Origin of the sequence: Mycobacterium mantenii (genome assembly GCF_001667865.1) — a bacterium.
Taxonomy (GTDB): Bacteria; Actinomycetota; Actinomycetes; order Mycobacteriales; family Mycobacteriaceae; genus Mycobacterium; species Mycobacterium mantenii_A.
In genome coordinates this window covers 1-53167 of record NZ_LZJP01000103.1, presented here as the reverse complement: position 1 = coordinate 53167, position 53167 = coordinate 1, and the positions used below count along the sequence as shown (strand labels likewise).

Below are 53167 nucleotides of genomic sequence, written 5' to 3'. Positions count from 1 at the left end.
GGACGTTGGCCATCGACCGGTTGCCCGAGGCGCCGTCGACGGCGCAGCTGCGCGGATCGCTGGTGCCAACCGCCCTGGAAGGGGGCGAACTCCATCGGGAAGGTGAAGTTGGCGTTGTTGGCCTGTGCGGTGTGAACGGCGATGGTGGCCTTCACGTTCGACGGGTTCTTGTCCGACCACGCGATGTCGTTCGCGTTGAAGGTCATGGGCAGATAACCGTTGTCCCGCAAGGCGTTGGTGAACTTGTCCAGGGTGGGTGCGCTCTCCGGTGTCGCGCCTTCCACCAGATTCACCTTGCTGGCGCTCGGAACGTTCGGGTCGGCGAGTCGGGAGAGCACGTCGGTGAGTGCTTCAGGCGGCGGCAGGGGAGTCGTGACGGGCGGCACAGCCGGCCGCGAGGTGGCCGGCGGCAGCGAAGAGACGGCCGACGAACCAGCCCTGGGGTGCGGCGACGAACATGCGGCGAGCCCGACCGCCGCCAGGACGGTGGCGGCGCTCAGCGCTATGGACAGTGGTCGGTGCATCCAGTCGGTCGGCCGGCTAGGCGGCTCTGGCCGCTTCGCGAGGGGAGGGTGTCGCTAAGGTCGGGCCGATGGGTGCTACTGGAGTCACAACGGCGGCGGGGCCTATCGCGGTGACACGAGCCGAGCCTGTGGCGAGGCTTTTTGCGGTCACTCTGGCACCTCCCACGGCCCTTTCGATCATCACGATTAGTGGCCGAGATTACCAGCGTGACGAAAATCTTAACTTTTCGTGGGTATTTGACTACGCACATCAATCGGCAATCGCCGGTAGCTTTGAAGTATCCGCCGCGCCAATTCGGTGTGGGAAAGGAGCGCAAGATGGGTAGCTCAGAGCGTTCTGAAGCTTTCGGAACCCCCCACGAATCAAACATGTCCAGCGGCGACGAGGCCGAGTTGGAGCAACTACGCCGTGAGGCAGCCATGTTGCGCGAGCAACTCGAGCACGCCGTCGACTCGCATGGTGGCGGCCGCTCCACGCGCGATGTGCATCAGTTGGAAGCGCGCATCGACTCCCTTGCGTCGCGGAACTCGAAGTTGATGGAGACCCTTAAAGAGGCCCGCCAGCAACTGCTGGCGCTGCGTGAGGAAGTCGACCGGCTGGGGCAGCCGCCCAGCGGCTACGGCGTCCTGCTCGGTACGCACGAGGATGACACCGTCGACGTGTTCACCTCCGGTCGCAAGATGCGACTGACCTGCTCGCCGAACATCGAAGTCCCTTTGTTGCGCAAGGGTCAGACGGTCCGCCTCAACGAGGCCCTGACCGTCGTAGAGGCCGGCACGTTCGAATCGGTCGGCGAGATCTCCACGCTGCGTGAGCTCCTGGCCGACGGGCATCGGGCCCTGGTCGTCGGGCACGCCGACGAGGAACGCATCGTCTGGCTTGCCGAGCCGCTGGTCGCCGAGGACTTGCCGGAGGGTCATCCCGACGCCCTCAACGACGACACCCGGCCGCGCCGGCTGCGCCCGGGCGACTCGTTGTTGGTCGACACCAAGGCCGGCTACGCCTTCGAGCGCATCCCGAAGGCCGAGGTCGAGGACCTGGTGCTGGAGGAGGTGCCCGATGTCAGCTACCTGGACATCGGCGGCCTGACCCGCCAGATCGAGCAGATCCGCGACGCCGTGGAGCTGCCGTTCCTGCACAAGGAGCTATACCGCGAGTACGCGCTGCGACCGCCCAAAGGCGTGCTGCTCTACGGTCCGCCCGGTTGCGGCAAGACGCTGATCGCCAAGGCCGTGGCCAACTCGCTGGCCAAGAAGATGGCCGAGGTGCGCGGCGACGATGCCCGCGAAGCCAAGTCCTACTTCTTGAACATCAAGGGGCCCGAGCTGCTCAACAAGTTCGTCGGTGAGACCGAGCGGCACATCCGGCTGATCTTCCAGCGCGCCCGTGAGAAGGCGTCGGAAGGGACACCGGTGATCGTGTTCTTCGACGAGATGGACTCGATCTTCCGCACCCGCGGCACCGGGGTCTCCTCGGACGTCGAGACGACTGTGGTTCCGCAGTTGCTCAGTGAGATCGACGGTGTGGAGGGGCTCGAGAACGTCATCGTGATCGGCGCCTCCAACCGCGAGGACATGATCGACCCGGCCATCCTGCGGCCCGGGCGTCTGGACGTGAAGATCAAGATCGAGCGGCCGGATGCCGAAGCGGCGCAAGACATCTTCTCGAAGTACTTGGTCGAGTCGCTGCCGGTGCACGGCGACGACCTGGCCGAGTTCGACGGCGACCGGTCGGCATGCATCAAGGCGATGATCGAAAAGGTCGTCGACCGGATGTACGCCGAGATCGACGACAACCGGTTCCTGGAGGTCACCTACGCCAACGGTGACAAGGAAGTCATGTACTTCAAGGACTTCAACTCCGGGGCGATGATCCAGAACGTCGTCGACCGCGCCAAGAAGAACGCGATCAAGTCCGTGCTGGAGACCGGCCAGCCCGGTCTGCGCATCCAGCACCTGCTGGACTCGATCGTCGACGAGTTCGCCGAGAACGAGGACCTGCCCAACACCACCAACCCCGATGACTGGGCGCGGATTTCGGGCAAGAAGGGCGAGCGGATCGTCTACATTCGCACCTTGGTCACCGGCAAGAGCTCGAGCGCATCGCGGGCCATCGACACCGAATCGAACCTGGGGCAGTACCTGTAGGGCTCGTTCGGGCAACGTCCTAGCGCGACATATAAACCACGCACACGACACGCCGAGGCGGGTGTGCGTGGTTTATATCTCGGCTCAGCCGGTCACCAGCGAGTAGCTGTTGGTCAGGTTGTCCTGCAGCACCTGGGCCGCCCGCTGGGTCGTGTCCACGCGGAGTTCGTCGGTGAGCACGCGCGGTTGGTAGGCCCACCCGGCCGGCAGGTCGAGCCGGTCGGCGAGGCGCGGTAGGTCGGCGCGCGACAAATTGGGATCGGCGACCTGGCTCCAGGTCTGCATGACCCAGTGCTGGCCCTGGGGATCGATGAGTTCGTACACCTCTTGGCCGGCGTTGAAGACGAACACCGTGTGGCGGTTGACCGTGTTGGGGACGTAGGGCGCCGGGTTCATCGACGACAACAGGACGGTGGCCTGCTGGATCATTTCGATCCCGCCAAAGGATTTCGTGATCTGTGGGCCCCGGTTCTCTTTTTCGATGTCATTCATCAGCCAATACCGGGGACCGTTGAGCAGGGCCGCAGCGGCCCCGTGCTCGGTGGCCAGGGCGTGCGCGTCCAGCGCCGACCACAAGTCTTCGGGACAGTCGTTGAGCGGGAAGCTGTTGTACACCGTTGCCTGCGGCCCGGCCTCGCCCGGCGTTACCAGGAGAACCTCGCCGTAGCGCTTGCCGGACAGGTCGCGTGCGTGCTTACCGACGGCGTGGTCGGATTCGGGGGCGGACACAGGGTGAAGTTAGTCACTGGTATCGGCGCCGTCAACACGACCGGCGGTGACGGCGGCGGCACCGTGGTAGCGATTGCGCGCCACCAAAGTCGTGTGCAGGTCGTCGATGAGCGGGTCGAGAAACGTGGACCGGTACTCCGCGTCGCCGGCCGCGCGGGCGCTGATGTACATGAACGTCAACGCGCCGAGGAAGAGCGTCATGTGGATCAGCGAGTCGGGCACCGGCAGCGTGAATCCGAGCACCGTTGCGCTGCTCTTGTAGGTGTGGGTCCACTCGTTGAGCAGTTCGGGGCTGAGCACGATGAGCCCCAGAATCAAATAGATCGCGGTGGTCACCACGGCCACGACGAGGATCTGAGCCAGCTGTGAGACGGCCAGCACAAAAACCACATTGGCGCGCTCCGACTTCTTCAGCGGTGCCCACTCGGGGGCGTCGGACATCGTGGCGAACGGTGTGCCCGCGAGCTTTTCGGGCTCGTCGCGCGGCACCGTCGCCGACTGCAGCATCGGCCTGACGCGCTCTCGCGTGGCCGAGGTGACGAACGCCGCCGCGATGGCCACCAGGAAGGCCATTGCCAGTGCCAGCCGGTTGCCGCTGATGGTCGCGGCCATCAGCCACACGTAGGTGTTGAAGAACACCAACGCGGTCAGCAGCACGACCGGCAGCGCCCGAACGGCCAAGGCGCCCACCGTCGCAAGATGCGACAGCATCATCCGCACCGCCCACCCGACCACCGACCCGATTCCGCTGCCGGTCAGGATCAGCACGACGACCACGACGACGGCCTCCTGCACGACGTCGCCCACGGTCACTCCGACGCACGCCACGGCCAGGACCGCCAACGTCGCTATCGCGGTGCGAGTCTTGTGGCTTCGTGACCGGGAGACCAGCCAACCGACGACCGCCATCGACGGCAGGGCCAGGGCGAGCAGAACCAGCACGGCCAATTCCGACGTCGTCGGTTCGCCGCTGATCTCGACGTCGTGGCCGCCGGTGATCAGATAGACCGCCAGCACGCAGGCCTGCAGCGCCGCGTAGGCGGCAAGCACGGGGGCCGACCGCGTCCAGAGCCGCCGCCACCGCGCGCGCCGAATGAGTACCGAAGGCAAACCGCGCTCCAAAAACCAGCTTTCGGCCGCGGCGTTCTGCACGGCTCGGCGGCCCGGAGCGCGGCCGCGAAGAAGCTCCATGCCGGCTCACCCTACGGCGGGTGAGTCGCCCGCGGTGGCCTAATCGGACCGGTTGCCGGACGGGCAATTCCGGGCACCGGCGGCCCCGCTTCGTCGCGCGGCTGGACCCGATTGGCCGGCTCGCCCCCTCGCGGCTGCGCCGCCGGGGGGTACCCCCACGCGCCCCGCCGCGCGGGCCGCTTCGTCGCCCGGCCTACGCTTGGGTCATGCAACGGATTATCGGGACGGAGGTCGAATACGGCATTTCATCGCCATCGGACCCGACAGCCAATCCGATCCTCACGTCGACTCAGGCGGTTTTGGCCTACGCGGCCGCAGCGGGCATTCAGCGCGCCAAGCGCACCCGCTGGGACTACGAGGTGGAATCGCCGTTGCGGGATGCCCGCGGTTTTGATCTGAGCCGCTCGGCCGGCCCGCCCCCGGTGGTCGACGCCGACGAGGTCGGCGCGGCCAACATGATCCTGACCAACGGTGCGCGCCTCTACGTCGACCACGCGCACCCCGAATACTCCGCACCCGAGTGCACCGACCCGCTGGACGCGGTGATCTGGGACAAGGCCGGTGAACGGGTGATGGAAGCCGCCGCCCGTCACGTCGCCAGCGTGCCCGGAGCCGCCAAGCTGCAGCTGTACAAGAACAACGTCGACGGCAAGGGCGCCTCGTACGGATCGCACGAGAACTACCTGATGTCGCGGCAGACGCCGTTCTCGGCCATCATCGCCGGGCTGACCCCCTTTCTGGTTTCCCGACAGGTGGTCACCGGCTCCGGCCGGGTCGGCATCGGCCCCTCCGGTGACGAGCCCGGGTTCCAGCTGTCCCAGCGCTCGGACTACATCGAGGTCGAGGTCGGCCTCGAGACCACGCTCAAACGCGGCATCATCAACACCCGCGACGAACCGCACGCCGACGCCGACCGGTACCGGCGGCTGCACGTCATCATCGGCGACGCCAACCTCGCCGAGACGTCGACATACCTGAAGCTGGGCACCACGGCGCTGGTGCTCGACCTGATCGAAGAGGGCCCGGCCCACGGCATCGACCTGAGCGACCTGGCGCTGGCGCGGCCGGTACATGCGGTGCACGCGATCAGCCGCGACCCGTCACTGCGCGCCGCGGTGGCCCTGGCCGACGGACGAGAGCTGACTGCCCTTGCGCTGCAACGGGTTTACCTCGATCGGGTGGCCAAGCTGGTCGACAGCCGTGATCCCGATCCGCGCGCGGCCGACGTCGTCGAAACCTGGGCGCATGTCCTCGACCAACTCGAGCGCGACCCGATGGAGTGCGCCGAATTGCTGGACTGGCCGGCCAAGCTGCGCCTGCTCGAAGGGTTCCGGCAGCGTGAAAACCTGAGCTGGTCGGCGCCGCGGCTACACCTGGTGGACCTGCAGTACTCCGACGTCCGGCTGGACAAGGGCCTGTACAACCGGCTCGTCGCGCGCGGCTCGATGAAGCGTCTGGTGACCGAGCACCAGGTGATCGAGGCGGTGGACAAACCGCCGACCGACACCCGCGCGTACTTCCGCGGTGAATGCCTGCGCAGGTTCGGCGCCGACATCGCCGCGGCCAGCTGGGACTCCGTGATTTTCGACCTGGGCGGCGATTCCTTGGTCCGCATTCCGACGCTGGAGCCGCTGCGCGGCAGCAAGGCGCACGTCGGGGCGCTGTTGGACTCGGTGGACAGCGCCGCCGAACTGGTCGAACAACTCACCAGCTAGGTACCGGTTAACCCCGGGAACGTCGGGGTCGACCGGTAGGCTAGGAAAGACCAACGGGCAGTGTGGCTTGATCGGTGAACAAGCCATTCAACAGGCCCAGACAACAGGAGGCGGCGATGGCTCAGGAGCAGACCAAGCGTGGCGGTGGGGGCGACGACGAAGACGACGTCGCCGGCAGCACCGCCGCGGGCCAAGAACGCCGGGAAAAGCTGGCCGAGGACACCGACGATCTGCTTGACGAGATCGACGACGTCCTCGAGGAGAACGCCGAGGACTTCGTACGCGCGTATGTCCAAAAGGGCGGACAGTGACCTGGCCTTTCTCTGATCGCCTGTCCACACATTCCGCACTTGGGGGCTCCGCACTCTCCCGAAACCCCGCTATAGACCTATCTTCGTTTGCTGACCTGCTTCGCCGTCAGGCGCCGGAGTTGCTGCCGGCGAGCCTGTCGGGCACGCAGTCGGATGCCGCCACGGGGCAGCTGCCGCACGGCACCACCATCGTGGCGCTGAAGTACCCCGGCGGCGTGGTGCTCGCCGGTGATCGGCGTTCGACGCAGGGCAACATGATCGCCGGGCGCGACGTCAAGAAGGTGTACATCACCGATGACTACACCGCCACCGGCATCGCCGGCACCGCCGCCATCGCCGTGGAGTTCGCCCGCCTCTACGCGGTGGAACTCGAGCATTACGAGAAACTCGAAGGTGTGCCGCTCACGTTCGCCGGCAAGGTGAACCGGCTGGCCATCATGGTGCGTGGAAACCTGGCGGCCGCGATGCAGGGTCTGGTGGCTTTGCCGCTGCTGGTGGGCTACGACATCGACGCGGCCGACCCCGAGGGCGCTGGCCGCATCGTGTCTTTCGACGCCGCCGGCGGTTGGAACCTGGAAGAGGAGGGCTACCAGTCGGTGGGGTCAGGCTCGATATTCGCCAAGTCGTCGATGAAGAAGTTGTACTCCCAGGTCACCGATGCCGACTCCGCGGTACGCGTCGCGATCGAGGCGCTCTACGACGCCGCCGATGACGATTCCGCCACCGGCGGACCGGATCTGGTGCGCGGGATCTACCCCACCGCGGTCACCATCGGCCCCGAGGGGGCGCTCGAGGTGCCGGAGGGCCGCATCGCCGGACTGGCCCGCGAAGTGATTCAAAGCCGTTCGCGCGCTGACACTTTCGGCCCCGACGGTGGTGAGAAGTGAGCTTCCCCTATTTCATCTCGCCCGAGCAGGCGATGCGCGAGCGCAGCGAGCTCGCGCGCAAAGGCATCGCCCGGGGCAAGAGCGTGGTCGCGCTGGCCTACGCCGGTGGCGTGCTCTTCGTCGCGGAGAACCCGTCGCGGTCGTTGCAGAAGATCAGCGAACTCTACGACCGCGTCGGCTTCGCGGCCGCCGGCAAGTTCAACGAATTCGACAACCTGCGGCGTGGCGGAATCCAATTCGCCGACACCCGCGGCTACGCCTACGACCGTCGCGACGTCACCGGCCGCCAGCTGGCCAACGTCTACGCGCAGACACTGGGCACCATCTTCACCGAGCAGGCCAAGCCCTACGAGGTGGAGTTGTGTGTCGCCGAGGTCGCGCACTACGGCGAGACCAAATCGCCTGAGCTGTACCGGATAACCTATGACGGATCGATCGCCGACGAGCCGCACTTCGTGGTGATGGGCGGTACCACCGAACCGATCACCACGGCGCTCAAGGAGTCGTACGCCGAGAACGCCGATCTGCGTGAGGCCACGCGCATCGCGGTGAAGGCGCTGCGGGCCGGCAGCGAGGCCTCGAACGGGGACCAGTCGACCCTCGATGTGGGCAGCCTGGAAGTCGCCATCTTGGACGTCAACCGGCCGCGGCGGGCGTTCCGCAGGATCAGCCGCGCCACCCTGGAAAATTTGCTGCGCGAGCCGGGTTCCGGCGGCTCGGGAGGCGACGACGAGCCGTCGGATGCCGACGGCGGATCGGCCGACTAGGCACGGCCCGCCGAACGGCGACCCCATGCACCGGTGCTGGTGGGTCTGTTGGTGCGCAAGATGCGGGTGAGCTAACCGTCTTCCGGCTGGTTCGGTGCGCACGGACGGGCGCTTGCACGCGTCCGGCGCGGTTAGCCCGCGGCCGACGAAAAACGTTGTCGGATCGATACGTGCGGCTTGCTCACCGTCTCGGTCGGACAACCAGTACCCTCGATTACGTGCAGCGGCGAATCATGGGCATCGAGACCGAGTTCGGGGTCACCTGCACGTTCCACGGGCACCGGCGGCTCAGCCCGGACGAGGTGGCCCGCTATCTGTTCCGTCGCGTCGTGTCCTGGGGCCGCAGCTCCAACGTTTTCCTGCGTAACGGTGCCCGCCTCTACCTCGACGTGGGCAGTCACCCCGAATACGCCACCGCCGAGTGCGACAGCCTGGTACAGCTGGTCACCCACGACCGCGCCGGCGAGTGGGTGCTCGAAGACCTGCTGGTCGACGCCGAGCAGCGCCTCGCCGACGAGGGCATCGGCGGCGACATCTACTTGTTCAAGAACAACACCGATTCGGCAGGCAACTCCTACGGCTGCCACGAGAACTACCTGATCGTGCGGGCCGGCGAGTTCTCCCGGATCTCCGATGTGCTGCTGCCATTTCTGGTCACCCGGCAGCTGATCTGCGGTGCCGGCAAGGTGCTGCAAACCCCGAAGGCCGCGACGTTCTGCCTTTCCCAACGCGCCGAGCACATTTGGGAAGGCGTCTCCTCGGCGACCACCCGCAGCCGGCCGATCATCAACACCCGCGACGAGCCGCACGCCGACGCCGAGAAGTACCGGCGGCTGCATGTGATCGTCGGCGACTCCAACATGTGCGAGACCACCACCATGCTCAAGGTGGGCACGGCCGCGCTGGTGCTGGAGATGATCGAGGCCGGCGTCCCGTTCCGGGACTTCTCGCTGGACAACCCCATCCGCGCCATTCGCGAGGTCAGCCACGACGTCACCGGCCGTCGGCCCGTGCGGCTCGCGGGCGGCCGCCAGGCCAGCGCGCTCGACATCCAGCGCGAGTACTACAGCCGTGCCGTCGAGCACCTGCAGACCCGGGAACCCAACGCGCAGATCGAGCAGATCGTCGACCTGTGGGGCCGCCAGCTGGATGCGGTCGAGAGCCAGGACTTCGCCAAGGTGGACACCGAGATCGACTGGGTGATCAAGCGCAAGCTCTTCCAGCGCTACCAGGACCGCTACAACATGGAGCTGTCCGACCCGAAGATCGCCCAGCTGGACCTGGCCTACCACGACATCAAGCGCGGGCGAGGCGTCTTCGACCTGCTGCAGCGCAAGGGTCTCGCCGCGCGGGTCACCACCGACGAGGACATCGCGCAGGCGGTCGACAACCCGCCGCAGACCACCCGGGCGCGGCTGCGCGGCGAGTTCATCAGCGCCGCCCAGGCCGCCGGCCGCGACTTCACGGTCGACTGGGTGCACCTCAAGCTCAACGACCAGGCGCAGCGCACCGTGCTGTGCAAGGACCCGTTCCGTGCGGTCGACGAGCGGGTCAAGCGGCTCATCGCCAGCATGTAGCTCGCCAGGCGGCTCACCGTCTGCCACAGCAGCCACACCGCCACCGCCGCGGCTCCCACGCGCACGTCCCCAAATGTGCAAACGCGGGTGCCTGGACGTTTTGAGAGGCGCGATTACCTCGCCAACGAGTAGGCGGACGCGGCGGCGGGCAACAGCGCGACGCGGACGGCAGGTGGGAGCGCCAGATGGAGACCATCGAATAATCTGGAGCCAATGGCGACGTCAAAAGTCGAGCGGCTGGTAAATCTGGTCATCGCCCTGCTGTCCACCCGCGGCTACATCTCGGCGGAAAAGATCAGGTCGAGCGTGGCCGGCTATTCGGACAGCGTCAGCACCGAGGCGTTCTCGCGCATGTTCGAGCGGGACAAGAACGAGCTGCGCGACCTCGGCATCCCGCTCGAGGTCGGCCGGGCGTCGGCCTGGGACCCCACCGAGGGCTACCGGATCAACCGCGACGCCTACGCGCTCGCGCCGGTCGACCTGACACCCGACGAGGCCGCGGCGGTGGCCGTCGCGACCCAGCTGTGGGAGTCGCCCGAACTCATCACCGCGACCCAGGGCGCGCTTCTCAAACTGCGCGCGGCCGGGGTCGACGTCGATCCGGACGCGCCGGTCGCCATCGCCTCGCCGGCCGGGGTGCCGGGCCTGCGGGGGTCGGAAGAGGTCCTGGGAATCCTGTTGTCCGCCATCGACTCCCGGCAGGCCGTGCAGTTTCCGCACCGGCCGTCGCGAGCCGAGCCATACGCCACCCGCACCGTCGAGCCCTGGGGTGTGGTCACCGAGAAGGGCCGCTGGTATCTGGTGGGCCACGACCGGGACCGCGACGCCACCCGCACCTTCCGGCTCTCCCGAATCGGTCCGGACGTCACACCGATCGGGCCGCCGGGCGCCGTCACCGTGCCGAAAGACGTTGACCTGCGCAAGATCGTGGCCCAGACCGTCACGGACGTGTCGGCGAACGCGACGGTCGGTCAGGCCCGAGTATGGGTGGCCGACGGGCGCGCGACCGCGCTGCGCCGCGCCGGCCGACCCGTCGAAGCGCGCCAGCTCGGTGGGCGCGACGGCGAGGTGATCGAGCTCGACATCAGATCCGCCGACCAGCTCGCGCGTGACATCGCCGGCTACGGAGCCGACGCCCTGGTGCTCGAACCCCAGTCCCTGCGCGACGACGTGCTGGCCCGACTGCGAGCACACGCCGGCGAGGACGCCGTCGGTGCGGGACAACCGCCCAGCCGCGGCGGAGTGTCCGCATGACACCCATCTCCACCCGCCTGATCCGGCTGCTGAACATGGTGCCGTATTTCCAGGCCAATCCGCGGGTCACCCGATCCAAGGCCGCCGCCGACCTCGGGGTGTCGGCCAAGCAGCTGGAAGAGGACCTCAACCAGCTGTGGATGTGCGGTCTGCCCGGCTACTTCCCGGGCGACCTCATCGATTTCGAGTTCTCCGGCGACACCATCGAGGTCACCTTCTCCGCGGGCATCGACCGCCCGCTGAAGCTCACATCGCCGGAGGCCACCGGCCTGCTGGTGGCTTTGCGGGCGCTGGCCGACATTCCCGGCGTCGTCGACCCCGAAGCCGCGCGCAGCGCCATCGCCAAGATCGAGGGCGCCGCCGGCGCCGTCGGCCACGACGCCTCACACTTGGCGTCGGCCGTCGACGAGCCCGCGCCGGTGGAGAACCGGGCCGCCGCCGCGGTGCGGGCGGCCGTCCAGTCCAGGCACGCCCTGGCCATCGACTACTACTCCGCCTCGCACGACACCCTGACCAGCCGGGTCGTCGACCCCATCCGGGTGCTGCTGATCGGCGGCCACAGTTACCTGGAGGGCTGGTCACGCGAGGCAGAAGGGGTTCGGTTGTTCCGCTTCGACCGGATCGTGGACGCCAGCGAGCTCGACGAGCCGGCCGCGCCGCCCGAGCCGGCCATGCACGCGCCGCCGGACACCTCGCTGTTCGACGGTGATCCGGCGCTGCCGTCGGCCAAGCTGCGGGTGGCACCCGCGGCGTCCTGGATGTTCGAGTACTACCCGATGCGCGACGTGCGCGAATTGCCGGACGGATCCTGCGAGGCCGTGATGACCTATGCCTCCGAGGATTGGATGACGCGGCTGGTGCTGGGCTTCGGGCCCGACGTGCAGGTGCTACAGCCGTTGTCCCTGGCGCAGCGGGTACGGGATGCCGCGGCAGCGGCCGTGGCGTCCTACGAAGCCCTGAGCGGATAAAAGCCCAGGCGGGATGGTCCACCGCGGTGCGGCGCGGGCCCGCCGCCACCCGGCGCTACTGCGGTAGCATCGGGTGAACGTCTGGAGGTAATCAAAGTGGGCAGTCTTAGTCCGTGGCACTGGGCGATCCTCGCGGTCGTGGTGATCTTGCTGTTCGGCGCCAAGAAACTCCCCGACGCGGCGCGTTCGTTGGGTAAATCGATGCGGATCTTCAAGTCCGAGCTCCGCGAAATGCAGACGGAGAACAAGACGGAAACGTCGGCCTTGGGAACAAACACCGCGACCCCGAGCGACGCGGCGAACCCCACTCCCGTGCAGTCGCAGCGGGTCGAAGCGCCGTCGCCCAGCGAGCAGGGGCACAGCGAAGCACGTCCGGCGTAGCCGCCATCATCGCGCGCTGCCCGAGCGCCACTGACCGAGCATCGTGAAAGTCTTCAAGGTTTCAGCGCGCACTTCCGGCCTGCTGAGGCGCCTCAACCCGCGTAACCGGCGCAGCAGAACCAACCCGGACGCGACCATGTCGTTGGTCGACCACCTGACCGAGCTGCGCACCCGGCTGCTGATCTCCCTGGCCGCGATCCTGCTGACCACCATTTTCGGATTCGTCTGGTACTCGCATTCGATCTTCGGGCTGGAAAGCCTCGGCGAGTGGTTGCGCCATCCCTACTGTTCGCTGCCCCAATCCGCGCGCGCGAGCATCAGCGCCGACGGGCAATGCCGGCTGCTGGCCACCGCGCCGTTCGACCAGTTCATGCTGCGGCTCAAGGTCGGGCTGACGGCCGGGGTGGTGCTGGCCTGTCCGGTGTGGTTCTACCAACTGTGGGCGTTCATCACGCCCGGGCTGTACCAGAAGGAACGCCGCTTCGCGGTCGCGTTCGTGGTGCCCGCGGCGGTGCTGTTCGTCGTCGGCGCGGTGCTGGCCTACTTCGTACTATCCAAGGCGCTAAGTTTCCTGCTGACCGTCGGCAGCGACGTCCAGGTGACCGCCCTGTCCGGCGACCGGTACTTCGGCTTCCTGATCAACCTGCTGGTGGTGTTCGGCGTCAGCTTCGAATTCCCGCTGCTGATCGTCATGCTCAACACCATCGGCATGCTGACCTACGAGCGGCTCAAGGCGTGGCGGCGCGGCCTGATCTTCGCGATGTTCGCGTTCGCGGCGGTCTTCACCCCCGGATCCGACCCGTTTTCGATGACCGCGCTGGGGTTGGCGCTGTCCGTGCTCCTGGAGTTCGCCATCCAGATCGCCCGCGTGCACGATAGGCGGAAGGCCAAGCGTGAAGCCCAGGCCGTGATACCCGATGACGAAGCATCGGTCATCGAACCGCCGACCGCGATACCGGAGCCGTCGTTCACCGCCGGGCAACACGACGATGTCACCTGACGCGTCGCCGCCCCATGAGCTGGCGGAGCTGGTGGAGCTCACCCGATTCACCGCCGAATTGCCCTTCGCGCTCGACGGCTTTCAGCACCGGGCGTGCGCGGCGCTCGAACGAGGTCATGGCGTGCTGGTCTGCGCCCCGACCGGGGCCGGCAAGACGGTGGTCGGCGAATTCGCGGTGCACCTCGCGCTGGCGTCCGGCGGCAAGTGCTTCTACACCACGCCACTGAAAGCGCTGAGCAACCAGAAGCACACCGACCTGACCGCGCGCTACGGCCGCGACCGCATCGGGCTGCTCACCGGGGACATGTCGGTCAACGCCGATGCGCCCGTGGTCGTCATGACCACCGAAGTGCTGCGCAACATGCTCTACGCGGATTCGCCTGCGCTGCAAGGGCTTTCGTATGTGGTGATGGACGAGGTGCATTTTCTCGCCGACCGGATGCGGGGCCCGGTGTGGGAGGAGGTGATCCTGCACCTGCCCGAGGAGGTGCGGGTGGTCAGCCTCTCGGCGACGGTGAGCAACGCCGAGGAGTTCGGCGGCTGGATCCAGACCGTGCGCGGCGATACGACGGTCGTGGTCGACGAGCACCGGCCGGTGCCGCTATGGCAACACGTCCTGGTGGGCAAGCGCCTGCTGGACCTGTTCGACTACGAGAACGAGAAACCGGCCGCGGACCGTCACCCGCGCGTTAATCCCGAACTGCTGCGTCACATCGCGCACCGCCGCGAGGCCGACCGCATGAGCGACTGGCAGCCGCGCCGCCGGCAGGCGGGAAGGGGCAGCGCAGGACGGCCGTCGCGCCCACGCTTCTACCGGACACCGGGACGGCCGGACGTGATCGCCACCCTGGACTCGGAGGGGCTGCTGCCGGCGATCACGTTCGTGTTCTCCCGGGCCGGCTGCGACGCCGCCGTGCAGCAGTGCCTGCGCTCGCCGCTGCAGCTGACCACCCAGGAGGAGCGCGCCCAGATCGCCGAGGTGATCGAGCATCGCTGCGGCGATCTCGCCGACGGCGACCTGAGCGTGCTCGGCTACTACGAGTGGCGAGAGGGGCTGCTGCGCGGTCTGGCGGCCCACCATGCCGGCATGCTGCCGGTGTTCCGGCACACCGTTGAAGAGCTGTTCACCGCCGGACTGGTCCGGGCGGTGTTCGCCACCGAGACCCTGGCACTCGGGATCAACATGCCGGCACGCACCGTCGTGCTCGAGCGGCTGGTGAAGTTCAACGGCGAGCAGCACGTCGCGCTGACGCCGGGGGAGTACACGCAGCTCACCGGCCGCGCCGGGCGACGCGGCATCGACGTCGAGGGTCACGCGGTGGTGCTGTGGAATCCCACCGAGGAAACCACCGAACCGTCCGCGGTGGCCGGACTGGCCTCCACGCGCACCTTCCCGCTGCGCAGCTCGTTCGCCCCGTCGTACAACATGACGATCAACCTGGTCCAGCAGATGGGCCCCGAGCAGGCGCACCGGCTGCTCGAACAGTCCTTCGCGCAGTATCAGGCCGACCGCTCCGTCGTCGGGCTGGTCCGCGGCATCGAGCGAGGCACCGCGATGCTCGACGAGATCGCCGCCGAGATGGGCGGACCCAAGGCGCCGATCCTCGAATACGCCCGGATGCGGGCACGCATCAGCGAGATGGAACGCGCGCAGTCCCGCGCGTCCCGGCTGCAACGACGGCAGGCCGCCAGCGATGCGCTGGCCGCGCTGCGCCGCGGCGACATCATCAACATCACCCACGGCCGGCGCGGTGGCCTGGCCGTCGTGCTGGAATCCGCGCGCGACAGCACCGACCCGCGACCGTTGGTGCTGACCGAGAACCGTTGGGCGGGAAGGATTTCGACGGCCGACTATTCGGGCGCGGCGGCGCGGGTCGGTTCGATGTCGCTGCCCAAGCGGGTTGAACACCGTCAGCCCCGGGTCCGGCGTGATCTGGCGTCCGCGCTGCGATCGGCCGCCGCCGGGCTGACCATCCCGGCCCGGCACCGGAGCGGGCGCGGCGATCAGGACGGCGCGTTTCACGACCCGGAGCTGGCGTCGTTGCGGGAGGAGTTGCGCCGGCACCCGTCCCACAACACGCCCGGCCTCGAGGCCCAGGTGCGGCAGGCCGAGCGCTATCTGCGGATCGAGCGCGACAACGCGCAATTGGAGAAAAAGGTTGCGGCGGCCACCAATTCGCTGGCCCGGACCTTCGACCGGATCGTCGGGCTGCTCACCGAGCGCGGCTTCATCGAGGGGCGCGACGGTGATCCCCGCGTCACCGACCACGGCCGGTTGCTGGCACGCATCTACAGCGAAAGCGACCTGTTGGTCGCCGAATGCCTGCGCACCGGGGCGTGGTCCGGATTGAAGCCGGCCGAGCTGGCGGCGGTGGTGTCGGCGGTGCTGTACGAAACAAGGGGCGGCGACGGGCCGGGCGCGGCCATTGCGGCCGACGCGCCCACCCAGCAAGTGCGGCAGGCGCTGCAGCAGACGTCGAGGCTGTCGATGGCGCTACGCGCCGATGAGCAAACGCACCGGATCGCCCCGAGCCGCGAACCCGACGACGGCTTCGTCAACGTGATTTACCGCTGGGCCAGAACCGGAGATCTGGCCGCCGCGCTGGCGGCCGCCGATCCGGGCGGCACCGGGTCACCGCTGCTGGCAGGGGATTTTGTGCGCTGGTGCCGCCAGGTGCTCGACCTGTTGGACCAGGTTCGCAACGCCGCGCCGGACACCGAGCTGCGGGCCACCGCCAAGCGCGCTATCAATGACATTCGGCGCGGCGTCGTCGCAGTTGACGCCGGGTAGGCTGGGCCCGAGCTACCGTTAATCGCCGTAGTTCATGCCAAGACACAGTTCATGCCAAGACACAAGGGCTGAGGGAGAAAGATGAGCGGACCGCAGGGATCGGACCAGCAGTGGCAGCCGCCTGGTCAAGGTCAAGGCAGCGATCACTCGTCAGACCCGACTCAGGTGGCACCGACCTGGAATGAGCAGTCGAACCAGGAGACATCGTGGCAGGCCCCGGCCTACACCCCGCCCGCCGAGTACCCGCAGTACCAGCAGCCGGCCGAACAGGCATACCCGCAGCAATACCCCCAGCAGCAGCCGGGCTACGCGCAGCCCGGGCAGTACGGCCAGCCCGGCCAATACGCCCAGCCGGGCCAATACGGCCAGCCGGGGCAGTACGGCCAGCCCGGCCAATACGCCCAGCCCGGGCAGTACCCGCAGCCGGGCCAATACGGGCAGTACGGTCAGCCGGGCCAGTACCCGCAGCAGTACGCCCCCTACGAGCAGCCCGGCAAGAAGCGACCGGTCGGGCTGATCGCCGGTGTGGGCGGCGCGATCGCGTTTCTGCTCATCGCGGTCGTGCTGGTGCTGGGCTTCTGGCAGCCCGGCTTCTTCGTCACCACCAAGCTGGACGTCAATAAGGCGCAGGCCGGGGTCCAGCAGGTGCTCAGCGACGAAACCAACGGCTACGGCGCCAAGAACGTCCAGAACGTCAAGTGCAACCACGGCCAGAACCCCACCGTCAAGAAGGGCGCCACGTTCGACTGCGACGTCAGCATCGACGGCGCGCCCAAACACGTGACGGTGACCTTCCAGGACAACAAGGGCACCTACGAGGTCGGCCGGCCGCAGTAGCCGTCGGGCCGCTCAGTTCGGCAGGGAGTCCAGCGCTTTCTGCAGGCGGGCGATCGACGAGCCGACACCCAGTTCCGACGCCAGCTTGGCGGTGCGTCGCGGATCGGCGGCGACCAACGGTAGTTCGTCGCTGTCCGTCGAGAACGTGACGGGGGCGTCGGTGGCCACCCGCACCACCTGGCCGGCCGCCTCGATGTAATCCAGCGCGGCCAGCAGTTTCGTCCGCACGCCCTTGGCCATCTTCGACTTGGGGTCGTGGGCGGCGGCCAGAATCCGCTCCAGCGAGCCGTACTGGGCCAGCAGCGTGGCCGCGGTCTTCTCACCGACGCCCGGGACCCCGGGCAGGCCGTCGGACGGATCGCCGCGCAGCAGCGCGAGTTCGGCGTACGCGGGGCCGGCCCTGTCCACCGGGACGCCATAGTTTTCGGCCACCTCGGCGGGCCCGAACAGCGTGGCCTTGCTCAGCCCGCGGCCGAGGTAGAGGACCCGAACCGGGACGGGATCCTCCGACACCACCTGCAGCAGGTCGCGGTCACCGCTGACCACCACCACCGCATCCTTGCGTTCCTGGGCCGCCAGGGTGCCCAGTACGTCGTCGGCCTCGAAACCCTCCGCCCCGGCCGTCGGAATGCCGAACGCGTCAAGGAGTTCGGCGATCATGTCGATCTGGGGTGTGAGGTCGTCCGGGACCTCCTCGATGTCCGGCTGATTCTGCGGCTCTTCCTCGGCCACGCGGTGGGCCTTGTAGGACGGGACGAGGTCCACCCGGAACTGGGGCCGCCAATCGAGGTCCAGGCAAACGGCCAGCCGGGCGGGCCGCTGCTGGTTGATCACCACGGCGACGGAGTCGATGAATCCCCGAACGGCGTTGACGGGCCGGCCATCGGGAGCGGTGATCGAGGACGGCACCCCGAAATACGAGCGGAACCACATGCTGGCACCGTCGAGCAGTACCAGCGGGGATCGCGAGCGCGGCGAAGCCGGGCGCAGCGGGTCGCCGCTCGTCGAGCCCGGCGGTGATTGGGGTGCTGGCATGCCGGTTATGGTCTCACGCCGCCGCGAGGCGACGTGGGACCGAGCATTAGCCTGGCTGCCATGGAGTCTCACCGCTTCGACGCAGCAGTGTACGAGCGCCGGCTGGCGGCGGCCACCGCCGCGGCCGCCGAGGCAGGCCTGGCCGGGCTGGTGATCACGCCGGGGTATGACCTGCGCTACCTCGTCGGGTCGCGCGCGCAGACGCTGGAGCGGTTCACCGCGCTGGTGCTGCCGGTATCGGGTGACCCGACGGTGGTGGTGCCGCGGCTGGAGCTGGCCTCGCTCAAGGGGTCGGCCATCGCCGAACTCGGCCTGGCGGTGCGGGATTGGGTCGACGGTGAGAATCCCTACGTTCTGGCGGGCGCCGCGTTGGGCGGTGCTCCCGCCGCGACCGCCGTCACCGATGCCATGCCGGCGCTGCACCTGCTGCCGCTGGCCGGTGTGCTCGGCGTGCTACCGGTGCTGGCCACCGACGTGCTGCGCACGCTGCGGATGGTCAAGGAGGAATGCGAGGTCGACGCGCTGCGCAAGGCCGGCGCGGCCATCGATCGCGTGCACGCCCGGGTGCCGGACTTCCTGGTCCCGGGCCGCACCGAGGCCGACGTGGCCGCCGACATCGCGGATGCCATTGTGGCCGAAGGTCATTCGGAGGTGGCGTTCATCATCGTCGGATCGGGGCCGCACGGCGCCGACCCGCACCACGGGTATTCGGACCGCGAACTACAGGTCGGTGACATCGTCGTCGTCGATATCGGCGGCGCGTATGAACCCGGCTACAACTCCGACTCCACCCGCACCTATAGCATCGGCGAGCCGGATCCCGAAGTGGCTGAACAGTATTCGGTATTGCAGCGCGCCCAGCGCGCGGCGTACGACGCGGTATGCCCGGGGGTGACGGCCGAGCAGGTCGACGCCGCCGCCCGCGACGTGCTGGCCGCCGCAGGGCTCGCCGAGTATTTCGTGCACCGCACCGGGCACGGCATCGGGCTGTCGGTGCACGAAGAGCCCTACATCGTCGCCGGGAACGATCTGCCCCTGGCCGAGGGCATGGCTTTTTCCATCGAGCCGGGCATCTATTTCCCGGGGCGTTGGGGCGCCCGCATCGAGGACATCGTCGTCGTGACCCCCGATGGTGCCCTGGCCGTCAACAACCGCCCGCACGAACTGATCGTCGTTCCGGTCGCCTGAGGCTGGCTGTCACCCCCGCCGCGTAGGTTGGGTGGGGTGTCGATTTTGGACCTCACGTTGCTTCCGATCCGTATCGCAAGCCACATAGCCGACGCGGTGCTGCACCCCGGCCCGCCGGCGCCGGTGCCCACGCCGCCGGCCGACCTCGTCGTGGTCGACGGCATGCCCGAGGGTGTGCCGCCGGCGGCGCGCCGGCCGGAACCGCAATTGCCCACGCCATCGAATTGGCCGTTCGGCGAAGAGTTTCCGCGCACCTGCGGCGCGGGCCGGCTGGCCGGCGGTGCCCTGTTTTGGACCGACTTCCTCTACGACGATCACGGCGCGACGGGCATCCCGGTCGGAGATCTGAGGATCCAGGCCCCGCCGCGCGGCACCTACGTCTATCCGGACGGCAACGCCGCGCGCAACGGCGCCGACATCTTCCGCGTCGCGATCGGGCTCAGCGAAACCCACACGTGGTGGCGGATCGACTGGAACACCCTGTTGGACGCCTCGGTGCCGATAGCGCTGTTCACCTTCGACACCGACCCTTCCCGAACGGCGTCCGCGGAATGGCCGGCCGGGGCCGGCGTGCGCTCGAGTGGCATCGACATGGCCCTGCTGGTTTCCGGGGGTGGCGCCTCGCTGATCGACCTGACCACGCACGTCTGGACCCCGGTGGAGCACGCGGTCGATCTGCAAGCGCGGTCGTTTGTGGCCCAGGTTCCGCGGTCGCTGGTGGAACCCATGGGGAGCTGGAAGGTCCGCCTGGTCGCGGGTCTGGCCAACGCTGCGGGGGACGGGTTTGCCGACGTGCCCGCCGCACACGGTGCGCTGCCCGGCCAACCCAACGTCTACAACGTCGCGTTCCGCACCAACGAGCAGGAGCCGCCGCACCTGAACTTCTGGTCGGACGCCGCGCAGGCCGCCGCCCTCAGCAGCGGCGACGTCACCGAGTTCGCGCTCGAGGTGCCGTGGGCTCGGCTGGCGGCCCGCGAGACCGCTCCCGAGCCGGTGATCACCGGCCCGTCGACCCGCTGGTATGTGTCCTCGATCGAGCTGGGCCAAGGCGTTGCCGCGGGGGAGAACATCCTGAGCACCGAGCCGCAGTTCCTCGGCCGCGTGCAGCCGTATTCGATATGCCTGCCGTCCACCTACGCGCCGGGCCGCGCGCTGCCGCTGACGATGCTGCTGCACTCGCTGTCGCTGGGGCAAAGCCAGTTCGCCGCGATCGACCCGCGCCTGCTCCACGAGGTATGCGAGGGGCGTGACTCGGTGGTGGTCACCCCGCTGGCACGTGGGCCCTCGACGTGGTACTTCGACACCGGGGAACTCGACTTCTGGGAGGTCTGGGCGCGGGTGGCCGAGCAGCTGGGCACCGACCCCAATCGCACTGTGATTTCGGGTTATTCGATGGGCGGCTATGCGACCTACAAGCTGGGACTGAGCTACCCGCAGGTGTTCTCCCAGGCCGTGGTGCTGGCCGGGCCGCCGACCTGCGGTGTGCGGCTGCTGCCCGACGTCGACATTCCGGCGGACCTCGACCTGAACTCGCCCTGTGCCCGTGAGGGCGACACGTGGAAGCTGCTGGTGAACGCCCGCTGGTTGCCGTACGTCATCGCCCACGGGCTGGCTGACGAACTGGTGCCGTTCGCCTCGGCGGCCGAGCAGGTGCTCGAACTCGACCGGCTGGGGTACCGCCACCGGTTCAGCGTCTACCCGTTCGAGGATCACATCGCCTGGGTGTTCCAGGACAAGTTCGAGGATCCGATCTCGCACATGGGAACCGCTCTGCGCCAAGCGGATCCGGGGCACATTACGTTCGCGTGGTATCCGCAGCTGGTGCGCGCCGACCTGGGCATCGGGCCGCATCAGGTGTGGTGGTTGTCGGAGCTGACGGCCGATCCCGCGGTCGCGGCGAGGCGCGAAGCCGTCGCGGAGGTGGACGCGCGGTCGTACGCGCGGCCGGACCCCACGCACACCATCCGGCACCATCGCGGCTTCATTCCACACTTTGAGCCGACGCCCGGTTTGTACAGCGAGCTGGACTGGCAAGTGGGACGGCCCGTCGGCCCGCTGCCGTATCTGACGTTGAACCTCAAGGGGGTTGCGAGTCTTACGGTCGATATCGGGCGTGCCGGCCTGGCGGCGTTGCCGACGTCGACCATCACGGTGTCCACCGATGTCACCGCCCGGATCGCGCTCAGTGGCTTGCCTGCCGCAATTGACGTGCAGCTCGACGGGGAACCGGCCGGGACGACCGTCACGGTGTCGCCTGGGCGACACCACATTACGTTGACGGCGGCTGTTGATGAATGAGTTGTCGTGCTAGGTAATCGTGGCTAGCTTGGCGGAGCGATATCTGGGTGAATAGCGGCGACGGGCGGGCCTGAGCGAAAATTCCGCACGTGGCTCCCTTGGCTGTTGATCCGGAGGCGTTGTACGCCGCGGGTAGTGCCGTGGCTGCCGCCGGGGAGGGTCTGGCCGCGAGCCTGACGGTGTTGGTGGCGGGGTTCTCGGCCCACACCGGTTTGGATGCCGCCGGCGCGGTCTTCGGTCTGGCGTATCAGGATGGGGCGGAGAAACTCCTGAAGGCCGCGGCGGCGGGTATCAATGCGTGCCGGAAATGCGGGGCCCTGATCCAGCAAGGCGCAGCGAACTATTCGAAGGCGGAAGCGGCCTCGACGCTGGGTGGCGGTCCCGGCGTCCTGCAGTCGCCGCCTGAGCCGCACAAGACCAACCCTCCCGGGCCGCCGGGGACGTGGGGCAAAGGGGAACCACCGCCTTTGCTTTGGGCGGTAGTGGAGTCCTTCGTCGACGATGTGTGGCCGGACGGCGACGTCGACGGATTGCACGCAGCCGCTAGCCGTTGGCGCGATTTCGGCGCGACGGCGAGCGGTATGAAGGGTGCACTCAACGCTTCCAAGTCGCTGCTTGATGGGCAACACCTGCCCGAAGGCGACAAGATCGACGATGCTTTGTCGAAAATAGGCGACTGCCTAGCGCAGGTCGGCGACGTGTCCGGGAAGTTGGCGACGAACCTCGACAATTTCGCCAATCAGGTGAATCAAGCTCACAACCATATTCGGGATCTGTTGAACCGGCTGGGGTCGTTGACCGATCTGGGCCATGACCTGATGTTGATCGTCAAGGGTGACGCGCTCGACGAGATCAAGAAGATTGCCGATGACATCAATGGCGTTCTGCGCGACTTGGGGCGTGAAGCCCGGGCCGGTGAGCAGGGCGTCAAGATCGGAATGCAGGTCATCGACGGGCTGGTGGTCAAGCTCGAAAAGTACACGCGAGGCCAGCTCAAAGACTTTCTCGGTGACGCGGTCGGAAACCCGGTGGCGACCGTCTTCGACACGTGGCTGAACGTGAACGAGGGTGTCCTCAAGGGCGCTGTCGGCATGGGGGTCAGCATGGGCGACCTTCTCCCTGTGTGGAGCGCGGTCGATCCAGAGGGGTATGCCGCCACTTGGACGGGATTGGCGAAAAACGTGTGGAAAGGAAGTCTGTTCAACGCCATTCTCAATCCCAAGGAGGCCGGGGACACAGAGCTGCAGCAAATCAAATCCTTGCTGCACGTTGAAGATTGGAGTAAAGCTCGCCCGGGATTGGGAGCGGGCGAGAACCTGTTCGACTTCGCAACGTTGTTTGTACCCGGTGCCGGTGAAGCCGGCGCGGCGGCCGACGGTGCTGGCGCGGCAGCACGCGGCGCGGAGGCGGCCGGTGCGGCAGGTCGCGCCGGCGAGAAAGCGGCCGGTGGACTTGGGGAGATTGCGGGTGCCCGTGGTGTCTTCGCCGGCATCTCCAAGACGGGCGGCGACCTGACCAAGAACCTCGAAGGCGTCACCAAGGATTTGCCCGATATCAAGCCTCCCGCGAGTGGCAGTCCGGTGGCATTGCCACCCGGCAAGCCGATCGAACCGCCGGTCGAGTCGGCACCTCGTCCGGCCGATGGCGCGCCGGGCGCGCCTCACGCGCCTACGACCACACCAGGCCCGACCCCTCCCGAGGCTCCGGGACCCGCCTCGCCGGGTGGTCCACATGAACCGGCGCCCGCGGGTGCTCCTGCCGGTGGTCCGCATGAATCGGTGCCGGCGGAGGCTCCGGCTGCGCCGGCGGGTGCAGGTGGTCCGCATGAACCCGCCTCGGCGCCTGCGGGGGTCCCGGCCGCTGCTCCCCATGGGCCGACGCCAGTGCCTGCGGAGGTCCCGCGTGAGCCGGCGTCGGTGCCAGCAGGGGGTCCGCACGAACCAGCATCGGCACCGGCGGAGCGTCCGCACGAACCGGGATCGGTGCCGGGCAGTGGTCCGCATGAACCCGGTTCGGCGCCAATGGAGGCGCCCCATGAACCGGCGTCGGTGCCCGCGGACGGGCCCTACGAACCAGTATCGCCCGGTAATCCGCACGAGCCTGCGACAGAATTTGAACCGCGTGAGCCAGAGTCGGTGCCCGGGAATCGCCCACATCAACCGGATGCAATGCCAGCTGCCGGTGCGCCTCTCGCGCCCTCAACTGCCGCGGCAGGAGAAAGAGTTCCGTCGGCGATTCCGCATGTGGCCGAATTTGCGCCGGGGCGCCCGCCAACGCCGCATAACGGACTAGCTGTCGAACCAGCACCCGCCGCTCCGCACTCCCCGCAGTCCGCTCCCGCGGTCAAACCGGCGCCGAATTCGCCACCGCCGGGCGGTCGCCCGACAGGAGTACCGGCGCCCGGTCGCAACCCGCATCTGTCTGGTGACGCCAACCCTCCTGGCGGGGCGCCGAAGCCACCGCACGACGGCTCCCCAGAGCCCGGAGAAGGTGGTCCGCCGCCCGGTCAACATCCTGCACCCGACGACGGGCCTCATGAACCTCACGATAAAGGGGCCGACCATGATCATCCCGCCGACCACGGGTATCCAAGCCCAACCGAGGACTTTACGCCGCATGATCTTTCGGCAATGGACGATTACACTGGGCTCGGATATCGAGACCTAAACGACGCGCTAAGGGGCAATGCCGTGGAGGCGTCTCACCTTGCTCGTATCGAAGCCATCAAAAATGCGCTGCAAAAGCTTCCCCCATATCGCGGCCCGGTCGTTCGCGGTACCGATCTTCCGCCAGAGGTACTAGCCGAATATCGACCGGGCGAAGTCATCACAGAAAAAGCTTTCTTGAGTACTTCAACGAATCCCGCCGTCGCGCGGTCTACAGCATTTAGTGGGAACGTAGAGTTCAGGATCTTTTCCAATACCGGGCGAGACATATCATCCGTCTCATTGTTCCCGGGCGAGGGCGAGGTACTGTTCCCTCCCGGTTCGCGGTTCTATGTTGCCGGCAAGACAGTAGATCCGCTAACGGGCAAAACGATTATCGAGATGATTGAACGCTAGATCAGACGTGACGCTTAGCAGCAACAGAAGTTAGGAGCACCCATTGTGAGTAAGGAAATTGCCGGAAAGATTTTCTCGACGCCGGAAGAGGCCGGTGTCACTGCGCCGACAGAAGAAGAATTGGCGGTCGCACGGAAAATGTTTGACGAGTTCCAGGCAAAAGTTGACGCCGTGGCTCCGGAAGATCGGGTGACGGATGTGTCACCGAAGTTCTGGGATGACACGTCGGGTACTGAGTATGACCCTCGGAGGAAGCAAGACTAGAGGCGGCAAACGTCGGCCTGAAACCTTAAGAGGTGCAGGCGAGCCCATTGTCCGTTCGAGTGATGGAGCGTGCTAACCCGGCCTGACTACTCGCCCCGGTCCAGAAGATCCGACGAACCCAGCACCCGCTCGATCTGAACCTCGATCACCACGCGGCGGGGGTTGGGTCGGGGCGTGCGATAGCGCTGGGCGTACCGCAGCTCGGCGTCGCGCACCGCATCGACGTCGTTGTTCACCTTGGACCGGCCCTCCAGCGACAGCCACCGCGCGCCGTCCACCTGGCTGAGCACAGCCAGTCCGCCGCGCTCGGCGTTGACCGCCTTCTGCGAACCCCCGGTGGTGATGACGCGCGCAATGTGTGTCCTGGGGTCGAACGTGAAACCGACCGCCACCACGTGCGGTGAATTGTCGGCTCGCAGCGTGGTCAGCATGGCCAGATGCCGCTCCGACAGGAACGCCAACGCGTCGTCGGTGAGCCGGGTAGTGGTATTCGCCATCACCGCCCACGCTAGCGCAGGTGATAATCGCAGCCGTGGACGACACGGGCGCAGGTCCAGTACTAATCCTGGGCGGCCGCAGCGAGATCGGGATCGAGCTGGCGCGGCTCCTGGCGCCGGGCGCGACGGTGGTGCTCGCCGCCCGCAACGCCGATCAGCTCGCTGAGCAGGTCAACGCCGTTAAGGCGGCCGGCGCCACGGCGGTGCACACCAGGGACTTCGACGCCGACGACCTGGCTTCGCACGGCCCGCTGGTCGCCTCGATCGTCGCCGATCACGGCCCCATCGGCACCGCGGTGCTGGCGTTCGGAATCCTGGGCGACCAGGCCCGCGCCGAGAGCGACGCCGCGCATGCGGTCGCCGTCGTGCACACCGACTACCTCGCGCAGGTCAGCCTGCTCACCCACCTGGCCGCGGCCATGCGCGAAGCCGACCAAGGCCGACTGGTGGTGTTCTCCTCGATCGCCGGCGCACGGGTGCGCCGCGCCAACTACGTGTACGGCTCGGCCAAGGCCGGCCTGGACGGTTTCGCCAGCGGCCTGGCCGACGCGCTGCACGGCACCGGCGTTCGGCTGCTGATCGCCCGCCCGGGGTTCGTCATCGGACGCATGACCGAGGGCATGACGCCCGCGCCGCTGCCCAGCACGCCCGCGCAGGTGGCCGCCGCGACCGCGCGTGCGCTCGCGAAGGGCCGCCGCACGGTGTGGATCCCGTGGGCGCTGGGTCCCGCGGCGGCCGTGATGCGACTGTTGCCGCAATTCGTCTGGCGCAGGATGCCGCGATGATCCGCGCCGATGACGATGCAGAGCGACGCGATGAAGAAAAGCGGCGCCCATGATCATCGTGGTCGGCATCGGCGCCGACGGCATGGCCGGGCTCGGCGAGGCATCGCGCGTCGAACTACAAAGGGCCACAATCATTTACGGCTCGAAGCGGCAGCTCGACCTGCTCGACGACACCGTGCCCGCGCCCCGGCGGCAGTGGCCGTCACCGATGTTGCCCGCCCTGCAAACCCTGCTCGGCGAGCACCCCGGCGACGTGCACGTGGTGGCCAGCGGCGATCCGCTGCTGCACGGCATCGGAGGCACCCTGATCCGCCTGCACGGCCGCGACAATGTCAAGGTGCTGCCGCACGTGTCCTCGGTGACACTGGCGTGCGCGCGGATGGGCTGGACCGTGCACGACACCGAAGTGATCAGTCTGGTCACCGCGCAGCCGCACACCGCGGTGCGCCGCGGCGGCCAAGCGATCGTGCTGTCGCAGAGCAAGTCCACGCCCAACGAGCTGGCCGCACTGCTCACCGCGCATGGCCGCGGCGATTCGGAGTTCACCGTGCTCGAACGTCTCGGCGGCCCAGATGAACACCGCCGCGACGGCACCGCCCGCGAGTGGACCGGACAGCGAGAGCTCGACGACCTCAACGTGATTGCCGTGCGCTATCTGCCCGACGAACGCGTGTCACCCCTGCCCGACGACGCGTTCACCCACGACGGGCAGATCACCAAAGAGGGCATCCGCGCGGTGACGCTGGCCGCGCTGGCGCCGCGGCCGGGGGAGCGATTGTGGGACGTCGGCGCCGGCTCGGGCAGCATCAGTGTCGAGTGGTGCCTGAGCTGGCGCGGTTGCAGTGCAGTGGTATTCGAGCGCAACGAACGACGCCGGCACAACCTCGAACTCAATGCCGCGGCGTTCGGGGTGAGTCTCGACTTGCGCGGCGACGCCCCCGGCGCGTTCGCCGGCGCCGAGCCACCGTCGGCGATCTTCATCGGCGGCGGACTGACCCAGCCCGGCCTGCTCGACGCCTGCTGGGACAGCCTGCCCGGCGGCGGCCGCCTCGTCGTCAACGTGGTCACCACCGAGTCGGAAGCCGTTCTGACGCAAGCGCATCAGCGCCTGGGCGGCCAGCTTCGGCGCTTCCAGCACTACCAGGGCGAGGCGCTGGGCGCCTTCACCGGCTGGCGCCCGCAGTACCCGGTCACCCAGTGGGTGGTGACCAAGTGACGGTGTATTTCATCGGCGCGGGACCGGGCGCGGCCGACCTCATCACCGTGCGCGGTCAGCGACTCCTGCAAGCATGCCGGGTGTGCCTGTATGCCGGATCGATCATGCCCGACGACCTGCTTGCGTTGTGCCCGCCCGACGCGAAAATCGTTGACACCGGCCCGCTGACGTTGGAGCAGATCGTCTCCGAGCTCAGCGAGGCGCATGCGGCCGGCCACGACGTGGCGCGGCTGCATTCCGGTGACCCCTCGCTGTACAGCGCGCTGGCCGAGCAGTGTCGCCGACTCGACGCCCTGGGTATCGACTACGAAATCGTCCCTGGCGTACCGGCTTTCGCCGCCGCCGCGGCCGCACTGAAGCGCGAGCTCACCGTTCCCGGGGTGGCGCAGACGGTGACGCTGACGCGGGTGGCGACCCTGTCCACGGCCATGCCGCCCGGCGAAGACCTGAAGACCCTGGCCCGATCCGGTGCCACCCTGGTCCTGCATCTGGCCGCCGCGCAGATCGACGCCATCGTGCCGCAACTTCTCGAGGGCGGCTACCGCCCCGAAACACCGACAGCTGTCGTGGCTTTCGCGAGCTGGCCGCAAGAGGCGGTGCTGCGCGGCACGCTCGCAGACATCGCGGGGCAGATGCACCAGGCCAACATCACCAAGACCGCCGTCATCGTCGTCGGTGACGCGCTGACCGCCGGGGGATTCACCGACAGCTACCTGTACTCGAGCGGGCGGGCGCGGGGGAACAGGCACTGATGCGAGTCCTGCTGCTCGGTGGCACCGGCGAGGCCCGCGCGCTGGCGAAGGCCCTGCACCCCCGGATCGACGTCATCAGCTCCCTCGCGGGCCGGGTACCGGATCCGGCGCTGCCCGTCGGTCCCGTGCGGGTCGGCGGATTCGGGGGCGTGGACGGATTGCGGCGCTGGCTGCGCGACGAGCGCATCGACGCGGTCGTCGACGCCACCCACCCGTTCGCGGCAACCATGACGGCGCATGCCGCCGCCGCGTGCGCCGAATTGCGGATCCCTCATCTGATCCTGGCGCGCCCGCCCTGGGATCCCGGCAGCGCCATTGTCGTCGAATCCGACACAGCCGCCGCTGAAACCGTTGCCCGGCAAAGCTATTCACGAGTATTCCTCACCACCGGACGCTCGGGCGTAAAGGCCTTCGCCGACAGTGACGCGTGGTTTCTCATCCGGGCGGTCACCGATCCGGACGCGTCCGCACTGCCGCGTCATCACCGGGTGGTGCTCTCCCGCGGACCGTATGGCTACGACGACGAGTTCGCGCTGTTGAGAGAGCATCGCATCGACGCACTGGTCACCAAGAACAGCGGTGGGGACATGACCCGGGCGAAGCTGGATGCCGCTGCGGCGCTGAACGTTCCGGTGGTGATGGTGGCGCGGCCACCGCTACCCGCCGGGGTGACAACCGTCGGCACCGTGCACGAGGCCGCCGAATGGGTTGGCGCGCTAGCCGGTTAGGTGGCTGCGCTCGCCATCGGCCAGCAGCGCGTCACGGGCTCGCGCGACGCGGGAGCGGATGGTGCCCACCGGGCAGCCGCATACCGCGGCGGCGTCAGCGTAGGGCAGGCCGAGCAGCTGAGTGAGCAAAAGCGCTTCGCGCTGTTCGGCATTGAGGTTGGCGATCATCGTCGTCACCTCGACCAGGTCTTCGAATCCGCGGGCGTGCCGATCCCCGCGCACCACGTGTTCGGGATCGGCGCCCAGGGCAGCGCGGGGCCTCGACTGCAGATGGCGGATGTGGTCGGCCACGACGCGGCGCGCGATCGACAGCAGCCAGGTCCGCGCGCTCGAGCGCCCGGAGAACCGCTCGATGGCGCCGATGGCGCGCAGGAATGTTTCTTGAGTCAGGTCGTCGGCGCTGCCCGCGTCGGACAGGTAGGCCACGAAGCGCCACACGTCTTGCTGGGTGGCTTTGATGAACGCTTCCAGCGCTCGGGGGTTTCCGCGTGCGGCGGACAACGCGAGATCGGTTACGGCCTCGTCGTCGCTCGGCGCGGTCATGCCCAACCACCTTTGTTGTGCGGAATTTCCGATTCTACGACGCCACGTCGTAGAGGACGCGCTGGGGTCGAGGACCACACGATTGATGGGCCGCAGGTGCCCGCGCCGCCGACCGCTGGGTGAGTCCGCCGCCCAGGCGGGGAAGTCGGCGTCGTCGGAAGCGTCGGAACCGCGCCGCCGGTGCGAGCCCACCCGCTCCCGCGCCACCAACAACGCGAAGGCCAGGCCCAGCAGCAGGGGCATGTGACTGGCGATGCGGGTGGCGGTGACTTCGCCGTCGAAGGCGTCGACGATCACATAGCCAAGCAGCGCAACCGAATAGACGCCGGTGATCGCCGCCACCCCCGATGCGGAGGCGGGCCAGACGCCGGCGGCAATCATCGCCAGACCCAGGGCCAGCAACCATGCTGTGGACTCGTGCATCAGGTGCTCGCCGGACATCGCGCCGTGCATGTGTGTGGACACCATGCCGAAATCGATTCCGGTGATTTGGGCGGCGGCGATCGCCACCTGGAACAGGCCGACGGCGATCAGGCCCCACCGCCGGTAGTGCGATCGCAGCCAGCGCATCCGGGCCTGGTGTCCGGTGGGCTGCTCGCCGATGCTGGACATGATCTTCTCGACCAGGTCGGGTCCCTCGCCGGGCGTCACGGAGGCCAGCCGGCGCGTCTGCACCGCCGCCCCGATCAGCCAGGAGCGGCAGCTGCGGCAGGATTCGAGATGGGCGTCGACTTGCTGCGCGAGCACCTGGGGTCGCTCGCCGTCCAACCGAGCCGACAGCGCTTCGCGCGCAATCTCACACCGCATCCCTGCATCGTTGCGCATGCCCCGGCTGCGCGCAAAGACTCGCGAAATTTATCGCCGCAACGAAATTGCGGGGAACTAAACGGCACGGCTGACCGACCTCTGGTCGTACGCATCGCCAGCCCATCCACGAGATTCACCGAAGAGGTATTCGTGTTCTTGCCCGAAGGCCCACGACGATGACCGCCCCGCTCTGGATCGCGTTTCCACCCGAAGTGCACTCGACGTTGCTCAGCAGCGGCCCCGGCCCCGCGCCGCTGTTGGCCGCGGCGACGGCATGGTCGTCGCTGAGCACCGACTACGCGACCGCGGCATCCGAGCTCAGCGGACTGTTGGGCGCCGTGCAGGCGGGAGCCTGGGACGGGCCCAGCGCGGACCAATACGTGGCCGCGCACGCCCCCTACCAGGCCTGGCTGCTGGAGAGCGCGGCCAAGAGCACCGCGGCGGCGAGCCTGCACGAGACCGCGGCCACCGCCTACACCGCGGCTCTGACGGCCATGCCGACGCTGGGCGAGCTGGCGGCCAATCACGCCCTTCACGGAACACTGGTCGCCACAAACTTCTTCGGCATCAACACCATTCCCATCGCCGTCAATGAAGCCGACTACGCGCGCATGTGGGTGCAGGCCGCCACGACCATGACCACCTATCAGGCGGTCAGTGAATCCGCGCTGGCGGCGGTTCCGCCGGCCACGCCCGCACCGCCGATCGTGGTGCCGGGTGCAGAGGCGGGCACCGCGAGCGTCGCGGCGGTGCAGGCGGCCGCCGTGGCGCCGGCCGCGGATTCGGGCTCCAACCTCAACAATGCCGATACCTCGAGTGCCCAGCAGCAGGCGACGACGCAGACCTATCCGTCCTGGATGGACCAGCTGACCCAATGGCTGAAGCAGTACACCCAGAATTTCGCGTGGCCGGTGTCCAAGGACCTCAACCCCGGTGGCTGGCCCTTCCCGCCGGTGCCGTGGGTCAACAGTCTCGCGTCGTTTTTCGGGCAGCTCGGACTGTCACCGGCCCTGTCGACTGCGCTCGGCTGGGCCATCTTCCACACCCTGATGATTTTCTGGCCGTTCATTCAGTTCGCGATCCAAATGGCGGTGGTGCTCGCTCCGGTTGTCGTTGCCGCCATCGGCGCGGCCGCTGCGGGCGGGGCGGCGGCCGCCGTGACCGCGATCAGCATCGCGGCGCCCCTCTCGATGGCCGCGCCGGTACCGGCCGTGGCGGCAGCACCGGCACCGGTGGCCGCCCCGGCGCCGACGATCGCCGGCGCGCCCGCCAGCGTGAGTCACGTGCCGACGCCGTCCACGGCCCCCGCGTCGACGGTCGCCGGGTCGGCCGGTGGCGGGCCGGTCGGTGGGGGGCCAGGCGTCGGCTTCGGCCCGACGGCGACCGATGGGGTCGGAGCGAACCTGTCCAATGCGCTTTATGCGGTGGGGCTTTCGGGGCTGTCGGCGCGAGGCAGCGCGAGCGGCCGGTCACGCCGCAAGTCGGAGGAACCGTCGTCCGACGACGTCGACGCATTCGCCGCCGCAGCCGCGGCCGCCGACGCCAAAAAGAAGGCCCGGGCTCGACGCCGCCGGGGCGGAACCGCCACGGAGCGCGCGTACCGCTACGAATTCATGGACTCCGACGAGGGGTTGGACCCGACCGGTGGCGTTGACGATCCGTACGCCGCCCGCCCGTCCGAGGACAGCGCGGGCCCGCTCGGATTTGCCGGTGCCGCAGCGAAATCCGATGCGGCCCGGGCCACCGGGTTGGCGACGCTGACCCGGGACGGGTTGAGCGACGGCCCCACCGTGCCGATGATGCCGAGCACCTGGGACCGCGACTAGCCCTGGTAGCGCCGGGGCGTGAAGACCCTGTCACTGGAATCGTGTGAGTACCACTGGGTTTGCGACGACCCGACGATCAGCAGGCAGCGCATGTCGATCTCGCCGGGATTGAGATCGGCCAGCCTGACCACGCGGACGTCTTCGTCGGGGCCGGACACGTTGCGGCCGATCACCACCGGCGTGCCCGGTTCGCGGTGGCCCAGCAAGATGTCGCGCATCGCGCCCACTTGCCAGGTTCGCGTCTTGGAAGCCGGGTTGTAGATCGCCAGCACGAGATCGGCGGCCGCGGCGGCCTGCAGCCGCGCCGAGATCACCTCCCACGGCTTGAGGCGGTCGGACAGCGAGATCACCGCGTAGTCGTGCCCCAGCGGGGCGCCGACCCGGCTGGCCACCGCCTGCGCGGCAGTCATCGCCGGAATCACCCGGACCTGCACGCCCGGCCACTCCTTGGCCTCTTCGAGCACCGCCGTAGCCATCGCGAACACGCCCGGGTCGCCCGACGACACCACCGCCACCGCGCGCCCCTGCTCGGCCAGCGTGCAGGCCAACCGGGCCCGCTCGGGCTCGTCGCGGTTGTCGCTGGGGTGATGCTGCTGGCCGTCGCGAGCCGGGACCCGATCCAGGTAGCCGCCGTAGCCGATCAGGTCGGTCGCCGCGGCCAGCTCCCGCCGGGTCTGCGGCGTCATCCAGTCCAGGTCGCCGGGGCCCAGGCCCACCACCGTGACACTGCCCGCAGCGGGTGCGCGCCGGCCGCGCTGCCCGCCCGGCAGGATGGCCAGCGAAAAGTACGGAACGCCGGCCTCGTCGACGTCAGCGGCGGGCAGTATCCGTTGCGTGGCAGTGCTGGCCCGCTCGACGTAGAATGCGTCGTCGAGCTGTCCCGATGCCGAAAGCGCTTCCCGCACAGCATGATACGAACGCCCAAGTTTGAGCACGACGGCGGCGTCGGCGTCGGCGAGCCGACGCGTCAGCTCTACGACCGGCAAGGTGCCCGGCAGCACCGACAGCACCTCGTCCCCGGCCACCAACGGTGTCGCGATGGCGGCCGAGGCGGCGCTCACCGACGTCACGCCGGGCACGATGACGGCGTCGAACCGCTCCGTCAGCCGGGTGTGCAGATGCATGTAGGAGCTGTAGAACAGCGGATCACCCTCGGCCAGCAGGGCCACATTGCGGCCGGCGTCGAGGTGCGCGGCGATGCGCTCGGCGGCCTCGACGTAGAAATCCTCGATCGCACCGGCATAGCCGCCGGGGTGGTCGGTCGTCTCGGTGGTGACGGGATAGATCAGGTGCTCTTCGATCTGACCGGGCCGCAGATACGGTTCGGCGATGCCGCGCGCGATGCTGCGGCCGTGCCGGGCGCTGTGGTAGGCCACCACGTCGGCCTCGCCGATCACGCGGGCGGCCTTGACGGTCACCAATTCCGGGTCGCCGGGCCCCAACCCGACGCCCCACAGTGTTCCCCTGGAGACGCTTTGCGCGGTCATTCGCGATCGCTCGCGATCGCATTCACGGCGGCGGCGGCCATCGCACTGCCGCCGCGACGGCCCCGCACCACCAGATACGACGTTCCGCGCGGATTGTCGATGAGCTCCTGCTTGGACTGCGCCGACCCGACGAAACCCACCGGTCCGCCCAGCACCCCGGCCGGCGGGGCGAGCCCGTCGTCGATCAGCTCGAGCAGCCGGAACAGCGCGGTCGGCGCGTTGCCAATCGCCAGGACGGCGCCGGGCAGCCGGTCCGCCCACAGCTCCACCCCGGCCGCCGAGCGGGTGGTCTGCCGTCGGGCGGCCAGCTCGGCCGCCCGCGGATCGGCCACCAGCGACACCACCTGGTTGTCGGCCGGCAGCCGCGCGGCGGTGATCCCGGCGGCCACCATCGACGAATCGCACAGCACCGGCGCGCCGCCACGCAGGGCGGCGCCGACCCGCTCGACGACGTCGTCGGTGAACGCGACGTGCTCGGCGACGTCGACCTGCCCGCAGGTGTGGATCAGCCGGACCACCACCTGCGCCACGTCGGCCGGGAATCGCTCCAGATCCGCTTCGGCGCGGATCGTCGCGAACGACTGGCGATAGATCTCCGCCGCGTCGCGGATGTAGTCGAGCACCCGCCCACTTTAAGGCTCGTCGGCGTGGCGACCCGCCGCACCCGGCTACAGCCGTCGGTATCCGTCCGCGGTGGCCACCAGCACCTCACCGGCCAGCGGACTGCCGCACGCCCGTTCGCAGCCGACGAAATGACGGTGCCCTTCCGCATCCGCGCCTCGCGCATCCAGCGACTGGGCGGCGTCGGCCCGCACGTCGGCGGCCGAGCGCGCGCAGCCGGGGCTGCCGGTGCAGGCGCTGACGGTCAGCCAGGGCGAGTTCTCGTCGAACACCAGGCCCAACGGCGCCAGCACGCGAAGCGCGACGTCCGCCACCTCTTCGCTGAGATCGCATACCAGCACCGACCGCCACGGCGTGATCACCAGCGGCGCCTCGATCGCGGCCAGGTACTCCGCAGCGCGGGCCGGCAGCACGCCCAGTGGTACCGCGGCGCCCAGCGTCACCCGCCCGTCGTCCTGGTTGATCCAGCCCACCGGCGCCTTGGTGACGACCGGGAATGAGGTGACGCGCGGTTCGGCGCCGGGTAGCAGCGGTCGAATGTCGTCCAATTCCTGGACGCGCCAAGCCGTTCCACGGATGTCGACGAACCGCATCGCGAGGGTGACCAGCGTCTCGATCACCTCGCCGGCCGCCAGCTGAACACCGGTGTCGCGCCCGGCCAGCAACAGCGCGCAGCCGTCGGGGAAGGCGTGCACCCCGACGTCGGCGCGCAGCCCCGACACGTCGGCGCGCCCGTCGTCCAGACCGAACCAGAACCGGCCGCCCAGTTCGGCGAGCCGGGGCTCGCCGCAGATCGCGGCGTCCAGCTCGCCGACCCAGCGCCGCACGTCGAGGTGTCCGCCGGACCGTCCCGACAGCGGTGACGCGACGATGTTGCGGGCCCGCTCGTGTGTCGTCGAGGGCAACAGGCCCGCGGCCGCGAGCGCCTCGGCCACCGCGGTCAGGTCGGTCAGCCCGCGCAATTGCACGTTGCCCCGGGCGGTCAGCTCGAGCGTTCCCGACCCCGAATGGCTACTGACGGCAGCCAACGAGGCCAGTTGGGCGGCCGTGATCATGCCGCCGGGTAGCCGGATCCGGGCCAAGGCGCCGTCGGCCGCCTGGTGCACCTGCAGCGCACCCGGGCATGCGTCGGTGTCGCGCGTCCTGGCCACCCGTCCACGGTACGGCCCCGCCAAAGGTGACGGCCGGATTCCTCTCAGGGGTTGAACACGCGTCAGTACGGGCATCCTCGTGGCCGTGAGAACGGTGGAATATGCCCCGGGCCGGTGGACCGACGTCTTTGGCGAGCCGGCACCGTCCACGATCTTGCTGTGGCATGGCGCGCAAACCGATGCCCGCGCGGCCGTCGGCCCGCTGGCCGGCATGCTGGCCGGGCGTGCCGTAGCGGTGGTGGCACCCGATTGGAATTCCCATGCCGAGGACGGTGGGCGTGCGGACCTGCTGCGATCGCTCGAGTTCGCGCGCAACCTCGCCACCGACGCGGGACGCATCCTGCTCGTCGGGTGGTCGATGGGCGGCGCCGCGGCGGCGGGCGTGACGTTGCGCGCGGCCGAATTCGGCTTCACCCCCGCGCACACGGTCTGCCTCGCCGGGGCTTTCATGATTCCCGATCCGATCTCCGGGTTGCCGCTGACCGACGGGCTTAGAGCCGCCGATGTCGGTTCGCCGTTCACGTTGCTGCACGGCCTGGCCGACGACGTCGTGCCGGTGGCGGCCAGCAGAGAGTTCGCCGCCCACCTGGAACGGATCGGCTGGCCGGTGGAGGTCGTCGAATTGGATGCCGATCACGGGTCGATCGCCGGCGCCGACTACGACGCCGACGCGGACCGTTACGAACCGGCGAGGAACGGACCGGCCCGGATCGTGGCCCAACAGGTCGCCGACCGGATCGCGGCAATGCTGGGCGGTTGAGCGGACCGCCCGCCGAGCCCAGTAGCTGCGAGCGCGCCCCGCTGCGGTACGAATGGTGGGTGGCTGAGCCGACCATCCTGCTGCTGTCGACGTCCGACACGGACTTGATCAGCGCGCGTTCCAGCGGGAAGAACTATCGGTGGGCCAACCCGTCGCGGCTCTCGGACGAGGAACTGCCCGACCTGCTGGCCGATGTCGCCATCGTGGTGGTGCGCATCCTGGGCGGCTACCGCGCCTGGCAGAGCGGCATCGACACTGTGATCGCCAGCGGTGTGCCGACGGTGTTGGTCAGCGGCGAGCAGGCCGCCGACGCCGAATTGACTGGCTTGTCCACCCTGGCCGCCGGCATCGCGGTGCAGGCGCACATCTACCTGGCGCACGGCGGCGTGGAGAACCTGCGCCAGCTGCACGCCTTCCTGTCCGACACCGTGCTGATGACCGGGTTCGGGTTCAGCCCGCCGGTCGTGACGCCGACGTGGGGAGAGCTGTCGCGGCCCGCCGGTGACACCGACGGCCCGACGATCGCCGTGCTGTACTACCGCGCGCAGCACCTGGCCGGCAACACCGGCTACATCGAGGCCCTGTGTCAGGCCATCGAAAACACCGGCGCGCGGCCGATGCCGGTCTACTGCGCGTCGCTGCGCACCGCCGAACCCGAACTGCTGCAACGGCTGCGCGACGCCGACGCCATGGTGGTCACCGTCTTGGCGGCCGGGGGATTGAAACCGGCCACCGCGTCGGCCGGTGGAGACGACGACAGCTGGAACGTCGAACACCTTGCCGCCCTGGATATCCCGATCCTGCAGGGGCTGTGCCTGACCAGCCCGCGCGCCCAGTGGCGCGAAAACGACGACGGCCTGAGCCCGCTCGACGTGGCCAGCCAGGTCGCGGTGCCCGAGTTCGACGGCCGCATCATCACGGTGCCGTTCTCCTTCAAGGAGATCGACGACGACGGGCTGATCTCCTACGTCGCCGACACGGAACGCTGCGCGCGGGTCGCGGGACTGGCGGTGCGCCACGCGCAGCTGCGCCGTGTCGCCCCGGCGGACAAGCGGGTGGCCCTGGTGTTCTCGGCCTATCCCACCAAGCACGCCCGCATCGGCAACGCGGTCGGGTTGGACACACCGGCCAGCGCCGTCGCGCTGCTGCGGGCGATGCGCGAGCACGGCTACCGGGTGGGTGAGCTGCCCGGCGTCGAGGCCGGCGACGGCGACGCCCTGATCCACGCGCTGATCGAGCGGGGCGGGCAGGACCCCGACTGGCTCACCGAGGGTCAGCTTGCCGGCAACCCGATCCGGGTGTCCGCCAAGGAATACCGGGAATGGTTCGCCACCCTGCCCGCCGAATTCACCGACGCCGTGACGGAGCACTGGGGCCCGGCGCCCGGGAATCTCTTTGTGGACCGCAGCAACGACACCGACGGCGAAATCGTCATCGCCGCAATGCAATCGGACAACCTGGTGCTGATGGTGCAGCCGCCTCGCGGCTTCGGGGAAAACCCCGTCGCCATCTACCACGACCCGGACCTGCCGCCCAGTCATCACTACCTGGCCGCCTACCACTGGCTGGACGCCGGCTTCGGATCGCACGCCGTGGTGCACCTGGGCAAGCACGGCAATCTGGAATGGCTGCCCGGCAAGACGCTGGGCATGTCGGCGGCCTGCGGGCCCGACGCCGCGCTGGGCAACCTGCCGATGATCTATCCCTTCCTGGTCAACGACCCCGGCGAGGGCACGCAGGCCAAACGGCGGGCCCATGCCGTGCTCGTCGACCACCTCATCCCGCCGATGGCGCGCGCCGAAACCTACGGCGACATCGCGCGTTTGGAACAGCTGCTCGACGAGCACGCCAACGTCGCCGCGCTGGATCCCGGCAAGCTGCCCGCCATCCGCCAGCAGATCTGGACGCTGATCCGGGCCGCCAAGATGGACCACGACCTGGGCCTGACCGAACGACCCGAAGAGGACTCGTTCGACGACATGCTGCTGCACGTCGATGGCTGGCTGTGCGAGATCAAGGATGTCCAGATCCGCGACGGCCTGCACATCCTCGGCCAAAAGCCAACTGGGGAAGCCGAACTGGACCTGGTGCTGGCGATCCTTCGGGCGCGCCAGCTGTTCGGCGGCGAGCAAGCGCTGCCCGGCCTGCGGCAGGCCCTGGGGCTGGCCGAGGACGGCACCGACGACAGGACCACCGTCGACCACACCGAGGCCGCGGCGCGCGAACTGGTCGGGGCGTTGCAGGCGAGCGGCTGGGATGCCGATGCGGCCGAACGGATTACCGACAACGCCGAGGTCGCCGCGGTGCTGCGATTCGCGGCCACCGAGGTGGTGCCCCGGCTAAACGGCACCGCCGCCGAAATCGACCAGGTGCTGCGTGCCCTGGATGGCCGATTCATACCGGCCGGCCCGTCCGGGTCACCGCTGCGCGGCCTGGTCAACGTGCTGCCCACCGGGCGCAACTTCTACTCCGTCGACCCCAAGGCGGTGCCTTCCCGGCTGGCCTGGGAAGCCGGTGTGGCGCTGGCGGATTCGCTGCTGACCCGCTACCGCGAAGACCACGGGCAGTGGCCGCAGTCGGTCGGCCTGTCGGTGTGGGGCACCTCGGCCATGCGTACCGCCGGTGACGACATCGCCGAAGTCCTTGCCCTGCTGGGTGTCCGGCCGGTGTGGGACGACGCGTCACGGCGCGTCGTCGACCTGGCGGCGATTCCGCTGGCCGAGCTGGGCCGCCCGCGCGTCGACGTGACGGTGCGAATCTCCGGCTTCTTCCGGGACGCCTTCCCGCATGTCGTGACGATGCTCGACGACGCGGTGCGGTTGGTCGCCGACCTGGACGAGCCCGCCGAGGACAACTACGTGCGAGCGCACGCTCAGGCGGACCTTGCCCAGCACGGTGACCAACGCCGCTCCACCACAAGGATTTTCGGATCCAAGCCCGGCACCTACGGCGCCGGGCTGCTGCAGCTGATCGACAGCCGCAACTGGCGTGACGACGCCGACCTCGCCGCGGTGTACACCGCGTGGGGAGGGTTCGCCTACGGCCGTGACCTGGACGGCCGCGAGGCCGTCGACGACATGAACCGCCAGTACCGGCGCATCGCGGTGGCCGCCAAGAACACCGACACCCGTGAACACGACATCGCCGACTCCGACGATTACTTCCAGTACCACGGCGGCATGGTGGCTACGGTGCGCGCGCTGACCGGCCAGGCGCCGGCCGCCTACATCGGCGACAACACCCGGCCCGACGCGATCCGCACCCGCACCCTGTCGGAGGAGACCACCCGGGTGTTCCGGGCGCGCGTCGTCAATCCGCGCTGGATGGCGGCGATGCGCCGGCACGGCTACAAGGGCGCGTTCGAGATGGCGGCGACCGTCGACTATCTGTTCGGCTACGACGCGACGGCTCAGGTGATGGCCGACTGGATGTACGAACAACTCACCGAGCGCTACGTGCTGGACCCGGAGAACCGGAAGTTCATGTCGGAGTCCAATCCCTGGGCGCTGCACGGCATGGCGGAGCGGCTGCTGGAGGCCGCCGGACGCGGCATGTGGGCGGCGCCGCAACCGGAAACCCTCGACGGCCTGCGTCAGGCGCTGCTGGAAACCGAGGGCGACCTGGAAGGCTGAGGCCGCCGGCCTCGGTCCGGTGATCGCCCGCGCGAGTGTGCGGCTGGCCGCACGCTCGTCACCGAACGTGCGGCTGGCCGCACACTCGGCACAAGGCTGAGGCCTCAGATGAAGTCGGACCCGCCGTCCACGTTGACCGCCGCGCCCGTGACATAGCCGTTGCGCCGCGATGCCAGGTAGGCGGTGAGGGAGGCGACCTCTTCGGGAAGTCCGGCACGGCCGAGGTCGCAGGGCTGGTGGAAGTTGTTGTCGATCCAGGTCATGACGTCGACCGGATCGGTGGCGTCGAGCCCGTCGGCGGCGAGGACGTCTTTCAGTGCTTCGGTGAAGCTCGCGGTCACAATGGTTCCCGGACACACGCAATTGACCAGAATGCCGTCCGTGGCAAGGCTTTTCGAGAGGTTCTTGGTGACACTGGCCAACGCCGATTTCGATGCCGTGTAGGCGATGATCCGCGGGTTCTGCCGCTGGATCGAATGCGCGGACAGCGTCACGATGCGCGCCCAGTCCGCGGCGCGCAGCAGCGGCAGGGCGGCACGAATCGATCGAACGGCCGACATGGTGCCGAGGCTGAAGGCCTCGTCCCATTGCGCGTCGTCCATCTGCTCGAAATAGCCGTCGCCCGGCCCGATCGTGTGCACCAGGCTGTTGAGTCGCCCCCAACGCTGCGACACGGCGGCGAAGCCATCGGAGATCGACTCGGCGTCGGTCATGTCAACGCTGATCCCCACGGCATCCGGAGCGCCTGCCCGGCGCAATGACGCCACGGCGGCGTCGAGCGACGCCTGGCTTCTGGCCATCACCGCCACGCTGGCTCCTTCGGCGGCAAGGGTTTCGGCGATGGCCAGCCCCATACCCTTGCTGCCACCGGTGACCACGGCGGTCGATCCGGCAAAACCCAGGTCCATCGTTAGCCTCCCTGAATCGGTTCCCGCACACCGAGTCCGCCCAGGCAAAACCGAAGCATGCGTTCGCGGAGATCCTCGCGGTCGCACGCGCCCGTCGCCCATTGCTCGTTGATGCCGGCCCACACCACCCCGTGAATGAACTGGGCGTCGGTCATCGGGTCGACGAGGTGGAAGACGCCGTCCCGCAGACCGCGCTGCAGCACATCGACGAGCGGCTTCAGCATTTCCGCGTACGCGGGCGCAACCAGTGCGGGGGACTGCGATTGAGCTTCCAACGACAGGCGACGCAAATCGGATTTGTTGGTGTCGAATGCCAAGTCGAGACGACCATCGATCCACGCGGCGACCGCGTCGAGCTCCGTGTCCGCAGCGGCCATCCGGCGTCGCAGCCGCCGTTCCTCCGCGCGCGCCATCTCGAGAAAGAGCGCGGCCACCAGATCGTCCCTGGATTCGAAATGCCGATAGAACGCCCGAGTGCTCAGCGCGGCTCGTTCCAGGACAGCGCCGACGCTGAACTTACCAATTCCCTGCTCCCACAGGATGGTTGACGCGGCCGCCAGAATCTCGCCGCGCACCGTTGCGTCCGGACCCAACTTGTCGCGTCGTCGCGTGCGAGGACTGCTCACGGATTCACGCGGTCGCGTCGTAGGTGGCGAGATAGTCCGCGAACCGCTCGCGAACACTTTCGGGTGTCAGGCCGTAGTCGGCCAGTTCATACTCGTGCGCGCCGCGGGAGCCGGGCCGGTGGTCCGAAGCCCAACGCCGGACGGAAGCAAGGGTGGCATCGGTGAAAGCCAGGCCCAGCGTGTCGTAGCTGGTTTGCAGCGTGCCTACCGGATCCGTTTGCAGGTCCGCGAACGAGACATCGGCGAACCGGCCGTCGCCCATGCGGTTGCGGAAATCCATTGCCCGCCGGATGGCTTCGACCCAGCTGTCGACCTGCTCGGCGCCGAGCTCCCTGGCGTCGTCGCGGTCGCTGCTCCAGCTGCGCACATACCGGATCAGGCTGCAGACCGAACCCATCACCTTGGCCGGATCACGATGGCTCCACAGGAATTTGGCGTCGGGGTATGCCTCGACTAGCGCGTCGAGAGCGAACATGTGCACGGGCGTCTTGAGATGCCACAGCACCGGTGGGCAGCGCCATTGCAAGAGGCGGAGCACCCGACGATGAAAAATGTAAGTCCCGTGCATGTCGCAGCCCATCAACCACGCGAGATACCCCGGTGCGCGAACGGCGCCGTCGAAGTGGAAGGTGCGGAAGCTCATTCCCATCAGGTCCTGGCATTCGGTCGGGGCCGTGGGCTCGGAGTTGTACAGGGTCTTCATCAACGGAAACATGTCGTCGAGCATCTTCAGGCCGGCCTCGGCCTGCGCGATCCGCGGGTCGCTGTGTTCGGTCGCGGCCTCCGGCGGTGGGGTAGGCGCTTGCGATTCCCACATCCGCAGCGATCGGAACTGGGGGTCGGCGGCCACCAGCTGACTCAGCGCGGTGGTCCCGGTGCGGGGGAGGCCGATGACGAAGACGGGACCACCGACCACCTGGTCGTCGATCTCGGGGTGCTGCCGGTAGGCGTCTTCGACCTTGAGGCGTTGGATCAAGGCGTTGCTGATGGTGGCGTGCTGGATGACCCGCCCGATCTCGTTGAGGTCCGCCTCGGCATTCAGCGCCTCGACGATGCGTTCGAGTCCGTCGCGATAGTAGGGCGAACCGAAATCGTCGAGCCCGGTGGCGGCCCGAGCACCATCCTCCAACTCGTCAGCGTCGAATGTCACCGTCCGAACCTTTCGTGGACCGCGCGGCGCCGTGCCGCGAGGACGGATGCGCGCTCTTCGGAGCTGATTTGCGGTGTGTCCGAAGGTAACTCGGCGCGGATATCGCCAAACGGCACGACGCGGGTCTTCGGTGTGGGTGCCGTTTGGGTGCGCACGCAGCGCAGGATTATCGGACCGTTGGTGTGGCCGGCGGTGTCGAGCCAATTTGCGATCCCGGGGTCGCGGTCGCACAGCACCACGCGGACCAGCCCATCGAAATCCACCGTGGCCTGATGGGCGTTGAGGCTGGACTGGTGGCGCCCGTAGTGGATCGTCTCCCACCACGGGTTGCCGATCGAGAAGCTCCAGTAAATGCCTTCCGGCGGTTCCACTTCGACGATGAGCGCCTCGTCGGGGCGCAGCTCCCACCGGCCGATCACCGGCCTGTTCTCCGCGGCCGCGCCCATGTCGGTGCGGTCGATCGGTGGCAGGAAACCGTTGGGTGGTGCCGCGGCGCCGAACTGCAGAAAGAACGCCAGGTTGTCCGCGACGAAGTCGCCGAGGGCGGCCAGCTGGCGGGTCAGCGCCACCTCCGCATCGATGCCACGGCCCGAGGCCGGTGCGGCGCCGCCGAGTCGCTCGATGCGCAGTGACGAGGCCACCTCGGTATCCCAGTCGTAGAAGAAATGCCGCACCGTCAACGTGGGATGCTCGCCCTCGATGCGCATCCAATTGCCCGCTCGCCCAGACGGTTCAGAGGCCGACAGCACCACCTCGAAATTCCCATCCGCGTCCACCTCGAGCTCGTCGACCAACTCGTTCGCGGTGGCGGTGATGCCGTTCATCGTCTGCAGCCCCACGTAGCGGGCGGTGCCGCGATTACCGAACAGCCGGTAGCTCTCCGCGCCGCGCAGCGCGGCCCGGGTGTAGAGGCAGTCCGGGCACTCCATTCCCCAGGTCACGATGTCATCGGTGCTGGTGCGTTGCACGCGCAACATCGGCTCGGGATCGAATCGCAGCACCTCATCGATGCCCGCGGTGAGCAGTACCAGCAGATGCCGGATTCCGGCGGCGGCGTCGATTCGATTGCGGTTGTCCGGCGCGGATTCGACGGTCCGCGCGGCTTCGTCGAGCCGGGTCAAAAGTTGAGACCACGCGTGAAACACATTGGGATGCCTGGTTTCGTCCGGCGAGTCCGGCTCCAGCGCCGCCTCGGTGATCGCGAACGGCAACCATGCCAGCGGCTTCGTCGGATCGCTCACGATTCCCTACTTCGATCGGCGCTCTACGCCCTTAAATGAAAATGATGTTTTCGTTTAAGGTGCCATGACTATCGCAGCCGGGCGCCGACAATGTCAACGGTGCGGTCGCGCAGGGGTAGGTTGTCCTGGTGACGCCAACCTTCGCTGACCTTGCCGAGGCGCAGTACGTGCTGCTCACCACCTTCACCAAGGACGGCAAACCCAAGCCGACGCCGATCTGGGCGGCCTTGGACAAGGGGAGCGGGGACCGCCTCCTCGTCATCACCCAGGAAAAGTCGTGGAAGGTCAAGCGGATCCGCAACACCCCGCGGGTCACGCTGGCGGCCTGCACCATGAACGGCCGCCCCACCAGCGAGGCCGTCGAAGGAACCGCGGCGATCCTCGACAAGTCGGAAACGGCCGCGGTCTACGACGCGATCGGCAAGCGCTACGGCATCGTGGGCAAGGTGTTCAACTTCTTCAGCAAGCTGCGCGGCGGCATGGACAACAATGTCGGCCTCGAGTTGAAGGTGGCGTGAGCCGAAGGCGCCGTGGCCACAGTCCTGATCCCGATCCCGGACCGCGACTTCGACCCGACCGAGGTCGCGGTCAGCTGGCGGGTGTTGACCCGAGACGGCCACCGGGTGGTGTTCGCGACCGAAACCGGCACGCCCGGGGTGGCCGACGACATCATGGTGACCGGCCGTGGACTCGACGTCTGGTCCGCGCTGCCCCTGCTGGGCGCCATCCCGTTCCTCGGGCTGACGCTGCGCGCCAATAGGGAAGGGCGCACCGCCTACCGGGACATGTTGCAATCGAACGAGTTTCGGCAACCCGTCGCCTGGCCGCAAGCCGGCCTGGACGGCGTCGACGCGCTGCTGTTGCCGGGAGGGCATCGTGCCCGCGGGATGCGCAGCTACATCGACAGCGACATCTTGCAACGGCTGGTGGTGGAGGCGTTCGCCCGCGGGCTGGTGGTGGCCGCCATCTGTCACGGGGTGCTGCTCGCCGCGCGCAGCGTCGATCCCGGCACCGGCCGTTCGGTTCTTTACGGGCGCAAGACCACCGCGTTGACATGGGCCATGGAACGGCTGGCCTGGCGGCTCACCCGATTCACCCGGTTCTGGGATTCCGACTATTACCGAACCTATACCGAGCAACCGGGACAGCCCGGCGGCTACATGTCGGTGCAGTCGGAAGTCACTCGTGCGCTTGAAGATCCGGCCGATTTCCGTGACGTCGCCCGCGGATCACCGCACTGGCGGCTGAAAACCTCGGGGATGGTGCGCGACACGCCGACCGACCCGCGCCCCGCCTTCGTCGTCGATGACGGCGACTACGTGTCGGCGCGCTGGCCCGGCGACACCCACACGTTCGCAAAGTTGTTGTCGCAGAAGCTCGACGCCGCCCACTGACCGACTACGTCGCGGCGCCCGATCCCAGATGCTCGCCGAAGAACGCGAATACCCGCCGCCACGCGTCCTCGGTGGCATCGTGGTCGTAGCCGAAACCCGTGATGCGAAGCAACGGTTGGGCCGGCAGCTCGTTGGCGAAGCTGTGCCCGACGCCGGGATAGGTCTTCACATCGGCGGTGATGCTCTTGGCGGCGATGGTCTCCTTCAGCTTCTCGGGCGCGCCCCGTCCCAACGGGTCACGTCCGCCGAAGCTGGCCACGATCGGGCATGCGCCGTCGAGCGTCTTGTCGAGGTTGCGCGGCAGGGGGGCGCCATAGAACGGCGCGGATGCGCCGAAACCCTTGGGCGACATGACAAGAGCGAACTGGCCGCCCATGCAGAAACCCGCGATGCCGACCTGGCCGGAACATTCCGGCATGGCTTTGAGGTGATCGCGGGCGGCCAGAATGTCGTCGAGGGCGCGGCCGCGCTGGGTCTGTAGTTCCTTCATGACCCGGGAGATGCAGCGGATGCGGCCACCGCGGGCATACATGTTCGGGGTGAGCGCCAGATACCCCGCCGCGGCGATGCGGTCATTGGTCGACTGCTTATCCCGGCCGTAACCGAACGCATCGTGGATCACCACCACGCCCGGCCACGGGCCCTGCCCAGAAGGCGTGCTCAGTAACGCATCGATCGGTCCGTCGGGGGTATCGATCTGAATTGTCGTCATAGCGTCATCTAACTGCAATCGCGATGCGGAGCACCACGGGAACTTGGGCGTGGTCCGCGGACGTTGGTCTGGCATGGTGTCGCGGCTGTTGCTGATCTACGCCCTCGTCGAACTCGCGGTGATCTTCGCGTTGGTGTCGACGATCGGATGGGGCTGGACCCTGCTGGTGCTGTTGGCGACCTTCCTGCTCGGCTGGGGTGTCGTGGCCCCGATGGCGGGTTCGCGCCTCATCCGCCGGATCGGCCAATTGCGCTCCGGTCTGACCGAGCAGCCCGCCGCGGCCGGCGACGGTGCGCTGGTCAGCCTGGCCGCACTCCTCGTCCTCGTTCCCGGCCTGGTCAGTACGGCGCTGGGTCTGTTGCTGCTCATCCCGCCGGTACGGTCGACCGTCCGCCCCGGGTTGACCGCCATGGCGGTGCGCACGTTGCAGCGACAAATGCCAGGACTCAGCTACGCGAGCGCTTTCCGCGCGGAGTCTTACCCGGCGTCGTACCCCAGCGGGTCGACCGCCGGCCACGGCGACTACATCGACGGCGAGGTCATCGATGTCCGCGACGTCGAGGCGCCGGTGCGACCGCCACGGTTCGACGGGCGCTGACGCGGTCGCGACCGACCACGTCCTTCACCCGTTGACCGTTATGGCCATCCGAACAGTTGCACGTAGTTTTGGCCTGTGACCGATAGCCCCGCACCGGTGACCCTGCTGGTTAACGGCCGGGTGCACAGCCCGGCCCAGCCCGACGCGACCGCGATGGCGATCCGCGACGGCGTGGTGGCATGGCTGGGCAACGACGAGGTCGGCCGCCGCATGTTTCCCGATGCCGACGTCGAGGACCTGCGGGGCGGTTTCGTGTCGCCGGGGTTCGTGGACAGCCACATCCATCTCACCGCCACCGGGCTGACGCTCAGTGGCCTGGACCTGCGTGCGGCGGCCTCGCACGCCCAGTGCCTGCAGATGGTCGCCGCCCATGCCGCCGCGCACCCGGGCCGGCCGGTCTGGGGGCATGGCTGGGACGAGACGTCGTGGCCGGAGAACGGCCCGCCCAGCACCGGCGACCTGGACGCCGTTCTTGGTGACCGCCCCGTCTACCTGGCTCGCGTGGACGTGCACTCCGCGCTCGCGTCCACCGGCCTGCGCCGGCTGGTCGCGGACCTTCCGGCGACCGCGGGCTTCAGCGCCGAGGGGCCGCTTACCCGGGATGCGCACCATCTGGTGCGGGCCGTCGCCCGGAACCTGCTGACGGCCGAACAGCTCGCCGAAGCCCGCGCCGCAGCCCTGCGGGCCGCCGCGGCCGCCGGCATCGTCGCGGTCCACGAATGTGCCGGACCCGAGATCGGCGGCATCGACGACTGGCTGCGGTTGCGGGTTCTCGAGCAAGGCGTCGAGGTGATCGGTTATTGGGGTGAGCCGGTGAGCAGCCCCGACCAGGCGCGGGAGCTGATGGCGGTGACCGGCGCCCGCGGGCTGGCCGGCGACCTGTTCGTCGACGGGGCACTGGGGTCGCGCACCGCCTGGCTGCACGAGCCGTACGCGGATGCGCCGGACCGCAGGGGGACCTGCTATCTGGATGCCGGCACCGTCGAGGCGCACCTGCGGGCCTGCACGCAGGCCGAGGTCACCGCCGGATTCCACGTCGTCGGGGACGCCGCGGTCGCGACGGTGGTGGGTGCCCTCGAGCGGGTCGTCGCCGACCTCGGCCCGGTCGCCGTCGCCGGCTGCGGGCACCGCCTCGAGCACGTCGAGATGGTCAGCGCCGATCAGGCCGCCAAACTGGGGCGATGGGGCGTCATCGCCAGCGTGCAACCCAATTTCGACGCACTCTGGGGCGGCGCTGACGGCATGTACGTGCGGCGGCTCGGTGCCCAGCGAGGCAGTCGGCTCAACCCCTTTGCGCTGTTAGCATCCCAAGGCGTGCCCCTCGCGTTAGGTTCCGACGCTCCGGTCACGGGCCTGGACCCGTGGGTGAGCGTGCGCGCAGCGGTCAACCACCGCACCCCCGGCAGCGGCGTCTCGGCGCGGGCCGCGTTTGCTGCCGCCACCCGGGGCGGCTGGCGGGCGTCCGGCGTCCGTGACGGCAAGACGGGCACCCTGGTGCCCGGGGCGCCCGCCTCCTACGTCATCTGGGATGCCGGCGACCTGGAGGTGCACGGCCCGCGCGACACCGTCCAGCGCTGGTCGACCGACCCGCGTTCCCGCGTGCCGGCGTTGCCGCGATTGGGCACGGATGATGCACTGCCGCGGTGCCGGCGAACGGTCCATCGGGGCGCTGTGATCCATGGCTAAGGATTGGTTGGGCGGCGACGATCCTGCGGACCAAACCGATGCGGTGGACGAGGGCCGGCCGGAGCTTGCATCGACCGACGCGATCAACGATGAGGCCGAGTCGGAGCGCGACGACGCACCCGCCGACGTCCGTATCGAGCCCGACGCGCAAGACCTCGAGCACGACGGTGAAGCAGACGGGCACGAGGACGCCGCGGGACCGAAATCGCCCGAGGGGCGTGCGCCGGCCGGCGCGGGTCTGGCCGACCGGCTGGGGACCGCCGCGCGCGGTGCGGTGACCGGGCTGGTGGCCGCGGTGATCACACGGCTGCCGGCCGCCCAGGCCGCGATGCAGCCCCGCCTGATCCGGCTGAGTTGCGCGGTGGCGGGCGGCCTACTGTTCTGCGCCAGCTTCCCGGCGCTCAACTGGTGGTGGGGTGCCGTGGTGGCCGCCGCGTTGCTGGCGTGGGTGCTGACGCACCCCGCGACCACGCCGGCGGGCGGCCTGGGTTACGCGTTCCTGTTCGGGCTGGCGTTCTACCTGCCGTTGCTGCCGTGGGTCGGGCTGCTGGTCGGCCCCATCCCGTGGATCGCGCTCGCGACCGTGTCGGCGCTGTTTCCCGCCCTCTTCGGCCTGTGTGCCGTCATCGTGCGTCGGCTGCCGGGCTGGCCCATCTGGTTCGCGCTGCTGTGGGCGGCTCAGGAGTGGCTCAAGTCGAGCGTCCCGTTCGGCGGCTTCCCCTGGGGTTCGGCGGCCTTCGGTCAAACACACGGCCCGTTCCTGCCGCTGGTCCAGCTCGGCGGCGTCGCGCTGCTGTCCATGGCGATCATGCTGGTGGGATTCAGCGCGACGGCCATCGCGCTGGAGATCGTGAAGTGGTGGCACTCCGGTCACCCGGCGTCCCGCGCGGCCGGCGACGCCGGCGCGCAGGATACGGCGCACCACGAGCCTGCGCCGCCCGCGGTGGTGCTGCCCGGTGTCTGCATCTGCCTGGTGCTGTTCGCGTCGCTCATCGTCTGGCCGCAGGTGCGGCACGCCGGCACCGGGTCGGGTGGCGAGCCGTCGGTGACCGTCGCGGCGGTGCAGGGCAATGTGCCGCGGCTGGGCTTCGAGTTCAACGAGCAGCGGCGTGCGGTGCTGGACAACCACGTCCGGGAGACCCTGCGGCTGGCCGACGACGTGCGCTCCGGCGCCGCCCCGCAACCGCAGTTCGTGATCTGGCCGGAAGACTCCTCGGATATCGACCCGCTGGTCAACAACGATGCCGCGCTGGCGATCTCGCGGGCCGCGGCGGCGATCGGCGCGCCGATCCTGGTCGGCAGCGTGCTCGAAGTGCCGGGACGCTCGCCGCAGGATCCCAACTACACCAACACCATGATCGTGTGGAACCCGGCCACCGGCCCGGCCGACCGCCACGACAAGGAGATCGTGCAGCCGTTCGGCGAATACCTGCCGATGCCGTGGCTGTTCAAACACCTCTCCAGCTATGCCGGCCGCGCCGGGAGCTTCGTGCCCCGCCCCGGCTCCGATGTGGTGCACATCGCAGGGGTGCCGGTCGGCGTCGCCACCTGTTGGGAAGTGATCTTCGACCGCGTGCCGCGCCAGGCGGTGCTCGGCGGCGCCCAGCTGCTGACGGTGCCGGCCAACAACGCCACCTTCAACAAGACGATGAGCGAGCAGCAGCTGGCATTCGCCAAGGTCAGGGCCGTCGAGCACGACCGCTACGTGGTGGTGGCCGGCACCACCGGAATCAGCGCCGTTGTCGCCCCCGACGGCGGCGAGCTGGCGCGCACCGACTTTTTCCAGCCCGCCTATCTGGACATGCAGGTGCGCCTCAAGACCAGGCTGACGCCGGCGACCCAGTGGGCGCCGCTGCTGCAATGGGTCATGGTCCTGGCGGCCGGAGCGGTCATTCTGGTCGGGATGCGGCACAATGGATGGTTCCCGCGTTCGATTCGCCTCAGGCCCACGCGTCAATCGAAAGGGGCCGGTGCGACCCCGGGCAAACCCCCGCCCGACGAGCACGACTCAGACACTGAGCCCGACACCCGGGACCGCACGCCGGCGACTGACCACACCCCGTCCGAACAGGGCGGCCGACATTCTTTCGGGCGACACAGAGGAGCTACATGACCACCGGCCAGCCGGCGCCCCACGTCCCGGGCAATCGTCCCAGCCAGCGCGTCTTGGTGATCATTCCCACGTACAACGAGCTGGAGAACCTGCCGGTGATCCACCGGCGGCTCAAAGAGGCGTGCCCGCACGTGCACCTGCTCGTGGTGGACGACAGCAGCCCCGACGGCACCGGCCAGCTCGCCGAGGAACTGGCGGCGGCCGACGCCGGCCGCACCCACGTCATGCACCGCACGGCGAAGGACGGCCTGGGCGCGGCGTACCTGGCGGGCTTCGCCTGGGGGCTGAGCCGCGACTACTCGGTGCTCGTCGAAATGGACGCCGACGGCAGCCACGCGCCCGAACAGCTGCATCGCCTGCTGGACGCCGTCGACGCCGGCGCCGATCTGGCCATCGGGTCGCGCTACGTCGAGGGCGGGACGGTGCGCAACTGGCCGTGGCGGCGCTGGGCGCTGTCCTGGACGGCAAACACCTACGCCCGGCTGGCGCTGGGCATCGGCGTGCACGACATCACTGCCGGCTACCGCGCCTACCGCCGCGAAGTGCTCGAGGCGATCGATCTCGACGGCGTCGACTCGAAGGGCTACTGCTTCCAGATCGATCTGACCTGGCGCACGATCTGCACCGGGTTCACCATCGCCGAGGTGCCCATCACCTTCACCGAGCGCGAACTCGGCGTGTCCAAGATGAGCGGCTCCAACATCCGCGAAGCCCTGGTCAAAGTCACCCGCTGGGGTATCCAGGGCCGGCGGTCGGGTGCCCGGGCCGCCAGGGCCGACAACCGCAGCTGAACCGCGCGTCGGCCCGGGCTGACTTCGCGGATCAGCCCCGGCGGCGGGTCTTGATGATCTCGAGGCGCTCCTTGAGCAGCTCTTCGAGCTCCTCGACCGAGCGGCGCTCCAGCAGCATGTCCCAGTGCGTCCGCGGCGGCTTCACCTTTTTCGGCTCGGGCAGGTCGCCCTCGATCAGCGTGCCTTCCTGGCCGTTGCGGCACAGCCAGGTGCCGGGGATCTCGGCGTCGTCGGCGAAGGGAACCTCGAACTCCTCGCCGTTCTCGGTCCGGTACTTCGCGAGCTGGCGGGGCGCCAGGTCGTGGTTACGGTCAGTCTCGTAGCTCACGGCTCCGAGGCGACTGCCTCTCAGTACGCGATCAGCCATGGCTGCTACTCCTTTAGGTCTTTTCGGAGCTCTGCGGCTCCACAAGGCAATTCCTTGCAATCTCTTCATTTAGCAAACGCTGCGGCGATCTGCGCAGTTCCCCGGCTGAGGGCGGCATACGCGACGCGACCATTCATGATACCGGGACCGCCGAGAAATCCCGACTAAAGTCGGCAGGCGTGAGCCGCCGTACCCACCCGCAGCCGTGTCGCTGGTGCGGTCGGGATGTCACCGATGCGGGAATGGGCCGTCGGCGCCAGTACTGCCGGCAGTCGTGCCGGCAGCGGGCGTACGAACAACGGGCATCCCTGAACCGCAACGGCGCGGCCGCCTTGCCCGAGGATGCCGTGGTGCTGTCGGCCGAGGATGCGGCCGACCTGTCGGATCGCGTCTACCAGGTGCGGTGCGCGGCCGAGGACGTCGCCACGGCCGTCGACGAAGGCGCCGGGGCCGCCGAACTCCGGCAGTTGTGCGACGCGCTGATCCAGGCCGCCAGGGCCGCCGACGGCTGGCGCCGAGCGGGTGTATGACCGCATCGTCGGCAACCCGGACCAGGCCGCACCCGACGTTGCACCGAACGCTCCACGACAGGCGCCTGACCACCGGCTATGGCTAGCCGGGTACAGTCGCGCCATGGACTTCGGGCCACGTCTACGGCGCACCGCGACCCAGCGGGCACACCGGGCACCCTGCGGCACGACTTCTTTGCGCGGCGCGGCGCACCTGTCCATGCCGGTCCTCCCGTAGTAGCCGGGAGCAGCGGACGTTTTGAAATCCTGTCGGAGTTGGCCATACTCACCAGCAATATTCTTGGGTCGGAGAGCAGCACGACGCTGGTCGAACCAGAAACGGCGTCGCCTCGTGCAGCAAATTCCGTCACTCGGCGAAAGTCGCGTCCGGCGGTGAATGACGGCCGAACGTCGTTAGGCGAGGGTTAGGCGAGGTTTGTGATGGTTGATCAACTCCAGCATGCGACCGAAGCGCTGCGTAAAGCGCTGGTCCAGGTTGAGCGCCTGAAGCGCACCAACCGTGCGCTGCTGGAGCGGTCCAACGAGCCGATCGCGATCGTCGGTATGTCATGCCGCTTCCCCGGTGGCGTGGACAGCCCGGAGGCACTGTGGCAAATGGTCGCCGACGGCCGCGACGTGATCTCGGAGTTTCCCACCGACCGTGGCTGGGATGTGGCGAGCCTGTACGACCCGGACCCGGACGCGCGCCACAAGTGCTACGTGAACACCGGGGGCTTCGTCGACGGTGTCGCCGACTTCGATCCGGCCTTCTTCGGCATCGCGCCCAGCGAGGCCCTGGCGATGGATCCCCAGCATCGGATGCTGCTCGAGCTGTCGTGGGAAGCGTTGGAGCGCGCGGGGATTGACCCCAGCGGGCTGCGCGGCAGCGCCACCGGCGTGTTCGCCGGGCTCATCGTTCAGGGCTACGGCATGCTCGCTGAGGAGATCGAGGGCTACCGGCTGACCGGTATGACCTCCAGTGTGGCCTCGGGGCGGGTGTCCTATGTGCTGGGGCTGGAGGGTCCGGCGGTGTCGGTGGATACCGCGTGTTCGTCGTCGTTGGTGGCGTTGCACATGGCCGTGCAGTCGCTGCGCTCGGGGGAGTGCGACCTGGCCCTGGCCGGCGGCGCGACCGTGAACGCCACCCCGACGGTTTTCGTGGAGTTCAGCCGCCACCGCGGATTGGCGCCGGACGGCCGGTGCAAGGCCTACGCGGGCGCGGCCGACGGCGTCGGCTGGTCCGAGGGCGGCGCCATGTTGGCGGTGGAGCGCCTCTCGGATGCGCAGCGGCTGGGGCATCCGGTGCTGGCGGTGGTGCGGGGTTCGGCGGTGAACCAGGA

General features: G+C 68.6%; 44 protein-coding genes and 2 pseudogenes. 30 read left to right on the top strand and 16 right to left on the bottom strand.

Features of this window, described 5'->3' with window-relative positions:
- Positions 1-524: hypothetical protein (locus tag A5688_RS19960; protein ID WP_242663218.1), on the bottom strand; the 524-nt coding region annotated here is incomplete at its 3' end.
- Between the two features lie 318 nt (positions 525-842).
- Between A5688_RS19960 and arc the strand changes: the two genes are divergently transcribed.
- On the top strand, positions 843-2672 hold the full coding sequence (gene arc / locus A5688_RS19955; protein ID WP_067826721.1) for a proteasome ATPase: 1830 nt from the start codon (positions 843-845) through the stop codon (positions 2670-2672).
- A gap of 84 nt (positions 2673-2756) precedes the next feature.
- On the opposite strand, the gene A5688_RS19950 is transcribed toward arc, so the two are convergent.
- Together A5688_RS19950 and A5688_RS19945 are read right to left on the bottom strand one after the other, a co-directional pair.
- On the bottom strand, positions 2757-3401 hold the full coding sequence (locus A5688_RS19950) for a hypothetical protein (RefSeq protein ID WP_067911286.1): 645 nt from the start codon (positions 3399-3401) through the stop codon (positions 2757-2759).
- Between the two features lie 9 nt (positions 3402-3410).
- Positions 3411-4592, bottom strand: coding sequence for a hypothetical protein (locus tag A5688_RS19945; protein ID WP_120312571.1), 1182 nt, complete (start codon positions 4590-4592; stop codon positions 3411-3413).
- A gap of 206 nt (positions 4593-4798) precedes the next feature.
- Here A5688_RS19945 and dop point away from each other — a divergent pair, with 206 nt between their 5' ends.
- From dop to A5688_RS19890, 11 genes are all read left to right on the top strand, one after another.
- On the top strand, positions 4799-6307 hold the full coding sequence (dop, locus tag A5688_RS19940) for a pup deamidase/depupylase (RefSeq protein ID WP_067826676.1): 1509 nt from the start codon (positions 4799-4801) through the stop codon (positions 6305-6307).
- Positions 6308-6423: 116 nt separating this feature from the next.
- Positions 6424-6618: a ubiquitin-like protein Pup gene (locus A5688_RS19935; RefSeq protein ID WP_066860430.1), complete on the top strand. Its 195-nt coding sequence runs from the start codon at positions 6424-6426 to the stop codon at positions 6616-6618.
- On the top strand, positions 6615-7505 hold the full coding sequence (gene prcB, locus A5688_RS19930; RefSeq protein ID WP_067826673.1) for a proteasome subunit beta: 891 nt from the start codon (positions 6615-6617) through the stop codon (positions 7503-7505). The genes A5688_RS19935 and prcB overlap by 4 nt, the downstream gene beginning before the upstream one ends.
- A complete protein-coding gene (gene prcA / locus A5688_RS19925; RefSeq protein WP_067826670.1) occupies positions 7502-8272 on the top strand; it encodes a proteasome subunit alpha in 771 nt (256 codons plus the stop codon). Before prcB ends, prcA begins: the two co-directional genes overlap by 4 nt.
- A 218-nt stretch (positions 8273-8490) precedes the next feature.
- Positions 8491-9849, top strand: coding sequence for a Pup--protein ligase (gene pafA, locus A5688_RS19920; protein ID WP_120312356.1), 1359 nt, complete (start codon positions 8491-8493; stop codon positions 9847-9849).
- Between the two features lie 213 nt (positions 9850-10062).
- Positions 10063-11103 carry a helix-turn-helix transcriptional regulator gene (locus A5688_RS19915; protein WP_067914233.1) on the top strand — a complete coding sequence of 347 codons (1041 nt, stop codon included), beginning with the start codon at positions 10063-10065 and terminating at the stop codon, positions 11101-11103.
- The gene (locus A5688_RS19910; protein ID WP_067826653.1) at positions 11100-12071 is read left to right on the top strand and encodes a helix-turn-helix transcriptional regulator; all 972 of its coding nucleotides are present in this window, start codon (positions 11100-11102) and stop codon (positions 12069-12071) included. The genes A5688_RS19915 and A5688_RS19910 overlap by 4 nt, the downstream gene beginning before the upstream one ends.
- Positions 12072-12167: 96 nt before the next feature.
- Positions 12168-12452, top strand: coding sequence for a Sec-independent protein translocase subunit TatA (gene tatA / locus A5688_RS19905; RefSeq protein ID WP_067826651.1), 285 nt, complete (start codon positions 12168-12170; stop codon positions 12450-12452).
- A gap of 43 nt (positions 12453-12495) precedes the next feature.
- Entirely contained in the window at positions 12496-13452 is a 957-nt protein-coding gene (gene tatC / locus A5688_RS19900) for a twin-arginine translocase subunit TatC (RefSeq protein ID WP_120312570.1), read from the top strand.
- A 19-nt stretch (positions 13453-13471) separates the two neighbouring features.
- Complete coding sequence (locus A5688_RS19895; RefSeq protein WP_067914254.1) at positions 13472-16243, top strand: DEAD/DEAH box helicase; 2772 nt, start codon at positions 13472-13474, stop codon at positions 16241-16243.
- Between the two features lie 81 nt (positions 16244-16324).
- The gene (locus tag A5688_RS19890; protein ID WP_067826648.1) at positions 16325-17080 is read left to right on the top strand and encodes a DUF4333 domain-containing protein; all 756 of its coding nucleotides are present in this window, start codon (positions 16325-16327) and stop codon (positions 17078-17080) included.
- Positions 17081-17092: 12 nt separating this feature from the next.
- On the opposite strand, the gene A5688_RS19885 is transcribed toward A5688_RS19890, so the two are convergent.
- Positions 17093-18115 carry a 5'-3' exonuclease gene (locus A5688_RS19885; RefSeq protein ID WP_082955196.1) on the bottom strand — a complete coding sequence of 341 codons (1023 nt, stop codon included), beginning with the start codon at positions 18113-18115 and terminating at the stop codon, positions 17093-17095.
- A 60-nt stretch (positions 18116-18175) separates the two neighbouring features.
- Between A5688_RS19885 and A5688_RS19880 the strand changes: the two genes are divergently transcribed.
- The 4 genes from A5688_RS19880 (at position 18176) to A5688_RS27010 (ending at position 24927) form a co-directional block, all read left to right on the top strand.
- Positions 18176-19303, top strand: coding sequence for a M24 family metallopeptidase (locus A5688_RS19880; protein WP_067914230.1), 1128 nt, complete (start codon positions 18176-18178; stop codon positions 19301-19303).
- Positions 19304-19339: 36 nt separating this feature from the next.
- Positions 19340-21601 (top strand): prolyl oligopeptidase family serine peptidase, encoded by a 2262-nt coding sequence (locus tag A5688_RS19875; RefSeq protein WP_067914227.1) that lies wholly within the window; start codon positions 19340-19342, stop codon positions 21599-21601.
- A gap of 89 nt (positions 21602-21690) precedes the next feature.
- The gene (locus tag A5688_RS28355; RefSeq protein ID WP_278184227.1) at positions 21691-24663 is read left to right on the top strand and encodes an ADP-ribosyltransferase; all 2973 of its coding nucleotides are present in this window, start codon (positions 21691-21693) and stop codon (positions 24661-24663) included.
- A 45-nt stretch (positions 24664-24708) separates the two neighbouring features.
- Entirely contained in the window at positions 24709-24927 is a 219-nt protein-coding gene (locus A5688_RS27010; RefSeq protein WP_082955193.1) for a hypothetical protein, read from the top strand.
- An 86-nt stretch (positions 24928-25013) separates the two neighbouring features.
- Here the strand turns inward: A5688_RS27010 and A5688_RS19860 are convergent, their stop codons facing one another.
- Entirely contained in the window at positions 25014-25424 is a 411-nt protein-coding gene (locus A5688_RS19860) for a F420-dependent biliverdin reductase (RefSeq protein WP_067826634.1), read from the bottom strand.
- Between the two features lie 35 nt (positions 25425-25459).
- Between A5688_RS19860 and A5688_RS19855 the strand changes: the two genes are divergently transcribed.
- Genes A5688_RS19855 through A5688_RS19840 form a run of 4 tightly spaced genes read left to right on the top strand, consistent with a single transcriptional unit; the run spans position 25460 to position 28905 of the window.
- Positions 25460-26209, top strand: a complete 750-nt coding sequence (locus A5688_RS19855; protein ID WP_067826631.1) for an SDR family NAD(P)-dependent oxidoreductase — start codon at positions 25460-25462, stop codon at positions 26207-26209.
- 49 nt (positions 26210-26258) lie between these two features.
- Positions 26259-27425 (top strand): bifunctional cobalt-precorrin-7 (C(5))-methyltransferase/cobalt-precorrin-6B (C(15))-methyltransferase, encoded by a 1167-nt coding sequence (locus tag A5688_RS19850; RefSeq protein ID WP_067826629.1) that lies wholly within the window; start codon positions 26259-26261, stop codon positions 27423-27425.
- A complete protein-coding gene (cobM, locus tag A5688_RS19845) occupies positions 27422-28177 on the top strand; it encodes a precorrin-4 C(11)-methyltransferase (RefSeq protein ID WP_067914216.1) in 756 nt (251 codons plus the stop codon). The genes A5688_RS19850 and cobM overlap by 4 nt, the downstream gene beginning before the upstream one ends.
- Complete coding sequence (locus A5688_RS19840; protein WP_165607489.1) at positions 28174-28905, top strand: cobalt-precorrin-6A reductase; 732 nt, start codon at positions 28174-28176, stop codon at positions 28903-28905. The genes cobM and A5688_RS19840 overlap by 4 nt, the downstream gene beginning before the upstream one ends.
- Here the strand turns inward: A5688_RS19840 and sigC are convergent.
- Positions 28894-29448 (bottom strand): RNA polymerase sigma factor SigC, encoded by a 555-nt coding sequence (gene sigC / locus A5688_RS28200; protein ID WP_242660388.1) that lies wholly within the window; start codon positions 29446-29448, stop codon positions 28894-28896. The two genes, A5688_RS19840 and sigC, sit on opposite strands and share 12 nt — an antisense overlap.
- A 114-nt stretch (positions 29449-29562) precedes the next feature.
- Positions 29563-30255 (bottom strand): annotated as a pseudogene (locus A5688_RS28195) (DUF2275 domain-containing protein); the annotation flags it as partial.
- Between the two features lie 176 nt (positions 30256-30431).
- On the opposite strand from A5688_RS28195, the gene A5688_RS19830 reads away from it, so the two are divergent.
- Positions 30432-32081 carry a PPE family protein gene (locus tag A5688_RS19830; protein WP_067914210.1) on the top strand — a complete coding sequence of 550 codons (1650 nt, stop codon included), beginning with the start codon at positions 30432-30434 and terminating at the stop codon, positions 32079-32081.
- Here A5688_RS19830 and A5688_RS19825 read toward each other — a convergent pair.
- The 3 genes from A5688_RS19825 to cobG are packed head-to-tail and all read right to left on the bottom strand — an operon-like array spanning position 32078 to position 35340.
- Positions 32078-33568 (bottom strand): precorrin-2 C(20)-methyltransferase, encoded by a 1491-nt coding sequence (locus A5688_RS19825; RefSeq protein WP_067914208.1) that lies wholly within the window; start codon positions 33566-33568, stop codon positions 32078-32080. The genes A5688_RS19830 and A5688_RS19825 overlap by 4 nt on opposite strands.
- Positions 33565-34191 (bottom strand): precorrin-8X methylmutase, encoded by a 627-nt coding sequence (locus A5688_RS19820; protein ID WP_067914206.1) that lies wholly within the window; start codon positions 34189-34191, stop codon positions 33565-33567. Before A5688_RS19820 ends, A5688_RS19825 begins: the two co-directional genes overlap by 4 nt.
- Positions 34192-34236: 45 nt before the next feature.
- Positions 34237-35340: a precorrin-3B synthase gene (gene cobG / locus A5688_RS19815; RefSeq protein ID WP_067914203.1), complete on the bottom strand. Its 1104-nt coding sequence runs from the start codon at positions 35338-35340 to the stop codon at positions 34237-34239.
- Positions 35341-35425: 85 nt separating this feature from the next.
- On the opposite strand from cobG, the gene A5688_RS19810 reads away from it, so the two are divergent.
- Both A5688_RS19810 and cobN read left to right on the top strand, forming a co-directional pair.
- The gene (locus A5688_RS19810) at positions 35426-36100 is read left to right on the top strand and encodes an alpha/beta hydrolase family protein (RefSeq protein ID WP_067914242.1); all 675 of its coding nucleotides are present in this window, start codon (positions 35426-35428) and stop codon (positions 36098-36100) included.
- 59 nt (positions 36101-36159) lie between these two features.
- Positions 36160-39732, top strand: a complete 3573-nt coding sequence (gene cobN, locus A5688_RS19805; protein ID WP_067914239.1) for a cobaltochelatase subunit CobN — start codon at positions 36160-36162, stop codon at positions 39730-39732.
- Positions 39733-39836: 104 nt separating this feature from the next.
- Here the strand turns inward: cobN and A5688_RS19800 are convergent, their stop codons facing one another.
- From A5688_RS19800 to A5688_RS19785, 4 genes are read right to left on the bottom strand one after another with little or no spacing between them, the layout of a single operon-like run.
- On the bottom strand, positions 39837-40640 hold the full coding sequence (locus A5688_RS19800; RefSeq protein WP_067826608.1) for an SDR family NAD(P)-dependent oxidoreductase: 804 nt from the start codon (positions 40638-40640) through the stop codon (positions 39837-39839).
- A gap of 2 nt (positions 40641-40642) precedes the next feature.
- On the bottom strand, positions 40643-41266 hold the full coding sequence (locus tag A5688_RS19795; RefSeq protein WP_067826606.1) for a TetR/AcrR family transcriptional regulator: 624 nt from the start codon (positions 41264-41266) through the stop codon (positions 40643-40645).
- 4 nt (positions 41267-41270) lie between these two features.
- Positions 41271-42416, bottom strand: coding sequence for a sulfotransferase family protein (locus tag A5688_RS19790; protein ID WP_067826603.1), 1146 nt, complete (start codon positions 42414-42416; stop codon positions 41271-41273).
- The gene (locus A5688_RS19785) at positions 42413-43657 is read right to left on the bottom strand and encodes a DUF1214 domain-containing protein (RefSeq protein ID WP_207546709.1); all 1245 of its coding nucleotides are present in this window, start codon (positions 43655-43657) and stop codon (positions 42413-42415) included. Before A5688_RS19785 ends, A5688_RS19790 begins: the two co-directional genes overlap by 4 nt.
- Positions 43658-43785: 128 nt before the next feature.
- On the opposite strand from A5688_RS19785, the gene A5688_RS19780 reads away from it, so the two are divergent.
- A complete protein-coding gene (locus A5688_RS19780) occupies positions 43786-44175 on the top strand; it encodes a PPOX class F420-dependent oxidoreductase (protein ID WP_067826601.1) in 390 nt (129 codons plus the stop codon).
- A 12-nt stretch (positions 44176-44187) separates the two neighbouring features.
- Positions 44188-45051 (top strand): type 1 glutamine amidotransferase domain-containing protein, encoded by an 864-nt coding sequence (locus tag A5688_RS19775; RefSeq protein ID WP_067914200.1) that lies wholly within the window; start codon positions 44188-44190, stop codon positions 45049-45051.
- 4 nt (positions 45052-45055) lie between these two features.
- Here the strand turns inward: A5688_RS19775 and A5688_RS19770 are convergent, their stop codons facing one another.
- Entirely contained in the window at positions 45056-45763 is a 708-nt protein-coding gene (locus tag A5688_RS19770; protein ID WP_067914197.1) for a dienelactone hydrolase family protein, read from the bottom strand.
- Between the two features lie 73 nt (positions 45764-45836).
- Between A5688_RS19770 and A5688_RS19765 the strand changes: the two genes are divergently transcribed.
- The 3 genes and pseudogenes from A5688_RS19765 to lnt all read left to right on the top strand — a co-directional run bounded on the left by A5688_RS19765 (position 45837) and on the right by lnt (position 50951).
- Entirely contained in the window at positions 45837-46361 is a 525-nt protein-coding gene (locus tag A5688_RS19765; RefSeq protein ID WP_067914194.1) for an FxsA family protein, read from the top strand.
- A gap of 96 nt (positions 46362-46457) precedes the next feature.
- On the top strand, positions 46458-48047 hold the full coding sequence (locus A5688_RS19760) for an amidohydrolase (RefSeq protein WP_067914191.1): 1590 nt from the start codon (positions 46458-46460) through the stop codon (positions 48045-48047).
- Between the two features lie 328 nt (positions 48048-48375).
- Positions 48376-50951: pseudogene (lnt, locus tag A5688_RS19755) on the top strand (apolipoprotein N-acyltransferase).
- Between the two features lie 31 nt (positions 50952-50982).
- Here the strand turns inward: lnt and A5688_RS19745 are convergent.
- Positions 50983-51318 carry an RNA polymerase-binding protein RbpA gene (locus A5688_RS19745; protein WP_067826585.1) on the bottom strand — a complete coding sequence of 112 codons (336 nt, stop codon included), beginning with the start codon at positions 51316-51318 and terminating at the stop codon, positions 50983-50985.
- Positions 51319-51497: 179 nt separating this feature from the next.
- On the opposite strand from A5688_RS19745, the gene A5688_RS27915 reads away from it, so the two are divergent.
- Together A5688_RS27915 and A5688_RS19735 are read left to right on the top strand one after the other, a co-directional pair.
- A complete protein-coding gene (locus A5688_RS27915) occupies positions 51498-51848 on the top strand; it encodes a hypothetical protein (RefSeq protein WP_082951009.1) in 351 nt (116 codons plus the stop codon).
- Between the two features lie 420 nt (positions 51849-52268).
- On the top strand, positions 52269-53167 hold an 899-nt coding region (locus tag A5688_RS19735), incomplete at its 3' end, for a beta-ketoacyl synthase N-terminal-like domain-containing protein (RefSeq protein ID WP_131812165.1).

What these genes read in the sequence shown, in the direction of transcription:
- arc (WP_067826721.1), top strand. Translation starts at nt 843, where the DNA reads ATGGGTAGCTCAGAGCGTTCTGAAGCTTTCGGAACCCCCCACGAATCA.
- A5688_RS19945 (WP_120312571.1), bottom strand. Translation starts at nt 4,592, where the DNA reads ATGGAGCTTCTTCGCGGCCGCGCTCCGGGCCGCCGAGCCGTGCAGAAC.
- dop (WP_067826676.1), top strand. Translation starts at nt 4,799, where the DNA reads ATGCAACGGATTATCGGGACGGAGGTCGAATACGGCATTTCATCGCCA.
- A5688_RS19935 (WP_066860430.1), top strand. Translation starts at nt 6,424, where the DNA reads ATGGCTCAGGAGCAGACCAAGCGTGGCGGTGGGGGCGACGACGAAGAC.
- A5688_RS19915 (WP_067914233.1), top strand. Translation starts at nt 10,063, where the DNA reads ATGGCGACGTCAAAAGTCGAGCGGCTGGTAAATCTGGTCATCGCCCTG.
- A5688_RS19910 (WP_067826653.1), top strand. Translation starts at nt 11,100, where the DNA reads ATGACACCCATCTCCACCCGCCTGATCCGGCTGCTGAACATGGTGCCG.
- A5688_RS19890 (WP_067826648.1), top strand. Translation starts at nt 16,325, where the DNA reads ATGAGCGGACCGCAGGGATCGGACCAGCAGTGGCAGCCGCCTGGTCAA.
- A5688_RS19885 (WP_082955196.1), bottom strand. Translation starts at nt 18,115, where the DNA reads ATGCCAGCACCCCAATCACCGCCGGGCTCGACGAGCGGCGACCCGCTG.
- A5688_RS19880 (WP_067914230.1), top strand. Translation starts at nt 18,176, where the DNA reads ATGGAGTCTCACCGCTTCGACGCAGCAGTGTACGAGCGCCGGCTGGCG.
- A5688_RS19860 (WP_067826634.1), bottom strand. Translation starts at nt 25,424, where the DNA reads ATGGCGAATACCACTACCCGGCTCACCGACGACGCGTTGGCGTTCCTG.
- A5688_RS19850 (WP_067826629.1), top strand. Translation starts at nt 26,259, where the DNA reads ATGATCATCGTGGTCGGCATCGGCGCCGACGGCATGGCCGGGCTCGGC.
- sigC (WP_242660388.1), bottom strand. Translation starts at nt 29,448, where the DNA reads ATGACCGCGCCGAGCGACGACGAGGCCGTAACCGATCTCGCGTTGTCC.
- A5688_RS19830 (WP_067914210.1), top strand. Translation starts at nt 30,432, where the DNA reads ATGACCGCCCCGCTCTGGATCGCGTTTCCACCCGAAGTGCACTCGACG.
- A5688_RS19825 (WP_067914208.1), bottom strand. Translation starts at nt 33,568, where the DNA reads ATGACCGCGCAAAGCGTCTCCAGGGGAACACTGTGGGGCGTCGGGTTG.
- A5688_RS19800 (WP_067826608.1), bottom strand. Translation starts at nt 40,640, where the DNA reads ATGGACCTGGGTTTTGCCGGATCGACCGCCGTGGTCACCGGTGGCAGC.
- A5688_RS19770 (WP_067914197.1), bottom strand. Translation starts at nt 45,763, where the DNA reads ATGACGACAATTCAGATCGATACCCCCGACGGACCGATCGATGCGTTA.
- A5688_RS19765 (WP_067914194.1), top strand. Translation starts at nt 45,837, where the DNA reads ATGGTGTCGCGGCTGTTGCTGATCTACGCCCTCGTCGAACTCGCGGTG.
- A5688_RS19745 (WP_067826585.1), bottom strand. Translation starts at nt 51,318, where the DNA reads ATGGCTGATCGCGTACTGAGAGGCAGTCGCCTCGGAGCCGTGAGCTAC.